Source organism: Sphingomonas aestuarii (assembly GCF_054457155.1).
The window spans coordinates 57,672-112,437 of record NZ_JBTKVV010000003.1; the positions used below are offsets into that span (position 1 = coordinate 57,672).

The 54,766-nt window shown below is 65.9% G+C and carries 57 protein-coding genes, 1 other RNA gene and 1 other annotated feature (1 of these 59 running past the window's edge); of the genes, 25 read left to right on the forward strand and 33 right to left on the reverse strand.

Annotated elements, in window-relative coordinates:
• The 4 genes in view from gspK to gspN are tightly spaced (each overlapping or abutting the next) and all read left to right on the forward strand, a layout consistent with a single transcriptional unit that may run on beyond the window.
• Window positions 1-180: the 3' portion of a type II secretion system minor pseudopilin GspK gene (gspK, locus tag ACX0GZ_RS06150; protein WP_458814448.1), read on the forward strand. 777 nt of this gene lie to the left of the window's left edge; 180 of the gene's 957 nt are visible here — the last part of the coding sequence; its start codon lies beyond the left edge, outside the window; its stop codon occupies window positions 178-180.
• Window positions 177-1,265, forward strand: a complete 1,089-nt coding sequence (gspL, locus tag ACX0GZ_RS06155) for a type II secretion system protein GspL (protein ID WP_458814450.1) — start codon at window positions 177-179, stop codon at window positions 1,263-1,265. The genes gspK and gspL overlap by 4 nt, the downstream gene beginning before the upstream one ends.
• The gene (gene gspM, locus ACX0GZ_RS06160; RefSeq protein ID WP_458814452.1) at window positions 1,262-1,738 is read left to right on the forward strand and encodes a type II secretion system protein GspM; all 477 of its coding nucleotides are present in this window, start codon (window positions 1,262-1,264) and stop codon (window positions 1,736-1,738) included. Before gspL ends, gspM begins: the two co-directional genes overlap by 4 nt.
• On the forward strand, window positions 1,735-2,448 hold the full coding sequence (gspN, locus tag ACX0GZ_RS06165) for a type II secretion system protein N (protein WP_458814454.1): 714 nt from the start codon (window positions 1,735-1,737) through the stop codon (window positions 2,446-2,448). The genes gspM and gspN overlap by 4 nt, the downstream gene beginning before the upstream one ends.
• Before the next feature lie 3 nt (window positions 2,449-2,451).
• On the opposite strand, the gene ACX0GZ_RS06170 is transcribed toward gspN, so the two are convergent.
• On the reverse strand, window positions 2,452-2,802 hold the full coding sequence (locus ACX0GZ_RS06170; RefSeq protein WP_458814456.1) for a hypothetical protein: 351 nt from the start codon (window positions 2,800-2,802) through the stop codon (window positions 2,452-2,454).
• 107 nt (window positions 2,803-2,909) lie between these two features.
• Here ACX0GZ_RS06170 and recF point away from each other — a divergent pair, with 107 nt between their 5' ends.
• Both recF and ACX0GZ_RS06180 read left to right on the forward strand, forming a co-directional pair.
• Complete coding sequence (gene recF / locus ACX0GZ_RS06175) at window positions 2,910-3,974, forward strand: DNA replication/repair protein RecF (protein ID WP_458814458.1); 1,065 nt, start codon at window positions 2,910-2,912, stop codon at window positions 3,972-3,974.
• Between the two features lie 43 nt (window positions 3,975-4,017).
• Window positions 4,018-5,628 (forward strand): GNAT family N-acetyltransferase, encoded by a 1,611-nt coding sequence (locus tag ACX0GZ_RS06180; protein ID WP_458814460.1) that lies wholly within the window; start codon window positions 4,018-4,020, stop codon window positions 5,626-5,628.
• Window positions 5,629-5,748: 120 nt separating this feature from the next.
• Here the strand turns inward: ACX0GZ_RS06180 and ACX0GZ_RS06185 are convergent, their stop codons facing one another.
• Together ACX0GZ_RS06185 and ACX0GZ_RS06190 are read right to left on the reverse strand one after the other, a co-directional pair.
• A complete protein-coding gene (locus tag ACX0GZ_RS06185; protein ID WP_458814462.1) occupies window positions 5,749-6,297 on the reverse strand; it encodes a fasciclin domain-containing protein in 549 nt (182 codons plus the stop codon).
• Window positions 6,298-6,314: 17 nt separating this feature from the next.
• Window positions 6,315-7,448, reverse strand: a complete 1,134-nt coding sequence (locus tag ACX0GZ_RS06190) for a hypothetical protein (protein ID WP_458814464.1) — start codon at window positions 7,446-7,448, stop codon at window positions 6,315-6,317.
• Between the two features lie 259 nt (window positions 7,449-7,707).
• On the opposite strand from ACX0GZ_RS06190, the gene ACX0GZ_RS06195 reads away from it, so the two are divergent.
• The 6 genes from ACX0GZ_RS06195 (at window position 7,708) to ACX0GZ_RS06220 (ending at window position 15,724) form a co-directional block, all read left to right on the forward strand.
• The gene (locus ACX0GZ_RS06195; protein WP_458814466.1) at window positions 7,708-9,054 is read left to right on the forward strand and encodes a DEAD/DEAH box helicase; all 1,347 of its coding nucleotides are present in this window, start codon (window positions 7,708-7,710) and stop codon (window positions 9,052-9,054) included.
• A 16-nt stretch (window positions 9,055-9,070) separates the two neighbouring features.
• A complete protein-coding gene (gene truB / locus ACX0GZ_RS06200; RefSeq protein WP_458814468.1) occupies window positions 9,071-10,060 on the forward strand; it encodes a tRNA pseudouridine(55) synthase TruB in 990 nt (329 codons plus the stop codon).
• A 15-nt stretch (window positions 10,061-10,075) separates the two neighbouring features.
• Complete coding sequence (gene rpsO / locus ACX0GZ_RS06205) at window positions 10,076-10,345, forward strand: 30S ribosomal protein S15 (protein ID WP_458814470.1); 270 nt, start codon at window positions 10,076-10,078, stop codon at window positions 10,343-10,345.
• Between the two features lie 219 nt (window positions 10,346-10,564).
• On the forward strand, window positions 10,565-12,904 hold the full coding sequence (pnp, locus tag ACX0GZ_RS06210; protein WP_458814472.1) for a polyribonucleotide nucleotidyltransferase: 2,340 nt from the start codon (window positions 10,565-10,567) through the stop codon (window positions 12,902-12,904).
• 148 nt (window positions 12,905-13,052) lie between these two features.
• Window positions 13,053-14,069 (forward strand): sensor histidine kinase, encoded by a 1,017-nt coding sequence (locus ACX0GZ_RS06215; protein WP_458814474.1) that lies wholly within the window; start codon window positions 13,053-13,055, stop codon window positions 14,067-14,069.
• 67 nt (window positions 14,070-14,136) lie between these two features.
• Window positions 14,137-14,203: a sequence feature (sul1 is cis-regulatory element that is thought to sense ions involved in sulfur or methionine metabolism; They are found in Alphaproteobacteria), on the forward strand.
• A 36-nt stretch (window positions 14,204-14,239) separates the two neighbouring features.
• Window positions 14,240-15,724 (forward strand): SulP family inorganic anion transporter, encoded by a 1,485-nt coding sequence (locus ACX0GZ_RS06220; RefSeq protein ID WP_458814476.1) that lies wholly within the window; start codon window positions 14,240-14,242, stop codon window positions 15,722-15,724.
• 90 nt (window positions 15,725-15,814) lie between these two features.
• Here ACX0GZ_RS06220 and ssrA read toward each other — a convergent pair.
• The 6 genes from ssrA to argH all read right to left on the reverse strand — a co-directional run bounded on the left by ssrA (window position 15,815) and on the right by argH (window position 20,830).
• Window positions 15,815-16,194: a transfer-messenger RNA gene (ssrA, locus tag ACX0GZ_RS06225) on the reverse strand.
• Between the two features lie 12 nt (window positions 16,195-16,206).
• Window positions 16,207-17,160: a zinc transporter ZntB gene (locus tag ACX0GZ_RS06230; RefSeq protein WP_458814478.1), complete on the reverse strand. Its 954-nt coding sequence runs from the start codon at window positions 17,158-17,160 to the stop codon at window positions 16,207-16,209.
• Window positions 17,157-17,930, reverse strand: coding sequence for a precorrin-2 dehydrogenase/sirohydrochlorin ferrochelatase family protein (locus ACX0GZ_RS06235; protein ID WP_458814480.1), 774 nt, complete (start codon window positions 17,928-17,930; stop codon window positions 17,157-17,159). Before ACX0GZ_RS06235 ends, ACX0GZ_RS06230 begins: the two co-directional genes overlap by 4 nt.
• Before the next feature lie 7 nt (window positions 17,931-17,937).
• Window positions 17,938-19,215 (reverse strand): diaminopimelate decarboxylase, encoded by a 1,278-nt coding sequence (lysA, locus tag ACX0GZ_RS06240; protein ID WP_458814482.1) that lies wholly within the window; start codon window positions 19,213-19,215, stop codon window positions 17,938-17,940.
• Window positions 19,215-19,460, reverse strand: a complete 246-nt coding sequence (locus ACX0GZ_RS06245) for a hypothetical protein (protein ID WP_458814484.1) — start codon at window positions 19,458-19,460, stop codon at window positions 19,215-19,217. Before ACX0GZ_RS06245 ends, lysA begins: the two co-directional genes overlap by 1 nt.
• Window positions 19,457-20,830, reverse strand: a complete 1,374-nt coding sequence (argH, locus tag ACX0GZ_RS06250) for an argininosuccinate lyase (RefSeq protein WP_458814486.1) — start codon at window positions 20,828-20,830, stop codon at window positions 19,457-19,459. The genes ACX0GZ_RS06245 and argH overlap by 4 nt, the downstream gene beginning before the upstream one ends.
• Here argH and ACX0GZ_RS06255 point away from each other — a divergent pair.
• A complete protein-coding gene (locus ACX0GZ_RS06255) occupies window positions 20,790-21,428 on the forward strand; it encodes a TlpA family protein disulfide reductase (RefSeq protein ID WP_458814488.1) in 639 nt (212 codons plus the stop codon). The genes argH and ACX0GZ_RS06255 overlap by 41 nt on opposite strands.
• A complete protein-coding gene (locus ACX0GZ_RS06260; RefSeq protein ID WP_458814490.1) occupies window positions 21,359-22,177 on the forward strand; it encodes a prepilin peptidase in 819 nt (272 codons plus the stop codon). The genes ACX0GZ_RS06255 and ACX0GZ_RS06260 overlap by 70 nt, the downstream gene beginning before the upstream one ends.
• A 109-nt stretch (window positions 22,178-22,286) precedes the next feature.
• On the opposite strand, the gene ACX0GZ_RS06265 is transcribed toward ACX0GZ_RS06260, so the two are convergent.
• The 3 genes from ACX0GZ_RS06265 to ACX0GZ_RS06275 form a co-directional block, all read right to left on the reverse strand.
• Window positions 22,287-23,048 (reverse strand): Coq4 family protein, encoded by a 762-nt coding sequence (locus ACX0GZ_RS06265; protein ID WP_458814492.1) that lies wholly within the window; start codon window positions 23,046-23,048, stop codon window positions 22,287-22,289.
• A 217-nt stretch (window positions 23,049-23,265) separates the two neighbouring features.
• Window positions 23,266-24,378 carry a DNA polymerase III subunit beta gene (gene dnaN / locus ACX0GZ_RS06270; RefSeq protein ID WP_458814494.1) on the reverse strand — a complete coding sequence of 371 codons (1,113 nt, stop codon included), beginning with the start codon at window positions 24,376-24,378 and terminating at the stop codon, window positions 23,266-23,268.
• Window positions 24,379-24,559: 181 nt separating this feature from the next.
• The gene (locus ACX0GZ_RS06275) at window positions 24,560-25,213 is read right to left on the reverse strand and encodes an outer membrane protein (RefSeq protein WP_458814496.1); all 654 of its coding nucleotides are present in this window, start codon (window positions 25,211-25,213) and stop codon (window positions 24,560-24,562) included.
• Between the two features lie 161 nt (window positions 25,214-25,374).
• On the opposite strand from ACX0GZ_RS06275, the gene ACX0GZ_RS06280 reads away from it, so the two are divergent.
• The 7 genes from ACX0GZ_RS06280 (at window position 25,375) to ACX0GZ_RS06310 (ending at window position 30,628) form a co-directional block, all read left to right on the forward strand.
• Window positions 25,375-26,019 (forward strand): histidine phosphatase family protein, encoded by a 645-nt coding sequence (locus ACX0GZ_RS06280; protein WP_458815241.1) that lies wholly within the window; start codon window positions 25,375-25,377, stop codon window positions 26,017-26,019.
• Window positions 26,016-26,498, forward strand: coding sequence for a hypothetical protein (locus ACX0GZ_RS06285; protein WP_458814498.1), 483 nt, complete (start codon window positions 26,016-26,018; stop codon window positions 26,496-26,498). The genes ACX0GZ_RS06280 and ACX0GZ_RS06285 overlap by 4 nt, the downstream gene beginning before the upstream one ends.
• Entirely contained in the window at window positions 26,495-26,875 is a 381-nt protein-coding gene (locus tag ACX0GZ_RS06290) for a hypothetical protein (protein ID WP_458814500.1), read from the forward strand. Before ACX0GZ_RS06285 ends, ACX0GZ_RS06290 begins: the two co-directional genes overlap by 4 nt.
• Before the next feature lie 48 nt (window positions 26,876-26,923).
• Complete coding sequence (gene rlmN / locus ACX0GZ_RS06295; RefSeq protein ID WP_458814502.1) at window positions 26,924-28,132, forward strand: 23S rRNA (adenine(2503)-C(2))-methyltransferase RlmN; 1,209 nt, start codon at window positions 26,924-26,926, stop codon at window positions 28,130-28,132.
• Window positions 28,133-28,328: 196 nt separating this feature from the next.
• Window positions 28,329-29,087 (forward strand): sulfite exporter TauE/SafE family protein, encoded by a 759-nt coding sequence (locus tag ACX0GZ_RS06300; RefSeq protein WP_458814504.1) that lies wholly within the window; start codon window positions 28,329-28,331, stop codon window positions 29,085-29,087.
• 69 nt (window positions 29,088-29,156) lie between these two features.
• The gene (locus tag ACX0GZ_RS06305; protein ID WP_458814506.1) at window positions 29,157-29,879 is read left to right on the forward strand and encodes a cytochrome b/b6 domain-containing protein; all 723 of its coding nucleotides are present in this window, start codon (window positions 29,157-29,159) and stop codon (window positions 29,877-29,879) included.
• Window positions 29,876-30,628: a molybdopterin-dependent oxidoreductase gene (locus ACX0GZ_RS06310; RefSeq protein ID WP_458814508.1), complete on the forward strand. Its 753-nt coding sequence runs from the start codon at window positions 29,876-29,878 to the stop codon at window positions 30,626-30,628. Before ACX0GZ_RS06305 ends, ACX0GZ_RS06310 begins: the two co-directional genes overlap by 4 nt.
• On the opposite strand, the gene ACX0GZ_RS06315 is transcribed toward ACX0GZ_RS06310, so the two are convergent.
• Window positions 30,625-31,044: a DUF1801 domain-containing protein gene (locus ACX0GZ_RS06315; protein WP_458814510.1), complete on the reverse strand. Its 420-nt coding sequence runs from the start codon at window positions 31,042-31,044 to the stop codon at window positions 30,625-30,627. The two genes, ACX0GZ_RS06310 and ACX0GZ_RS06315, sit on opposite strands and share 4 nt — an antisense overlap.
• Before the next feature lie 166 nt (window positions 31,045-31,210).
• Here ACX0GZ_RS06315 and ACX0GZ_RS06320 point away from each other — a divergent pair, with 166 nt between their 5' ends.
• Window positions 31,211-32,431, forward strand: coding sequence for an argininosuccinate synthase (locus ACX0GZ_RS06320; RefSeq protein WP_458814512.1), 1,221 nt, complete (start codon window positions 31,211-31,213; stop codon window positions 32,429-32,431).
• A gap of 52 nt (window positions 32,432-32,483) precedes the next feature.
• The gene (locus tag ACX0GZ_RS06325; RefSeq protein ID WP_458814514.1) at window positions 32,484-34,055 is read left to right on the forward strand and encodes a hypothetical protein; all 1,572 of its coding nucleotides are present in this window, start codon (window positions 32,484-32,486) and stop codon (window positions 34,053-34,055) included.
• Here the strand turns inward: ACX0GZ_RS06325 and ACX0GZ_RS06330 are convergent.
• The gene (locus tag ACX0GZ_RS06330; RefSeq protein WP_458814516.1) at window positions 34,015-34,899 is read right to left on the reverse strand and encodes a phosphatase PAP2 family protein; all 885 of its coding nucleotides are present in this window, start codon (window positions 34,897-34,899) and stop codon (window positions 34,015-34,017) included. The genes ACX0GZ_RS06325 and ACX0GZ_RS06330 overlap by 41 nt on opposite strands.
• 313 nt (window positions 34,900-35,212) lie before the next feature.
• On the opposite strand from ACX0GZ_RS06330, the gene ACX0GZ_RS06335 reads away from it, so the two are divergent.
• Complete coding sequence (locus tag ACX0GZ_RS06335) at window positions 35,213-36,730, forward strand: hypothetical protein (protein WP_458815243.1); 1,518 nt, start codon at window positions 35,213-35,215, stop codon at window positions 36,728-36,730.
• On the opposite strand, the gene ACX0GZ_RS06340 is transcribed toward ACX0GZ_RS06335, so the two are convergent.
• From ACX0GZ_RS06340 to ACX0GZ_RS06430, 19 genes are all read right to left on the reverse strand, one after another.
• Entirely contained in the window at window positions 36,693-37,226 is a 534-nt protein-coding gene (locus tag ACX0GZ_RS06340) for an NADPH-dependent FMN reductase (protein WP_458814518.1), read from the reverse strand. The genes ACX0GZ_RS06335 and ACX0GZ_RS06340 overlap by 38 nt on opposite strands.
• A gap of 88 nt (window positions 37,227-37,314) precedes the next feature.
• Window positions 37,315-37,716, reverse strand: coding sequence for a flagellar export chaperone FliS (fliS, locus tag ACX0GZ_RS06345; protein ID WP_458814521.1), 402 nt, complete (start codon window positions 37,714-37,716; stop codon window positions 37,315-37,317).
• Window positions 37,713-39,131 (reverse strand): flagellar filament capping protein FliD, encoded by a 1,419-nt coding sequence (gene fliD / locus ACX0GZ_RS06350; RefSeq protein ID WP_458814523.1) that lies wholly within the window; start codon window positions 39,129-39,131, stop codon window positions 37,713-37,715. Before fliD ends, fliS begins: the two co-directional genes overlap by 4 nt.
• A gap of 159 nt (window positions 39,132-39,290) precedes the next feature.
• Complete coding sequence (locus tag ACX0GZ_RS06355; protein WP_458814525.1) at window positions 39,291-40,427, reverse strand: EscU/YscU/HrcU family type III secretion system export apparatus switch protein; 1,137 nt, start codon at window positions 40,425-40,427, stop codon at window positions 39,291-39,293.
• Window positions 40,427-41,200 (reverse strand): flagellar biosynthetic protein FliR, encoded by a 774-nt coding sequence (gene fliR, locus ACX0GZ_RS06360; RefSeq protein ID WP_458814527.1) that lies wholly within the window; start codon window positions 41,198-41,200, stop codon window positions 40,427-40,429. The genes ACX0GZ_RS06355 and fliR overlap by 1 nt, the downstream gene beginning before the upstream one ends.
• 23 nt (window positions 41,201-41,223) lie before the next feature.
• Window positions 41,224-41,493: a flagellar biosynthesis protein FliQ gene (gene fliQ / locus ACX0GZ_RS06365; protein ID WP_458814529.1), complete on the reverse strand. Its 270-nt coding sequence runs from the start codon at window positions 41,491-41,493 to the stop codon at window positions 41,224-41,226.
• 10 nt (window positions 41,494-41,503) lie between these two features.
• On the reverse strand, window positions 41,504-42,301 hold the full coding sequence (fliP, locus tag ACX0GZ_RS06370; RefSeq protein WP_458814531.1) for a flagellar type III secretion system pore protein FliP: 798 nt from the start codon (window positions 42,299-42,301) through the stop codon (window positions 41,504-41,506).
• Window position 42,302: 1 nt separating this feature from the next.
• Complete coding sequence (locus ACX0GZ_RS06375) at window positions 42,303-42,554, reverse strand: flagellar biosynthetic protein FliO (RefSeq protein WP_458814533.1); 252 nt, start codon at window positions 42,552-42,554, stop codon at window positions 42,303-42,305.
• A 5-nt stretch (window positions 42,555-42,559) separates the two neighbouring features.
• The gene (gene fliN, locus ACX0GZ_RS06380; protein WP_159710593.1) at window positions 42,560-42,856 is read right to left on the reverse strand and encodes a flagellar motor switch protein FliN; all 297 of its coding nucleotides are present in this window, start codon (window positions 42,854-42,856) and stop codon (window positions 42,560-42,562) included.
• Window positions 42,853-43,809 carry a flagellar motor switch protein FliM gene (locus tag ACX0GZ_RS06385; RefSeq protein ID WP_458814536.1) on the reverse strand — a complete coding sequence of 319 codons (957 nt, stop codon included), beginning with the start codon at window positions 43,807-43,809 and terminating at the stop codon, window positions 42,853-42,855. Before ACX0GZ_RS06385 ends, fliN begins: the two co-directional genes overlap by 4 nt.
• A 4-nt stretch (window positions 43,810-43,813) precedes the next feature.
• Window positions 43,814-44,404, reverse strand: coding sequence for a flagellar basal body-associated FliL family protein (locus ACX0GZ_RS06390; RefSeq protein ID WP_458814537.1), 591 nt, complete (start codon window positions 44,402-44,404; stop codon window positions 43,814-43,816).
• 17 nt (window positions 44,405-44,421) lie between these two features.
• Complete coding sequence (locus tag ACX0GZ_RS06395; protein ID WP_458814539.1) at window positions 44,422-46,239, reverse strand: flagellar hook-length control protein FliK; 1,818 nt, start codon at window positions 46,237-46,239, stop codon at window positions 44,422-44,424.
• A 32-nt stretch (window positions 46,240-46,271) separates the two neighbouring features.
• Entirely contained in the window at window positions 46,272-46,706 is a 435-nt protein-coding gene (locus tag ACX0GZ_RS06400) for a hypothetical protein (RefSeq protein ID WP_458814541.1), read from the reverse strand.
• Window position 46,707: 1 nt separating this feature from the next.
• The gene (locus ACX0GZ_RS06405) at window positions 46,708-48,036 is read right to left on the reverse strand and encodes a FliI/YscN family ATPase (RefSeq protein ID WP_458814543.1); all 1,329 of its coding nucleotides are present in this window, start codon (window positions 48,034-48,036) and stop codon (window positions 46,708-46,710) included.
• A 3-nt stretch (window positions 48,037-48,039) separates the two neighbouring features.
• Entirely contained in the window at window positions 48,040-48,807 is a 768-nt protein-coding gene (locus tag ACX0GZ_RS06410) for a FliH/SctL family protein (protein ID WP_458814545.1), read from the reverse strand.
• Between the two features lie 116 nt (window positions 48,808-48,923).
• The gene (gene fliG / locus ACX0GZ_RS06415) at window positions 48,924-49,931 is read right to left on the reverse strand and encodes a flagellar motor switch protein FliG (RefSeq protein ID WP_458814547.1); all 1,008 of its coding nucleotides are present in this window, start codon (window positions 49,929-49,931) and stop codon (window positions 48,924-48,926) included.
• Window positions 49,928-51,646, reverse strand: coding sequence for a flagellar basal-body MS-ring/collar protein FliF (gene fliF, locus ACX0GZ_RS06420; RefSeq protein ID WP_458814549.1), 1,719 nt, complete (start codon window positions 51,644-51,646; stop codon window positions 49,928-49,930). The genes fliG and fliF overlap by 4 nt, the downstream gene beginning before the upstream one ends.
• Before the next feature lies 1 nt (window position 51,647).
• Window positions 51,648-52,037 carry a flagellar hook-basal body complex protein FliE gene (fliE, locus tag ACX0GZ_RS06425; RefSeq protein ID WP_458814551.1) on the reverse strand — a complete coding sequence of 130 codons (390 nt, stop codon included), beginning with the start codon at window positions 52,035-52,037 and terminating at the stop codon, window positions 51,648-51,650.
• On the reverse strand, window positions 52,034-53,308 hold the full coding sequence (locus ACX0GZ_RS06430; RefSeq protein WP_458814553.1) for a sigma-54 interaction domain-containing protein: 1,275 nt from the start codon (window positions 53,306-53,308) through the stop codon (window positions 52,034-52,036). The genes fliE and ACX0GZ_RS06430 overlap by 4 nt, the downstream gene beginning before the upstream one ends.
• 260 nt (window positions 53,309-53,568) lie before the next feature.
• On the opposite strand from ACX0GZ_RS06430, the gene ACX0GZ_RS06435 reads away from it, so the two are divergent.
• Window positions 53,569-54,594, forward strand: a complete 1,026-nt coding sequence (locus ACX0GZ_RS06435) for a flagellin N-terminal helical domain-containing protein (protein WP_458814555.1) — start codon at window positions 53,569-53,571, stop codon at window positions 54,592-54,594.
• Window positions 54,595-54,766: the final 172 nt, after the last annotated feature.

Consider the following 54,766-nt stretch of genomic DNA (forward strand, 5'->3'; position numbering starts at 1 on the left):
CCGGCGCTCGCCGGGGTCGAGATGACCGATGGCGCGTGGAGCCAGCTTCAGGTACGCCCGCGCTGGTTCGACTTGCAGATCACCGTCCAACTCGCCGGAGCCGAATTGAACCAGCAGATTCTGATCGATGGCCAGGATGCGCCCGCGCGCGTCGTCCGGCGCAACCGGTTCGAGCCATGAGCGAGAGCCTGCTGGTCCTGTTCCCCGGCACGCCCGGCGAAGCGCTGCCCTGGTCGCTGTGGCGCGACGGCGTGCTGATCGGCGAAGGCGTGGGGAGCGACGTCGCCGATGCGGTCGCGGCGCTGGAGCCGCCGCCCAAGGTCGCGGCGATCGTGCCCGCCGCCGATGCGCCGCTCTACCGCATCGAATTGCCCGACCTTGCGCCCGCTCAGGCGCGGGCCGCCGCCATGTTGATCGCTGCGGAAAATGCCGCCGCGCCCGCCGACACGCTGCACGTCGCGTTGGGGCCGAAGGCGGAGGACGGCGCGCGGATGGCGGCGGTCGTGGCCAGCGCGCGGATGATCGAATGGATCGCAATCTGCCGCGCGAGGGGGTTCGATCCGCGCCACATCGTCCCGGCCAGCGCGCTGTTGCCTGCGCCCGATGACGGCTTCCTAGCCGCGGAAATCGGGGGCGAGAAGCTGCTGCGTGGGCGCGAATGCGCGATGGTCGACGATGCGGCGACGCGGCTGATCGTCGGCGACGCCAATGTCGAGCCGGTCGCAGTGCCTCCGCTCGATCGCGCAATCGAGATGGCGGCGGTCGATCTGGCTCAGGGGCCGTTCGCGCCTCGCAGGCGGATGACGATCGACTGGAAACGCTTGCGACGCGTGGGCCTGTTCGCAGGCGCGGCCGCAGTGCTGTGGGTTGGCGCTGGCCTCGTCGATCTCGTCAAGCTGAACGCGGCGACCGATGCGCTTGAGGTCCGCGCGGTGGCGGTGGCGACGCCGCTGCTCCCCGGTGAGACGATTCGCGAGCCGCTGGCCCAATTGCGCGCCGCCAATGTCGCGCGCGGCGACGGCAGCGCCGAATTGCTGGCGATGCTCGCCGCCACCCAGCGCGCGCTCGCCGACATCCCCGATGCGGCGCTGACGGGCATCGGCTGGACCGGCGACGGCGCCCTCACCGCCAGTGTTCGCGCGCCAAGCCCCGAAGCGCTGGCGCAAGTGGTGAACGCGCTGCGCGCGCAGGGCTTCGTCGTGCCCGACGCCGCGCCGCAAAGCGCAGTCGATGGCCAACGCGCCGAATTGAGGATCAGCCGATGAGCGACGCGGTGCGGCTATGGTGGAAGGCGCGTAGCCTGCGCGAGCAACGCCTGCTGATCGTGATGGCGGCGCTGGCGATCGTCGTCATCGTCTGGCTGGGCATGTTGCGTCCGCTGTCCGACGCTCGCGCCGAGGCCCGCAAGCGGCATGGCGACACGCTGGTCGCGGTCGCGCAGATCGAGGCGGAAGCGGCTCGGTTGAGGGCGCTTCCTGCTCGATCGGCACCGAGCGGCGCGCCGATCGACGTTGTCCGTGCCGAGGCCGACGCCATCGCGATCACGCCGTCGCTGGTCCAGCCGGACGGCGGGGGGGTGCGCGTCGATATTCCGGTGATCGGTGCGCAGGCGCTGTTCACGCTGATCGACCGGATGCGCGCGCGCGGACTGTCGGTCGATACGCTGGCCGCGCGGCCGGAGGCGGGCGGATCGCTGGTGGTGACGATGCGGCTGGTGCCGACGGGAGGGCCGGCATGAGGTGGCGGATGACGATCCCGCGCTGGGGGCTGCTCGCGCTGCTGGTGCTCGCCGCGCTGGTCGCGCTGTTTCCGATGCGCGTGGCGATGGACCTGATCGGTCTCGATCGCGCCGGGTTCACCGCCCGCGAAGTGCGCGGCAGCGTGTGGAATGCGAGCCTGAGCGAAGCGCAGTTCGGTGGCGCGGCGCTGGGTGATGTCGATGCCAGCCTGTCGCCACTGCCCCTGCTGCTGGGTCGCGCGCAGGTCAACCTTTCCAACCCGACCGGGCTGAACGGTCGCGTGACGGTCGCCCGCCGATCGGTCGAGGCGGACATCGACCAGGCGTTGCTCGAAGGGTTTCCGGCGCTCGGCGCAGTCCGCATCGGCGCGCTGCGGCTGAGCGGCGTGGCCGTCAAGTTCGTCGACGGCCAGTGCGTCGAGGCGGGGGGCAATGTCAGCGCGGTCGTGACCTTGCCCTGGGCGGAGGGCGCGATCCCGCCGCTCGACGCGCGCATCCGCTGCGATGCGGGCGCGCTGCTGCTGCCGCTGGCCAGTGCGGGCGGCGCGGAACGGCTGGAACTGCGCGTCCACGGCGACCGCCGCGTCCAGGCGCGCGCAGTGGTGAGCCGCGTGCCGGCGATGCTGGTGCCGTTGCTGGGCGCGGCCGGATTCCGCGTTGCGGGCGATACGCTGGCGATCGAGCGCGAATGGACGCTCGGCGAGGGTTAGGCGTTATTGCGCGAGCAGCGCACTCGCCTGCGCCTGGCCCTGATCGCGGACGGCTTTCGCCTGCGCTTCGGCCTTTTCCTTCACCAGCTCGGCTTCCTGTTTCAGCGCGTCGCTGCGCACCTTGGCCATTTGCGCGTCGTAGCTTCCGCCGACGCCGCTCGCATTGACCATTTCCGCCGCTTGCGATTCGAGCGCGGCGGCGCGGTTGTTGGCTTCCGCTTCGATCTGGTCGGCCTGCGCTTCGGCGGCATCCTTGATGCGATCGGCTTCCTGTTGCTGCGGGGTGGGCTCAGCGCACGCGGCAAGCGTCAGGCCGAACGCCGCCAGCGCGGCAAGGGGAACGAAACGGGCCAAGGCAATTCTCCTTCGAATTCGTGCTAGCGCAACCCACAAGCGCAGGGAAGGTTCATCGCGCGCAGGGCTTCGCTTCGTCGCACGCCTGGCCTACAGCAGCCGCACCGATGATCGCGCGCCTGTCTTTGACCGATTTCCGCAACCATGCCGACAGCGTGATCGCCGCGCCGCCGGGATTCGTGGTGCTGGCGGGCGACAATGGCGCGGGCAAGACCAATGTGCTGGAGGCGCTGTCGCTGCTGGCGCCGGGGCGGGGGCTGAGGCGTGCAAGCCTGTCCGACATGGCGCGGCAGGGCGGCGGGGGCGGGTTCGGGATCGCGGCGACGCTGGCCGACGGGGTGGTGATCGGCACGGGAACGCTGGGCGAGGCTCCCGATCGACGGGTGGTGCGGGTGGACGGCGTCGCGACCCCGGCGACGGCGCTGGCCGAGCGCGTGTCGATCCTGTGGCTGACCCCGGCGATGGACCGGCTGTTCGTCGAGGCGGCAGGCGAGCGGCGGCGGTTCCTCGACCGGCTGACGCTTGCGCTTGCCCCCGGCCATGCGCACCATGCCGCGCGCTACGAAGCGGCGATGCGACAGCGCAACCGCTTGCTGGGGGAGGGCGTCGCCGATCCCGACTGGCTGGCGGCGCTGGAGGCGCGGATGGTCGAACATGGCGCGGCACTGGATGCCGAGAGGCGAGCGACGGTTTCGGCACTGTCCGAGCGGCTGGCCGGGGTCGAGAGCGATGCCTTTCCGCGCGCCGTGCTGGCGATTGGAGGCTGGTCGGGATCGTCCGACCAATTGCTTCAAGAACTCGCCAGCGGTCGCGTGCGCGATGCGGCGGCGGGGCGCACGCTTGCGGGTCCGCACCGGATCGACCTGGCGGTCACTCACCACGAAAAGGACCAGCCCGCCGCGCTTGCCTCGACCGGCGAGCAGAAGGCGCTGCTGCTCGGCATCCTGCTCGCCCATGCCGAACTGGTCGCCGATCGCACCGGGCGTCCGCCGGTGCTGCTGCTGGACGAGGTCGCCGCCCATCTCGACCCGGCGCGTCGCCACGCGCTGTTCGACCGGCTGGCGGGGCGGGGGCAGGTGTGGATGACCGGCACCGAAGCGCGGCTGTTCGACGGCGTGCCAGGCGATGCGCTGCGGCTGGAAGTTGCGTGCGGAAGGATCGACCCGCGCTGATTTGCGTTGCCGTTCCGAAACAAAATCCAATCGAAGGAAATCCATGCCCCGCGCGACGCCCGCCAAACTCGACATCCGCGAAGCCCGGCCCAGGGACATTCCGGGCATCCTGAAGCTGATCGAGACGGTCTATCCCGGCTGGGACAGCTATACGACCGGCATGATCCGGGGGCAGATCAACAACTTCCCCGAAGGCCAGTTCGTCGCGGTCTATGAAGGCGAAATCGTCGGTTACTGCGCGTCGATGCGGATCGACGAGGAACTGGCGCTGTCTGCGCATGACTGGGAATCGATCACCGGCAACGGGTTCGGCAGTCGCCACGATCCGACGGGCGACTGGCTCTACGGTTACGAACTCGCGGTATCGAACCAGCAGCGCGGGCTTCGGATCGCGCGGCGGCTGTACGAAGCGCGCCGCACCCTGGTCGAGCGGCTGGAACTGAAGGGCGTCGCGTTCGGCGGGCGGATGCCGAATTACCGGCGCAACGCCAGGAAGGTCGATAGCCCCGAGGACTATATCGAGCAGGTGCGCGAGGGGAAATTGCGCGACCCGGTGCTCAATTTCCAGATCGCCAACGGCTTCAACCCTATCGGGGTGCTCCCCGGATACCTGCCCGAGGACAAGGCGTCGGGGTCGTTCGCGGCGCATATGGTGTGGCGCAACCCCTATGTCGATCCTGACGAGCGCCCGCAGCACCGCGTGCCGCGCGATATCGAAAGCGTGCGGCTGGCGACCTGTCAGTTGCAGGCGCGGCCGGTGAAGGATTTCGACGAGTTCATCCGCAACATCGAATATTTCGTCGATGTGGCATCTGGCTATCGCAGCGATTTCGTGGTGTTCCCCGAACTGTTCACCCTGTCTCTATTGTCGTTCGAAAAGCGCGACCTGACGCCGATGGAGGCGATCGACCGGCTGACCGAGCACAGAAAGCCGCTGGTCGACAAGTTGAGCGAGATGGCGCTGTCCTACAACATCAACATCGTTGCCGGATCGCACCCGACGCGCACCGATGACGGCGAGATCCAGAACGTCGCCTATGTCTGTCTGCGCGACGGCTCGGTGCACGCGCAGGAGAAGATCCACCCGACCCCCAACGAAGCCTATTGGTGGAAGATCAAGGGCGGGGACGGGGTGGACGTGATCCAGACCGATATCGGGCCGATCGGCGTGCTGATCTGTTATGACAGCGAATTTCCCGAACTGGCGCGGCGGCTGGTGGACGAAGGTGCGCGGATCATCTTCGTACCGTTCTGCACCGACAATCGCCAGGGCTATATGCGGGTGCGCTACTGCGCGCAGGCGCGCGCGATCGAGAACCAGTGCTTCGTCGTGATGTCGGGCAATGTCGGCAACCTGCCCGGCGTCGACAATATGGATATCCAGTACGCGCAGTCGTGCATCCTGACGCCGTGCGATTTTCCGTTTGCGCGCGACGGCATCGCGGCGGAGGCGAGCGAGAATATCGAGACGCTGACGATCGCCGACGTGAACCTGGCCGACCTGACCTGGGCGCGGGCGGAAGGGACGGTCCGCAACCTGACCGATCGGCGGTTCGATCTCTATCGCATTGCCTGGTCGAAGAAACCGCGTGGCGGAAAGGCACAGCAGCCGCATGGGCGGCCGATGGAGCAGAAGGGGCCGGGTGGGGGTTGAGTCACTCGCCTCTTCCCCTTCGTCATTGCGAGCGTAGCGAAGCAATCCAGCCTTCCCGCAAGATGCACTGGATTGCTTCGCTAACGCTCGCAATGACGGTCTTGAGTGTGGTGAAGGCAATTACCCCGCTGGCGGGATGACCCGGTCGATGCGATAGACAATGCCGTTGCGGGCCATGACGGGCTCGCCGACGATGCGCGGGCCGTCTTCGCTGGTGCCGATCACGACTGAATCGCCCTGACGGCGCAACGCCAGCGGCTGTGCGCCCATCGTCGCGAGCTGGCCGGTGCCGCCTTCGGCTGCCAGCCCGCGCATCATGTCGTCGCGCGCGACATAGCCGGGTGAGATGTGCTGGCTGATGAGTGCGATCGCCTGAGGGCGGCCCGCTTCCGTCGAGAGCGCGGTGCGCTGATCTTCGGGCAAGCTCTCGAACGCGTCGTTGACGGGCAGGAATAGCGTGTAGCTGCCGACGCCGTTCAGCGTCCGCTCCAGCCCGGCCGATTTCAGCAGCCCGGTCGCGGTGGACAGGTCGCTCTGGCTGCCCAGCGCCGCCAGAATGTTGCTGTCGCTTTGCGCGGCTTCGGCGACATTGTTCGCGGGCGCATCGTCGCCGCATGCCGCCAGCGTCAACGCAGCGCCACCCAGCGCCGCGACCATGAGTTTCCGCATCCCTCTCGCTCCCCTTTTTATACGATCAGTTCGATTGCCTGCTGGATCAGCCGCGTCGTCGGATCGACTTCGTACACATAGCCGTCGCTGTAGCGGTACATCGCATCGTCGCTGTCGACATAGCGGTCGCGATAATCGAGCGGGACGTTGTAGAAATCATAGCCCGCGGGCATTTGCTGGCCGATGCCCCAGCTGTCGCCGGTCAGCAGTCCGGCAATCCCCTGAATGCCCTGCGTCTGGGGATCGACCGCGAAGATCGCGCCATCGGCGTAGCGATAGTCATAGGCGTCGTCATAGCCGTAGAAACGGTCATAATATTGCGGCACGTCGTAATTCTCATAGCCGCCGGGCCATTGGTTGCCCGCGAACAACGCGCCACCCAGCAGCGGCAGAAAGCTGCCGATCAGATTCGACGAGCGATCGACGCCGTACAGATAGCCATTGTCATAGCGCCAATCGTAGCGATCGTCGGGCTGCCAGCTGCGATAGCCCCACCATTGCTGATAAGGTTCGCGATCGTCCGCCAGCCGCCGCGCCTGTCCGGGGGGCAGGCAGCCAGTGCCCTGGCGCGCGAGGCCCGGGGGACAGCCCTGGATATAGGCGGGGGCCGAATAGACGTAGCGCCCGCGGTCGTAGCGGCGGATCGGCTGCCAATCGTCGCGGTCGCCGCGCGACCAGCGGATACCGGGACCGCGATTGGAGTCGACGATGCGGACACGGCGATCGCCTTCCCAGGCGCGCTTGCCCTTGGGCGCGGCGTCGCGGCCTTTTGCCCGGTCGCCCTTTCCGCGATCGTCGGTGACGCGGACATATTCGGGACCGCCGCGTTCGCGCGCAAAGTCCGGTCGGCGATCATCGCCGCGTCGCTCCGCCCTGTCGCGTCCCTGATTTCCCTTGCCGCGCGCATCGTCACGGCCCCGATCGGCGCGCTGTTCGCGGACGCGGTCATTGCCCTTTGCTTGCGGCGGTCCGCCGCGATCGTTGCCGCGCGCCTGCGGAGGTCCGCCGCGGTCGCCGCCCTTCGAGGGAGGGCCGGCGCGTTCGCCACCGCCCTTGCCCGGCGGGCCGTCGCCGCCCTTGCCCTGCTGCGAAAGCGCGGGGGCGGCGATGCCGAGCGCGGCGACGCCGGCGAGGAGGAACAGGTTACGCATTGCGACTCTCCGTACCGATCACGGCGTCTTCAACGTGGCGGGCGGCGAAATCGTTCCGGGGGCGTGCCATTGACAAATCGGGCGATTGCGCTCATATGCCGCACCGCAGCGCGGCTTTTTGCAGCGTGATCGGGCGGATTGCCGCCCAGGCTCGTCTCGCTGCCCACCGGCTTCCCTAGTCACGCGGGTCGTCATTTTTGACCCCGTCCCCTCGTGCGCCCGGCGCACGCGGAGCCGCACTGTTTTTTCAAGGAATATCATGACGTTTGCAAAACTCGGCCTGTCCAAGGCCGTTCTCGACGCGCTTGCGGCGAAGAACTACGACACTCCCACCCCGATCCAGCAACAGGCGATCCCGACCTTGCTCGACGGCCAGGATCTGCTCGGCATCGCGCAGACCGGCACCGGCAAGACCGCGGCGTTCATGCTGCCGTCGATCGACAACCTCATCAAGGCGAACGAGCGGCGCAAGCCGATGCGCTGCCGGATGCTGGTGCTCGCCCCGACGCGCGAACTGGCCAGCCAGATCGCCGACAGCGCGCGCACCTATGCCAAATTCACCAAGCTGACCGTCGCCACCGTGTTCGGCGGGGTGCCGATCGCGCGCAATCGCCGCGATACCTCGGCTGGCGTCGATATTCTCGTCGCGACTCCGGGCCGGTTGATGGACCTGATCGAACAGCGCTGCATGAGCCTGTCCGACGTCGAAATCCTGGTGCTGGACGAAGCCGACCAGATGCTCGACCTGGGCTTCATCCACACGCTCAAGAAGATCGTGACGATGCTGCCCAAGGCGCGCCAGACGCTGTTCTTTTCCGCGACCATGCCGACGTCGATCCGCGAGCTTGCCGACAAGTTCCTGACCGATCCGGCCGAAGTGCGCGTTGCGCCTGCATCGACCACCGCGGAGCGCGTCGATCAGTTCGTGACCTTCATCAACCAGGCGGAAAAGCAGATCCTGCTGACGATGTTCTTTCAGAACAACAAGATCGACCGCGCGCTGGTGTTCACCCGGACCAAGCATGGCGCCGACCGCGTCGTGAAGCTGCTGGCGTCGAACGGCATCGCGTCGAACGCGATCCACGGCAACAAGTCGCAGCCGCAGCGCGAAAAGGCGCTGGCCGAATTCCGCGCGGGCAAGGTGCCGATCCTGGTCGCCACCGACATCGCGGCACGCGGGATCGACGTCAGCGGCGTCAGCCATGTCGTCAATTTCGAACTGCCCAACGTCGCCGAACAATATGTCCACCGCATCGGTCGCACCGCGCGTGCCGGTGCCGACGGCATCGCCTTTGCCTTCTGCGCCGATGACGAGCGGCCCTATCTGAAGAGCATCGAGAAACTGACGCGCCAGAAGATCGAGGTCGTGCCGCTGCCCGCCAATTTCCAGGCGCAGGCAGAAGCCGTGAAGTCGAGCCGCGTCGGCCCGATCCCGGCGGAACGTCCCGATCGCGGACCGCGTGGCGGACGTCGTCAGGAACAAGGCCCGCGCCGTCCGCGCGCGACCCATTCGGCCAAGCCTGCGGGTCAGGGTCGCCCCGGCGGCGGTCGTGGTCGCGGTGGTCGCGGTCGTGGCGGCGGCGGGCGTTCGAGCGCACAGGCCTAAATCCCAGCGGATCGGCGTGCACGGCTGGATCATCCTCGACAAGCCGCTTGGCCTGGGCTCGACGCAGGGCGTGAGCGCGGTCAAGCGGGCGTTGCGCGACGGGGGATACCCGAAGCGCAAGGTCGGGCATGGCGGGACGCTCGACCCGCTCGCGACCGGCGTGCTGCCGATCGCGGTCGGAGAGGCGACCAAGCTGGCCGGGCGGATGCTCGATGCGTCCAAGGTGTATGACTTCACCGTGCGGTTTGGCGAGCAGACCGATACGCTGGATGCCGAAGGGCGGGTGATCGCGACCAGCGATGTGCGCCCGACTCTGGCTGCCGTCGAGGCGGTGTTGCCGCGCTTTACCGGTGCGATTGCGCAGGTGCCGCCGGCCTATTCGGCGCTGAAGGTCGATGGCGAGCGGGCCTATGATCTGGCGCGCGCGGGCGAGGATGTGGTGCTCGCGACGCGGGAGGTGACGGTTTTCGCACTTCATTCCTCCCCCATTGGGGGAGGTGGCGCGCGAAGCGCGACGGAGGGGGCTGGCCACAAAGCGCAGCGTTTGGGGCGTTCCCCCTCCACCAGCTTCGCTGGTCCCCCTCCCCCGATGGGGGAGGAATTGAGTGAGATCACTCTCACCGCCCATGTCTCCAAAGGCACCTATATCCGCTCACTCGCGCGCGATATCGCCATAGCGCTCGGCACGGTCGGTACCGTCACCCTGTTGCGGCGCGTCAAAGCCGGGCCGTTCGAGCTGTCATCCGCGATATCGCTGGACAAACTGGGCGAATCCGCTAAGGACCGCGCGCTTGAGGACATTCTCCTGCCGTTGAGGGCGGGGCTGGACGACATCCCGGCTCTACCCCTCTCCCCCGACCAGGCAGGGCTGCTCAGACAAGGGCGGGTCCTGGTCGGGATCGCTGCTGACGATGGCCACTATTTCGCGTGTACCGGGACCAAACCGATCGCGCTGGTAGAAGCCAGGGCCCATGAGGTTCGCGTCGTCCGCGGTTTCAACCTCTGATTTGAAAGGATGACGATGTCGATCACTCAGGAGCGCAAGGACGCGCTTGTCAAGGAACATGGCCGTGGCGACGGCGACACCGGCAGCACCGAAGTTCAGGTCGCGATCCTGACCGAGCGCATCGCCAACCTGACCGAGCATTTCAAGACCCACGCGAAGGACAATCATTCGCGCCGCGGTCTGCTGATGCTGGTCAACAAGCGCCGCAGCCTTCTCGACTATCTGAAGAAGAAGGACGCGCAGCGTTACACCGATCTCATCGCGAAGCTGGGTCTTCGCAAGTAACGCAATCGTTCGGCCCGCTTCGGCGGGCCGTTTACGTATTGCCTTGTCCCCGCGAAGGCGGGGATTAAGAGTTTCAGGCGCGACGCTTGTTACTCCTGGGCTCCCGCCTGATGCGGGAGCACAAGCGGGACGAGACAATTCGGTCGAGTCCCACGAGCCAATACTGGCTCCCTCATAGGCCCTCCGCGTGATCGGCACGCGGAGAGTGAAGGAAATCAAATGTTCGACATCAAGAAAGTAGACATCGAGCTGGGCGGAAAGACCCTCACGCTCGAAACCGGGCGCGTTGCCCGCCAGGCCGACGGCGCGGTGATCGCGACGCTTGGCGAAACCGTCGTCCTCTGCGCGGTCACCGCCGCGCGCTCGGTGAAGGAAGGCCAGGATTTCTTTCCGCTGACCGTTCACTATCAGGAAAAATATTCGGCAGCAGGCCGCATCCCCGGCGGCTTCTTCAAGCGCGAGCGCGGTGCAACCGAAAAGGAAACGCTGACCAGCCGCCTGATCGACCGTCCGATCCGTCCGCTGTTCCCCGAAGGGTTCTACAACGAAATCAACGTCATCGCCCAGGTGCTGAGCTATGACGGCGAAAACGAGCCCGACATCGTCGCGATGATCGCGGCATCGGCGGCGCTGACCATTTCGGGCGTGCCCTTCATGGGTCCGATCGGCGCGGCGCGCGTCGGTTACGAAAATGGCGAATACATCCTCAATCCGACGCTGGAACAGGTGAAGGGCGGCGAACTCGACCTGGTCGTTGCCGCTACCGGCGACGCGGTGATGATGGTCGAATCCGAAGCCAAGGAATTGCCGGAAGACGTCATGCTGGGCGCGGTCATCTTCGCGCACGACGCGGCGAAGAAGGTCGTGAACGCGATCATCGACCTCGCCGAAAAGGCGGCGAAGGACCCGTGGGAACTCGCCCCCGTTGCCGACAAGTCGGCTGCGATGGACCGCTTGCGCGGCCTGATCGGTGACGATCTGGCGGCGGCCTACAAGCTGACCGACAAGCAGGCGCGCCAGAACGCGATCAATGACGCGCGCACCAAGGCGCGCGACGCGCTCGCCGACCTCAAGGAAAGCGATCCCGAGCAGTATCTGGGCACGCTGAAGCTGGTGAAGAAGCTCGAGGGCGAAATCGTCCGCACCGCGATCCTGAAGGAAGGCCGCCGCATCGACGGTCGCGACACCAAGACGGTGCGCCCGATCGAGGCGATGGTCCATTTCCTGCCGCGCGCGCACGGTTCGGCGCTGTTCACCCGCGGCGAAACGCAGGCGATCTGCACCACCACGCTCGGCACCAAGGATGCGGAACAGATGATCGACGGCCTGAACGGCCTGTCGTACGAGCGCTTCCTGCTCCACTATAACTTCCCGCCCTATTCGGTCGGCGAAGTCGGGCGCTTCGGTGCGCCGGGTCGTCGCGAGGTCGGCCACGGCAAGCTCGCATGGCGCGCGCTGCACCCGGTGCTGCCGTCGATGGACGAGTTTCCGTACACGATCCGCGTGTTGTCGGACATCACCGAGTCGAACGGTTCGTCGTCGATGGCGACGGTGTGCGGCGGTTCGCTGTCGATGATGGATGCGGGCGTGCCATTGAAGCGTCCGGTGTCGGGCATCGCGATGGGCCTGATCCTCGAAGGCAAGGATTATGCCGTCATCTCCGACATTCTGGGTGACGAAGATCACCTCGGCGACATGGACTTCAAGGTCGCGGGCACGTCGGAAGGCATCACCACGATGCAGATGGACATCAAGATTGCGGGCATCACGCGCGAAATCTTTGAAGTCGCACTGAACCAGGCCAAGGAAGGCCGCGCGCACATCCTGGGCGAGATGGCCAAGGCGCTGAGCGACACCCGGACCGAACTGTCGGCGCACGCGCCACGGATCGAGACGATGCAGATCGACAAGTCGAAGATCCGCGACGTCATCGGCACCGGCGGCAAGGTGATCCGCGAGATCGTCGCGACGACGGGCGCCAAGGTCGACATCGACGACGAAGGCCTGATCAAGGTGTCGTCGTCCGACCTCAGCCAGATCGAAGCCGCGATGAACTGGATCAAGGGCATCGTCGAGGAAGCCGAAGTCGGCAAGATCTACAACGGCAAGGTCGTCAACCTCGTCGATTTCGGGGCGTTCGTGAATTTCATGGGCGGCAAGGACGGGCTCGTCCACGTCTCCGAAATCAAGAACGAGCGCGTCGAGAAGGTCTCCGACGTCCTGAGCGAAGGCCAGGACGTCAAGGTCAAGGTGCTGGAGATCGATCCGCGCGGCAAGGTTCGCCTGTCGATGCGCGTCGTCGATCAGGAAACCGGTGCCGAGCTGGAAGACACGCGCCCCGCACGCGAACCGCGCGAACGCGGTGATCGTGGCGACCGCGGTCCGCGCCGTGACGGCGGTGACCGTGGTGGTCGCGGTGGCGATCGCGGGCCGCGTCGCGACGGCGGCGGTGACCGCGGTCCGCGTGGCGGGGATCGGGGCGACCGCGCCCCGCGCCTCGAAAAGCGCGATGACGATGGCGGCGATATCGGCCTGCCGTCGTTCATCACCGAGAATTGATCTCGCACGATCGTTTTGGTGAATAATCGGGAAAGGGGTCTGGTTTCAGGCCCCTTTTTCGTTACGGCCTTGATCCGCTTTGTGGCGCGAGGCTAGGCTGACGCTAAAGGGTTGGTGCGCGGGGCACTCCTTTCTGTTCTGGATGCGAATGAACGAAGACCGTATCCAGACGAGCCATTGGCTCGAACGCCTGCCGATCGCGCAAGGCCGCCCGCTGGCGGCGTTTGCGGCGACGTGCGGGCTGATCGCGGGGGCGTATTTCCTGCGGGTGATCGCGGCACCGTGGCTGCCGCCGGGCTTTCCCTACGTCACCTTCTTTCCGGCGGTCATCATCGCATCGTTCCTGTTCGGGGTGCGGATGGGGGTGTTCGCCGGGATCCTGTGCGGACTGCTGGCCTGGTATTTCTTCATCCCGCCGCTGGAAAGTTTCCGGCTGGGGTCGGGGGCGGTCGTCGCGCTTGCATTCTACATTCTGGTGATCGGCACCGACCTGCTCATCCTCCACTGGCTGCAACGCACCAACAACCGGCTGGCCGACCAGCGCGAGATCAACCGCAGGCTGGCGGAGACGCGCGCGCTGCTGTTCGGCGAATTGCAGCACCGGGTCTCGAACAACCTTCAGGTCGCCGCCGGGCTGCTCGCGCTGTCGAAGCGGCGGGTGAGCGAGGCCGAGGGCAAGGCGGCGATCGACGAAGCGTCCCGCCGCCTGGCGCTGATCGGGCGGATCAGCCGCCAGCTTTACGACGCGGGCGGGGCAACGCGGTCGATGCGCGAATTTCTGGAGCCGCTATGCGCCGACGTGATCGACGCCAGCGGGCGAAAGGGCATCCGCTGCACCGTCAATGTCGCCGACGATGCGCCTTTGTCATCGGATGCGGCGATCCCGCTGGCGCTGATCGTGGCCGAGGCCATGGCCAACGCGATCGAACACGGTTTTGCGGATCGCGAACACGGCCTGATCGAGGTCGAGTTGACCCGCGACGGCGAGCGGGTGGTGCGGGTCGACGTGCGCGACGACGGCCACGGCTTGCCGCAAGGGTTCGAGATCGAGGCATCGAACAGCCTGGGCCTGCGCATCGCGACGATGCTGGCGGCGCAGTTGAATGGCCGGTTCGAACTGCTGGCGGGCAAGGGCACGACCGCGCGGTTGTCGCTGCCGGTATAAGCGGTTTCGCAGTCGCAGCATTCAGGCTTGTAATTCCAGCGATGCTGGCGCAATAGCGCCTGCATTCGACGGACTCGACCGGAGCAAGGCTCCGTGACGGGTGGCTCGGCCCGGCGCCTATCCCCGGGACAACCGGCACATTCGCTGCCGTAGCCATATTCGGACCTTCCATGACCAATCTCGCCACGCTTCGCCGCGACTGGCTTTCCAATCCGCGTGCGGAGATTCTCGCGGGAATCGTCGTCGCGCTGGCGCTGATCCCCGAGGCGATCGGCTTTTCGATCATCGCCGGGGTCGATCCGCGCGTCGGGCTCTATGCCTCGGTGGCGATCGCGATCGTCATTTCGTTCACCGGCGGGCGTCCGGGGATGATTTCCGCCGCCACGGCGGCGGTCGCGGTGCTCGTGATCCCGCTGGTCCGCGATCACGGCGTCGAATATCTGCTTGCCGCCAGCATCCTGATGGGGGTGATCCAGATCATCGCCGGTCTGCTCCGCCTCGACCTGGTCATGCAGTTCGTGTCGCGATCGGTCATCACCGGCTTTGTCAACGCGCTCGCCATCCTGATCTTCATGGCGCAGCTGCCGCAGCTGATCGGCGTGACGTGGCACGCCTATGCGATGATCGCGGGCGGGCTCGCGATCATCTATCTGTTGCCGCGCGTAACCAAGGCCGTGCCGTCGCCGCTGGTCGCGATCCTGATCCTGTCGGGGCTGAGCATCTATCTGGCGCTGCCGGTCAACACGGTCGGCGACATGGGCGAGCTGCCCGAAGGGCTGCCGTTCCTGGCGATCCCGCAAGTGCCGTTCACCTGGGAAACGCTGCGGATCATCCTGCCCTATTCGCTGACGATGGCGGCGGTTGGGCTGCTCGAATCGCTGCTGACCGCGCAGATCGTCGACGACATGACCGATACCGACAGCGACAAGCGCCGCGAATGCGCGGGGCAGGGCAGCGCCAACATCGTCAGCGCCTTTTTCGGCGGCATGGGCGGGTGCGCGATGATCGGCCAGTCGGTCATCAACGTGACGTCGGGCGGGCGTGGGCGCTTATCGACCTTCGTCGCGGGCAGTTTCCTGCTGTTCCTGCTGGTCGTGCTGGGGCCGTGGGTCGGCCAGATTCCGATGCCCGCGCTGGTCGCGGTGATGATCATGGTGTCGATCGGCACGTTCAGCTGGAATTCGATCCCCAATCTGCGCCGTCATCCCTGGCCGTCGTCGGCGGTGATGCTGACGACCGTGATCGTCGTCGTGGCGACGCACGACCTGTCGCTCGGCGTGTTGGCGGGGGTCTTGCTGTCCGGCATCTTCTTCGCGGGCAAGGTGCGGCGTATGTTCACGGTCGAGCGGCATGTCTCCGCCGACGGCGCGCTTGCGACCTATGTGGTCAAGGGACAGCTGTTCTTCGCCTCGGTCGACCGGTTCGAACGGGTGTTCAAGGGCGAGGAAAGCGCGCCGATGGTGATGATCGACATGACCCAGGCGCATTTCTGGGACATTTCCGCGGTCGGCGCGCTCGACAAGGTGGTCGCGCGGCTGCGGCGCGAGGGCAAGGCGGTTGAGATGGTGGGATATAACCGCGCAAGCGCCGACATCGTCGATCGCTTCGCGCTGCACGACAAGACCGGTGTGGAGATGGGCGTGGTGCCGCATTGAGGAAGCAAGTGCGGAGCGTCCGTTGCCCGGTGCTCCGCGCTTTCGACCGAAAGTGCCGGGGGTTCTGTTGCCCGGCCCCCCGGCGGCCGCTGGAATCCCCTTCTGTTGCCCGGTGGGGTCCGACCGCGCTTTTGTAAGAGTAACTTCAGGCCGTTAGGCCCTTAGTTACGCTGCAATCGCGAGTGCTTCGTTATCGTTGGCACTTGTGTAATGGGCCGTTGCGGTGGTCCCATTCCGAGCGAAAACGGCGCCTTTCAACACACGTCGATCCTGGTTCGGCCCCATCAGCGCCGCTGAACCGATCGTCGACACGCTTGGATATCGTGCCGCCGAGCGGCTCAGCTCCGGTGGTGGAGCCGCCGGGTACTGCCCCCGGGTCCGCTGTGCCTATTGTACGCCGCGATTTATCGCCATAGCCGGGCGAACCCGGCACGACCGATATAGGCGCTTTGATCTGTCTCGAAAAGGGGTGCCGGTTCAGATCAGCGGAGCCAGTGTTGCCGGATGAAATAGGCGGCAATCGCGCACGCCATGACCGCGCAGACCCCAACCACGCCCCAAAATGCCCACGGCTCCTGCGCATAGGGTATGCCCTCGACATTCATGCCCAGCAGCCCCGTCAGGAAGGTGAGCGGCAGGAACACCATCGCCGCGATCGCGATCACGAGCGAACGCTGGTCGAGCTGTTCGGCGCGCAGGTCGGTCAGGGTTTCGTGGACCAGGGCGGCGCGCTCGCGAATCGCCTCCAGCTCCTCTGCCATGCGCGCGGCGCGGTCGGCGGCGCTGGCCAGGTGCAGCCGATCTTCCTCCGACAGCCACGCCGCGGGCAGGTTAGCGAGCCTCTCGAGCGCCTGACGTTGGGGCAATACGAAGCGCCGATACCCGATCGCCTCGACGCGTACGCGGTTGACCGATCGGCGCAGCGCGAAGGCCTGCGTCGCTTCGAGACTTTCTTCGCAATCGTCGAGCTGGTCGCCCAGATCGGCGACCATCGGATCAAGTTCGTCGGTGATTGCCAGTGCGATTTCGGTGACGAGATCGCCCGGATCGAGCACGCGGCCTGCGCGCACCGCAGCGCAGACACGCTCGATCGCGTCGAGCGGCTGGCGCGATACCGACCAAACGCGCCCGGCGGACACGAACATGCGGATCGAGGCAAGCGAATCGCCTGGCTGATTAGAGCTGGTAGACAATCCGCGCAGGTTGATGACTGCACCGTCGCTGGCCGCGTCGCAGCGCGGGCGGGTTTCGGTTGCGGTCAGCGCATCGACGATGAAGGGCGGGAGACTGGCGCGCTCGGTGAGCCATGCGCGCACTTCGTTTTCGCCGAGGCTGAGATGCGTCCAGATCAATGCGCCGGTCGCGGTCGGCGCGTCGTCGATCGCGATCGAGTGCGCGACGCCATCGGCGGCGACCGCGAAGGCGAAACCGCTCACGCCGCGCGATCCAGGTCGATCGACAGGCCGGGGGGAAGGGCATCGGGCGGAGCGTCGCACGCAATTCGTGCGGCGTCGGCGCGCGCGCGGGCCAGGATGGCAGGCGGCATGTCGGGGCGATGAAACAGCGTGTCGGCGGCGGCCAGTGCGCGGGCCTCCCCCAACGTCAGGTCATCGGGATCATCGCTGCGCAGCCGGATGGTGACCAGCATGTCGGACGCTTCGCCCGCACGGTCCGCAAGCCACGCCTCGACGCCGTCCACAGCATCCGCGCGAAGCGGATCGAGGATTGCACCGTCGGACAATGCCGCACCCAGCGCTCGGCGCCGAGCGGCACCATCCGGCCAGCGCATGCGCATCTTTCCCCTCGCATCTTGAAGCGCCGAGGCCAGTGCCCCAAGCGAAGCGGGCAGCAGTAATTCGAGCCGCTGGCGCACCGCGGCCGCCAGCCCGGCGGACGCGCCGCCGGTGGAGATCGCGACCAGTACAGGCGAGCGATCGACGATCGCGGGCAGCGTGAAGTCGCACAAGCCAGGGCGATCGACCGCGTTGACCAGAACGCCGCGCGCTCGCAGATCGGCAACGACCGATTCTGCTGAGGCATCGTCATCGGCGGTGACGATTGCCAGTCGCGCATGCGGATCGTCCAGCCCGACGACATGCCCGCCCGCGCGTTCGATCAGGATGCGCTTGGCGTCTGCCGCTTCGCCTTCGCCGATCAGAATGACGGGCTTGCCCGCCAGTCGAACGACGATGGGCAAACCGTTCATCGCGCGATCAGTCTTCCAGCCATTCGGGCACGCGTTCGGCGGCCATCAGGTCGTTCGACGGGATGCGGTCGGCGACCACGGCCCAGCGTGTGCCCGATACCAGCACTTCAGGAACGAGCCCGCGGCTGTTGTAGCTCGACGCCATCGTCGCGCCGTACGCGCCCGCCGTGCGGAAGATCGCGAGGTCGTCCTGTTCCACCCGGTCGATGTCGCGCCCGGTGGCAAAGGTGTCGCCGCTTTCGCACACCGGGCCGACGATGTTCGCGGTCATCCGTCCCCCGCGAGGTTCGACTGCGTGGAAATCATGCCATGCGTCGTACAGCGCGGGCCGCGCGAGGTCGTTCATCGCCGCATCGACGATCACGAAAGGATCGCGCGCGCCGGGCTTGACGTACAGCACGCGGGTCATCAGCACGCCGGCATTGCCCGCAATCACGCGACCGGGCTCGAACATCAATGTGACGTCCCACCCGGCGGTCGCGCGTGCGACCATCGCGGCGTAATCGTCGGGCGTCGGCAATTGCTCGCCCGCGCGATAGGGGACGCCCAGCCCGCCCCCCAGATCGACATGGGTGATCGCGTGCCCCGCGCCGCGCAGGTCGGCGACCAACTGCCCGATCCGTCCGAACGCGGCCTCCAGCGGCGACAGATTGGCGAGCTGGCTGCCGATATGCACCGCGACGCCGCGCATATCGAGCCCCGGAAGCGCCGCCAGCCGGTCGTAGATGCCGGGCGCGACATCGATGCCGACGCCGAATTTCGCCTCTGCCTGACCGGTCGAGATCTTGGCATGGGTGCCCGCATCGACATTGGGATTGACGCGCAGCGTAGCGGGGACGCGCACGCCCCGAGCCGCGGCGAGTTCGGACAGGAGGCGCCCTTCGTCCTCCAGCTCGATGTTGATCTGGCCGATGCCCGCTTCGATTGCGGCCTCCAGCTCCCAGCGCGCCTTGCCGACGCCGGAAAACACGATGTGTTCGGGCGCGACCCCGGCGGCGAGCGCGCGGTTCATCTCGCCTGCCGACACCACGTCCGCGCCATAGCCGCAATTGGCGAGCACGCGCAGCACGCCCAGATTGGGGTTGGACTTGATCGCAAAGGCGATGTGGACGGGTTTTCCCTCGCCAACGCCTGCGTTCTGCAGCGCCTCGCGGAAGACGCGCGCGTGCCGTTCGAGCGTCGCCTGCGAATAGATATAGACGGGCGTGCCGACGCCTTCGGCGATGTCGGACACGGGGACGTCCTCGCAATGGAGCACGCCGTCCTTTGGGTTGAAATGATCCATCAGTTTGCGCCCGGCGGGGGAAGATCGAACGGATCGTCCTCGCGTTCCTGCGATTCGGTCAGGATTTCGTCGCTTCGGCCCGGACGCGTTTCGGGTGCGGGTTCGAGCAATTTGTCGGGGGTCGGGGTTTCGCGCGCACCATAGGGCGCGGGCGGCAGCGTCTTGCCTTCTTCGAGCTTGAGGGCGCCGCGCGAGCCGCAGGCGGTCAATGCCAGCGCGGTTGCGATCAGCAATAACGGCTTCATGCCTCAATCTCCCTGGCGCGCGCCGCCGCGGTCGCTTCGCGCACGCGCACCGGCGCGGTGCCGCCGAAACTCATGCGGCTTGCGACCGATGCCGTCACGGCCAAAACGTCGTAAATGCCGGGCTCGATGCGATCGTCGATGGCGTTCAGATCGTCGATCGAGAGATCGGAGAGTTTCGCACCGCGTTCGTCCGCCAGCGCGACTGCCCGACCGGTGATGTGATGCGCCTCGCGGAAGGGCACGCCCGCTTCGCGGACCAACCAGTCGGCCAGGTCGGTGGCGGTAGCATGGCCGCTTTCGGCCAGCGCCAGCATCCGATCGGTGCGGAACGTCGCGCTTTCGACCATCCCGGTCATCGCCGCGATCGACAGCGCGAGCAGGTCGGCGGCTTCGAACACCGGCGGCTTGTCGTCCTGCATGTCCTTGGAATAGGCGAGCGGCAGCCCCTTCATCGTCACCATCAGCGCGGTCATGCAGCCCATGATCCGCCCCGAATGGCCGCGAACCAGCTCGGCGGCATCGGGATTGCGCTTTTGCGGCATGATCGAGCTGCCGGTGGACCATTGATCGCTCAATGCGACGAAGCCGAAGGGCTGCGAGGCCCAGATCACGAATTCCTCGGCCAGACGCGACAGGTGCAGCGAACATTGCGTGGCGGCGGTCAGGAAATCGAGCGCGAAGTCGCGGTCGCTGACGCCGTCGAGCGAATTGCGCGTCGGGCCGTCGAAGCCCAGCGCCGCCGCCGTCATTTCGCGATCGATCGGAAAGCCGGTGCCCGCCAGCGCCGCCGACCCCAATGGGCACAGGTTCAGTCGCGCGCGGGCATCGCGGAACCGCGCGGCGTCGCGGTCGATCATCTCGAAATAGGCCATCAGGTGATGGCCGAGCGTTACCGGCTGCGCGCTTTGCAGATGGGTGAAGCCGGGCATCACCGCGTCGGCATGTTCCTCCGCGCGGGTCAGCAGCGCGTCCTGCAAGGCAGCGAGCGCCTCCAGCGTCTGGTCGGTGGCGTCGCGCACCCATAGTCTGAAATCGGTCGCGACCTGATCGTTGCGGCTGCGCGCGGTGTGGAGGCGACCGGCGACGGGGCCGATCTTGTCGGCCAGCCGCGCCTCGGTCTGCATATGGATGTCTTCGAGCGTCAGGTCTTCGGTAACGCCGTTCGCCTCGTAATCGGCGGCGACCGCGTCCAGACCGGCATCGATCGTCGCGGCGTCCTCCACGCTCAGGATGCCGGTCTTGCCCAGCATCGCGACATGGGCTTTCGATCCGGCAATGTCCTGACGCCACATTCGCTTGTCGAACGGGATCGAGGCATTTATCTCGCGCATGACTGCCGACGGGCCTTCGGCGAAGCGCCCGCCCCACATGCTATTGGAGGTGCCGTTGCGCCCGGAAATCTCGCTTCTCCTGCCTGCCATACTCATTCTCGGCGCTTGCGATAGGCAATCGGCGGACAACGCACAAGCAAGCGCGAATGTCGCTGCCGAAACCGCCGCTACGCCGCCCGGATTCGAGGCCGACAAGCTGGGTCAGGTGAGCCGCGAGAATGCCGGCGAGGCCGCGCCCGACACGCCGTTCACCGCCCCTGATGGCAGCGAGACGACGCTTGCCGATTTCCGCGGCAAGCCGGTGCTGGTAAATTTGTGGGCGACCTGGTGCGCGCCCTGCGTGGCGGAGATGCCGACGCTCGATGCGCTGGCGGAACGTGAGGGCGAGCGCTTGCAGGTGCTCGTCATCAGCCAGGATCTGGACGGTGCGGAAAAGGTCGCGCCATTTTTTGAAAAGGCGGCGTTCAAACGCCTGCAGCCTTATCTTGAGCCTGGCATGGCGCTGTCGGTCGGCTATGGCGCCAACCTGCCGACGACGATCCTCTACGACGCCGAAGGGCGCGAGGTGTGGCGCGTGCTGGGCGATACCGACTGGACCGGCAAGCCCGCCGCCGACCTGATCGCCGAGGTTTTCTGACGCCCCTCTGGCTCCCGCTCGCCGGTGCGATCGGCGGAGCGATCATCGGCAGCTACCTCGCGACGCTGGCGATCCGCTGGCCGCTGGGGGAGAGCGCGAGCCGGGGGCGGTCGCGGTGCGACGCATGCGGCGATGCGGTTCACTTCGCCTCGCTCGTTCCGATCCTGTCCTATGTCGTCCAGCGCGGGCGATGCCGCTCGTGCGGCGCGGCGATCGATCCCGTCCATCCGACGATCGAACTTGCGGCTGCACTCGTCGGCGCAGTCGCGCTGGTCGTCGCGCCGCCCGCACAGGCGATGGCCGGAATGGCGTTCGGATGGGCGCTGATCCTGCTCATCGCGCTCGACGCCCGGCATTTCTGGCTGCCCGACCGGGTGACGTTGCCGCTGGTTGCGGGTGGGTGGGTCGCCGCGGCGCTGGGGCTGGGCGTCGCGCCGCTCGATTCGCTGATCGGCGCGGCGGCGGGGTTCGCGGCCTTGTGGCTGATCGGCGCAACCTACCGGCTGGCGCGCGGGCGCACGGGGCTGGGCGGCGGCGACCCCAAATTGCTGGCGGCGATTGGTGCGTGGCTGGGGTGGACGCCGCTGCCTTTCGTGTTGCTGGGCGCGGCGCTGATGGGGCTGGGCATCGCGCTGTTGCGGCGCGCGATGGGTCAGGCGGTCAGCGCGACCGACCGCGTGGCGTTCGGCGCGTTGATGGCGCTGGCGGCGTGGCCGATCTGGGCGGTGATGGTGGCGAGCGGGAGCTGAAGGCTGCAATCGTCATTGCGAGCGGAGCGAAGCAATCCAGTACGACGCGCACGGAAAGCTGGATTGCTTCGCTCCGCTCGCAATGACGGCGGGAACAGGGCGATCTCGCTTAAATGCCCGCCAAATTCTGCTCGCGCAGCCTTGCCTGCGCGCGCTTGTACGCCACCGGCTCGGCAATGTTCAGCCGCTTGCGCGCCGCCTCAAGCGGTTCGGCCAGCAGGGTTTCGTAATCCTCCGCCGACAGCCATTTGGCGCGCTTGCCGTGGCGATAGCCTTCGATCACCGCCTTCAGGAACAGCCGTTCGCCGGTAACGCGCAGCGACTTGATCGCCGCCCCTGCGCCGATCGCGGCCCAGCCCAAGCCGCCGGTCTGGGCATAGCTGAACGCGACCAGACACGCCTCGCCCAGATGTTCCTCGGCGGTGTAGCCGGTCAGGACGTGCCAGATGTCGTGGATGTCGCGCTCGCGCCGCCCAAACCAGCTGACGGGATGCTCCAGATCGCGCCAGCCGTCGTTATCGGTATAGCTGATGTCGGCGAGCCCATCGGCGGAAAAGCCGGTGCGGTCGAGGAAGGCGCGATAATGCGCGCCCACCGAGCCTTCGGGCAGCGAGTCGATCCATTCGCGATTGGAGAAAAGCCTTGCGAGTTCGGTGCGGCGATAGGCGATGCGGCCGCCCTCGGGGGTGCGGATCAGCCTGGCATAGTTGCGCTGCGCGGAGTCGCCATTCAGCGCGCGCATGATGCGGAACACCTGCACCGTATCGTCGCCATTGGCGAGCAGCTTGCGCAACGCCGCCCATGCCGCGCCCCAATCGCGCTTCATGGGGAGTGCGGGATTGATTGGTTGCTCGATTGCCTGAGTCGCCATCATCGAACCCTTAACTGACATTGATGTCAGTTATGACGGCAGAGGGTTAAGATTTCAAGAGCGTTGGTACGCAACAGCCTATCCACAACCGTCATCCCAGCGAAAGCTGGGATATCAGGCAGGGGAGTGATGCGGCTTGAGATCCCGGCTTTCGCCGGGATGACGGGTTTGTGGCGGGGGCCTGGAGACGTGAAGGGCGACCGGCGTTATCCGCCAATCAAACCCGCATCGGCATCAGCACGTAGAGCGCGGGTGCCTTGTCGTTCTCGCGGATCAGCGTCGGCGCGGCGGCGTCGGCCAGGTGCACTTCGACCAGATCGCCTTCGACCTGACCCAATATGTCCATCAGATATTTGCTGTTGAAACCGATCTCGAAGCCCTGGCTCGCATAGTCGCCGGGGACTTCCTCTGCTGCAGTGCCGTTTTCGGGGCTGGTGACCGACAGCGTGATCTTGTCGCGGTCGAGCGCCATTTTCACCGCGCGGGTCTTTTCCGTGGCGATGGTCGAGACCCGATCGACGCCGGCCATGAAGCTTTTCGGGTCGATCTTCAGAATCTTGTCGTTGGCGGTCGGAATCACCCGCGAATAATCGGGGAAGGTGCCGTCGATCAGTTTGGAGGTCAGGATGGCGCGGCCGAGATCGAAGCGGATTTTCGAGCCCGATAGCGACACGCCGACCGACCCGTCGACCTCGTCGAGCAGCTTGCGGAGTTCGCCGATGCATTTGCGCGGCACGATGACGCTGGGCATTTCCTCGGCGCCATCGGGGCGCGGCACGGTGACGCGCGCCAGGCGGTGACCATCGGTCGCCGCCGCCTTCAGGACCGGCGTGCCTTCGTCCGAGACGTGGAAGAAGATGCCGTTCAGGTAATAGCGGGTTTCTTCGGTCGAAATCGCGAACCGCGTCTTGTCGATGATCGCCTTCAGCGTTTCCGACGGAAGCTCGAACTGGGTCGGCAATTCGCCCTCGGCGATGACCGGGAAATCGTCGCGCGGCAGCGTGCCGAGCGCGAACCGCGCACGGCCCGCGACGATCGACAATTTGCCTTCCGCGGCGGTCAGTTCGACCTGCGCGCCTTCGGGCAATTTGCGGACGATGTCGAAGAAAGTGTGCGCCGAAACCGTGGTCGCGCCCGCCTGATCGACGGCAGCGGCGACGGTTTCGTCGATCTGGAGGTCGAGGTCGGTCGCCATCAGGCGGATGATGCCGTCGGCGGACGCATCGATCATCACGTTCGACAGGATGGGGATGGTATTGCGCCGCTCGACCACCGACTGGACGTGGCTGAGCCCCTTGAGCAGGGTTGCGCGTTCGATCGTCGCCTTCATCATGTACCCCCGGGCCGCCGCCCCTTTTTTGAAACCCACCGTGATTCGCATGTGCGGCCGGTGGCATTGCGCCGAATTTATCCTTAGCGCGAAAAAGGGCCGGGGCAAGCAGCCCCGACCCCTCCCATATCCAGATTCGATACCCGCCTACGCTACTGGGGCATCGTTCCGGTCAGAGCGTTCAGAAACGCACGCCGACGCCGGCGACGACCTGATGACGATCGGTATCGATGTCGAACTGGCCGGTCGTCGCGCCGTTGCGGAACTGAAAGTCCGCTTCGCGATAGTTGGAATAACGATATTCGAGCTTCGCATAGGTGTTGCGACCGATTGCCTGTTCAGCACCGGCACCGACGCGCCAGCCTTCCAGCTCGAAATTCTCGTCGGTCGTGGTCGTGCCGTCGCTGCCAAGCAGGTTGAGGCGAGCATTGGTGTAGCCGCCCTTTGCATAGACCATGGTGGTGGGCGCAACCATCGCACCGACACGCGCGCCGATATAGATGTCGCGGCCAACGCTGACTTCACCGAAACCAAAGGTGTTCGGATTGACGCGGTTGGTTTCGACCTTGCCGGTCGATCCACTCAGTTCGGCTTCGGCACCGATCACCAGACCGTTGTTCAGCGCGAAATCATAACCGATTTCGCCGCCATACAGGAAGCCGTCGACCTTCTGGTCCACACCTTCGATGCTTTCGGTGGTGCCGGGACGCAGACCGTCAAAGCCGCCGACGACGCCGACGCGGGCGCCGGTGAACGTGGGATTCACATCCTGGGCGAAGGCGGGCGTTGCAAAGGCCGACGAGGCGGCGAGTGCGACAATGAGTGCGTTACGCATAAGAAACTCCATTCCTTACAAATCCCGGATCGTGCCGGGGAGGGAGCTAAATGGTGCGGCGCGGCGAATGTTGCATGAACCTCAGATAAACAAGGATTTCCGTTGCTTTTGGGCCACAGGGGCTTGAAATGGTGGCCGTGGACGACAAGGCATTGGGTGCGATGGATCGAGCGGCGACACGCAAGGGACGCGACATCATCGCGCGCCACGGGGAGACGGTGTTCAACGTCGTCAAACGGTTGCAGGGCACCCATCCGCATACGCCGCTGACGCGTGCGGGCTTTGCCCAGGCCGACGAAATGGGGCGGGCGTTGCGGGCCGAGCTTGGTGCGAAACCTGCGCTCGAATTATGGGCATCGCCGACCGGACGCGCGCTTCAGACCCTGGCGGTGATCGCCGAGCATCTCGAACTCGATTGGCACGCGGCGCAAACCGACGAGCGGCTCACCGAGATCGACATGGGCGACTGGGGAGGGCGCTATTACGCCGAGATTTTCGCCGAGGCCGGGAATTTCATCGACCCCGAAACCGGACTTTTCGCGGTTCCGGCCCCGCGCGGGGAGTTTTACGATGGCATCGCCGCGCGCGTTTCCGCCTGGGCCGACGATACCGACCGTGACGGCGACCGACTGGTCATCATGCACGGCATGTCGAGCCGGGTGCTGCGCGGCGTGCTGACCGGCGCGGACGTGCTGCCCAAGTTCCGGGCGCCGATTGCGGGCGGATTGCCCCAAGGCACCGTGGTCGCGATCGAGGGCGGGGTCGAGCGCATCGTCCATCGCGGCACCGGACACGCCCCGGCATGATCCTGGTCGCGCTGCTTGTCGTCCTGCAGACGCAAGCCGCGCCAGAGCGGCCCGCGGGGCGCGTCACGATCGGCGTCCACCAAAGCTGGGGCGCATTCCGCGACGCCAGCCCCCGGCGCTGCTTTGCGATCGCACGGCCACCGGGCGCAGGCCAGCGCAACCCTGCCTTCGCCAGCATCGGCATCTGGCCGGGCAGCGCCCCCCGCCCGCAATTCCACGCCCGGTTGAGCCGCGCGAAACGCCCCGACGCCCGCGTCACCCTGTCAATCGGTGAACGCCGCTTCGCGCTGATCGCCGGCGCAACCGACGCCTGGGCCCCCGACCCCGCCACCGACGCGGCGATCGTCGCGGCGATGCGCGGCCAGCGCAGCATGAGCGTGGAAAGCGTCGGCGCAAACGGCCGCCCCTTCGCCGACACCTATGCGCTGGGTGGCGCGGCGACCGCCATCGACGCGGCGGTGCTGGGCTGCGCGCGGTGAAATTCTGGCTCTGGCCCGATCGCTGTTATCGCTGGGCGCGGCGAACCGATCCATCGGGCATGATGAATCTTGTGCTGCTGCCCACGATGATCGGCGGGGTGGCCACGTTCATTCTGATGTTATGGGGTCACGTTCATCTAACCCCCCAGAGCCCGACCGCCTATATTTTCGACCGGGCGTTGCTCGTGCTCTTCATTATTTCGGTTCCATGCTGGCTTGGTTATGCTGGGGTCCGATTGCTTTTGGAAATCGCCCCGGCGGTCCTCGCAATTGTCAGGGGCGCAAGATGGATGCGGCGGACGGCGGCACCGCAGTGGCGATCCGGCTGGCGTGCGGCGGGCCGAATTATCGGCGGTCTGTTCCGGCGGACAGGCTGATCCAACGCAACCTAGCGTTCGGGCAGCTTTTCCCCTATATCGCGCGCCATGCAGACAGCTTCCGTCGTTCCCATGTCCATTCCGGGGCATATCGATCCCGTGCCCGTGCCGCGTGCCTTGGTGCCGCGCAGCGACGGGCGAATCGATCTGCTCGGCCTGTCCAAGATGGACTTGCGCATGGCGCTGGAGACGTCGCAGCTCGACCCCAAGCAGGCGAAGCTGCGCGCCAAGCAATTGTGGCACTGGATCTATAATCGCGGCGTCACCGAATTTTCGAAGATGACCGACATTTCGAAGACGATGCAGCCCTGGCTGGAGCAGCGCTTCGTGATTTCGCGGCCCGAGGTGGTCGAGGCGCAGGTGTCGACCGACGGTACGCGCAAATGGCTGCTGCGGTCGGACGACGGCCAGGATTACGAGATGGTGTTCATCCCCGACGCCGATCGGGGGACTTTGTGCGTTTCGAGCCAGGTCGGCTGCACGCTCAATTGCCGTTTCTGCCACACCGGAACGATGCGGCTGGTCCGCAACCTGACGCCGGGCGAGATCGTCGGTCAGGTCATGCTGGCGCGCGATGCACTGGGCGAATGGCCGAGCCAGCCCGACGGGCGGATGCTGACCAACATCGTGATGATGGGGATGGGCGAGCCGCTCTATAATTTCGATTCGGTGCGCGACGGGTTGAAGATCGTCATGGACGGTGACGGCATTGCCCTGTCCAAGCGCCGCATCACGCTGTCGACCAGTGGCGTGGTGCCGATGATGGCACGCGCGGGCGCGGAGATCGGCGTGAATCTGGCGGTGTCGCTACACGCAGTGACCAAGGAAGTGCGCGACGAAATCGTGCCGCTCAACCGCAAATACGGGATCGAGGAACTGCTTCAGGCATGCGCCGATTATCCCGGTGCGAACAACGCCCGGCGGATCACGTTCGAATATGTGATGCTGAAGGACAAGAATGACAGCGACGACGACGCGCGCGAACTGGTGCGGTTGCTGCGGCACTATGACTTGCCCGCCAAGGTCAACCTGATCCCGTTCAATCCTTGGCCGGGCGCGCCCTATGAATGTTCGGAGCCGGCGCGGATCAAGGCGTTTTCCAAGATCATCTTCGAATCGGGAATCTCCGCTCCCACTCGCACCCCGCGCGGGCGCGACATCGATGCGGCGTGCGGACAGTTGAAAACCGCGGCGGAGAAGAAGACGCGGGCGGAACTCGACCGGCTGGCCGAGGAAAAACAGGCGGCGCTGGGTTAACGACATCCGGTCGCCCTTGAACCGGCCACCACGACCGACCCAGTTCCGTCATTGCGAGCGAAGCGAAGCAGTCCAGAGCCCTGTGCGGAAGGGTGGATTGCCGCGCCTCGCTCGCAATGACGATTAGGAGCATGGCCGCCCTGCTCGGAGTGCTGCCCCTCGACAAGTGCCTGCCCATCCGCTCTAGCGATGGGCGATGCTCGATGCCGCCGCTTTCACGCTTGCTCTGGTCGCAGGGATCGCCGGGGGCGTGATGAATGCGCTGGCGGGTGGGGGCACGTTCGCGACGTTGCCTGCGCTGTTGGCAATCGGGCTGCCCGCCAACATCGCCAATGCGACCTCCAATGTTGCGCTGTTGCCGGGCGCGGCGGCAAGCGCGTGGACGTTTCGCGACGAGTTGCGCCCGATTGCGCGGGTGGCGATCCCGGTGCTGGCGGCGATCACCTTTGCGGGCGGGTTGCTGGGAAGCTGGCTGCTAGTGGTGACCCCCAGCGACACGTTCGACGTCATCATCCCGTGGCTGGTGCTCTATGCCTTCGTCGTCCTGCTGATCGGCAAGCGCGGGGCGGCGTGGCTGGCGGAGCGGGTGACGATCGGGCGGCGGGCGTTGATGGCGGTCCAGTCGCTGCTGGGCATCTATGGCGGCTATTTCGGCGGCGGGGTGGGGTTGATGACGACGGCCACCTACGGCCTGCTTGCCGGGATCGGCCCGCGCGAGATGTTCGCTGCGCGCACGCTGATGCTGGCGGTCGCCAATCTGGCGGCGGCGATCGTGTTCATCGGTTTCGCGATGGTCGACTGGCGGTCCTGCGTGCCGATGCTGATCGGCGCGATCCTGGGCGGATGGGGTGGCGCGCATCTGGGCAAGCGTCTGGCGCCGGGTCCGGTGCGTATCTGGACGTTGCTCGTCACCGGCGTCACCACGATCGTGTTTTTCGTTCGTGCTTATGGTTGAGCGGGATTAGGATCGAGCGGGGAGGAGGCGTGGATGGGCGATGCGACGCAAGACGGGACGGAGCGCCCGATGATCTATCGCCACCGGCTGGCGACTCGGCTCTGGCACTGGATCAACGCCGTCACGGTGATCGTGTTGCTGGGCAGCGGGCTGATGATCCTGAACGCGCACCCGCACCTCTATTGGGGCCAGTTCGGCGCCAATTTCGACGAACCCTGGTTCAGCGTGTCGATGGTATTTGCCGACGGACGCGTGCCCGGATGGCTGACCATCCCCAGCAATTACAGCCTGTCCGCCGCGCGGCGCTGGCATCTGTTCTTCGCGCTGATACTGGGGTTCGCGCTGCTCGTCTTCATGATCGCCAGCCTCGTCAACCGTCATTTCAGACGCGACCTGACCGTGGCGCGCGAGGACGTGTCGCCCAAGCACCTCGCCCACGACGTGCGCGAGCATCTGGCGCTGCGCTTCCATGATCCCGCAAAACCGGCGCGCTACAACAGCTTGCAGAAATGGAGCTACATCCTCGTCATCTTCGTGATGCTGCCGCTGGTGATCCTGACCGGGCTGACCATGTCGCCGGGAATGAACGCGGCGTGGCCGTGGCTGCTCGACCTGTTCGGCGGGCGGCAATCGGCGCGCTCCATCCATTTCATCGTCGCGATGCTGCTCGCCGGATTCATTGTCGTGCATCTGGCGCTCGTCATCCTGGCGGGGGTGTGGAACGAGCTGCGCTCGATGATTACCGGCTGGTGGAGTGTGCCCGGCCATCACCGACAAGAGGACAAGCCATGATCCATCGTCGCACGGTAATCGCCGGACTGGCGGTGGGCGCGGGCGGGCTGCTCACGGGCTGCGACCGGCTGAACGACAGCGAAGGGTTTCGCGGATTGCTCCGCCGTGGTGAGGACGCCAACCTTGCGCTCCAGCGACTGTTGGTGAACCGCAACGCACTGGCGCGCGAATATCGCCCCGACCAGATGTCGCCGATCTTTCGCGCCAACGGCACCAGGCGACCCGAAGGCGATGCCTATGCCGCGCAGGCCGCCGCGAATTTCGCCAATTGGCGCATTACCGTCGACGGCTTGGTCGCCAATCCGCTGTCGCTGTCGATGGACCAGATCCGCGCCATGCCCGCCCGGTCGCAGATCACCCGCCACGATTGCGTCGAGGGGTGGAGCGCAATCGGTAAATGGACGGGGCCGCGGCTTTCGCTGATCCTCGACACCGCACGCTTGCAGCCAGCGGCCAAGTATCTGGTGTTCCACTGCGCCGATACGCTGGGCGGTCGGCCCTATTATGAATCGATCGACCTGGTGGACGCGTTTCACCCCCAGACGATCATGGCCTGGGCGATGAACGACCGGGTGCTGGGCGTGCCTTACGGCGCGCCGGTGCGCCTTCGGGTGGAACGCCAGCTTGGCTACAAGCACGCCAAATTTGTCGAGCGGATCGAGGCGGTGGCGTCGCTCGACGGCCTGTATGGCGGCAAGGGCGGCTATTGGGAGGATGTCGCCGATTATGAATGGTATGCGGGGATCTAACGCGGATAGCGGCGGTCCATGTCCGCGAGCGAGGCGGCGATCAGTTGTTCCAGCACGCCCATGTCGATGTCCGACAGGCGTTTGACGTAGAGGCAAGACTTGCCGGTGCGGTGCTTGCCGAGCCGCGCCATGAGGTCGGCATGTTCGGGAAATTCGTCCGACAGGTAAAATACCAGTTCGGCCTTGCGTGGCGAAAAGCCGATGCGTGGCATGTCGCCCTCGCGCCCGCTTTCATATTTATAGTGGCACGATCCGAAGCCGATGATCGACGGCCCCCACATCGCGGCGGGTTCGCCGGACAGGCGCTCCATCGTCGCACGGACGAGTTTGGCATCCTCACTGCGCTGTGGCGGCTCTGCGGCGGCGATGAAGGCATCGACCGAAGCGGTGGTGGGCTGGGTCTTGTTTTCGGACATCGGCGGCTCTCCCGCCATCGAGCATATCGCAAATGCGGCTCTCGGAACACGTTTCTCGACCTCAAGCTTTCAGAGCTTGAGGTCGAGAAGCGCTGCCGCGCCATTGCGCCAGCCGCTGCACACGCATAGAGCGCGCCCCAAATCCCTGCCACCCGGAGACCCCGCCATGACCGATCCGATCAACAAGGTCGTCCTCGCCTATTCGGGCGGGCTCGACACCAGCGTCATCCTGAAATGGCTCCAGCAGCATTATAACTGCGAGGTCATCACCTTCACCGCCGATCTGGGCCAGGGCGAGGAACTGGAGCCCGCGCGCGCCAAGGCCGAGTTGATGGGCGTGAAGCCCGAACACATCTATATCGACGATCTGCGCGAGGAATTCGTGCGCGATTTCGTGTTCCCGATGATGCGCGCCAATGCGCTGTACGAAGGGCTCTACCTGCTCGGCACGTCGATCGCGCGGCCGCTCATTTCCAAGCGCCTGATCGAGATCGCGCGCGAAGTCGGTGCGGACGCGATTTCGCACGGCGCGACCGGCAAGGGCAACGACCAGGTGCGCTTCGAGCTGTCCGCCTATGCGCTGGCACCCGACATCAAGGTGATCGCCCCGTGGCGCGAATGGGATCTTACCAGCCGCACCGCGCTGATCGACTTTGCCGAGAAAAACCAGATTCCGGTGCCCAAGGACAAGCGCGGCGAATCGCCCTTTTCGACCGACGCGAACCTGCTTCACACCTCGTCGGAAGGTAAGGTGCTCGAAGATCCCTGGGATGAAGTTCCCGATTACGTCTATTCGCGGACCGTGAACCCCGAGGACGCGCCCGACACGCCAGAATTCATCACCATCGATTTCGAAAAGGGCGACGGCATCGCGCTGAACGGCGAGGCGATGAGCCCGGCGACGTTGCTGGCGGCACTCAACGAACTCGGCCGCAAGCATGGCATCGGTCGCCTCGATCTGGTCGAGAACCGCTTCGTCGGGATGAAGTCGCGCGGGATGTACGAAACGCCGGGCGGGACGATTTACGCGCTCGCGCATCGCGGCATCGAACAGATTACGCTCGATCGCGGCGCGGCGCATCTGAAGGACGAGCTGGCGCCGCGTTATGCCGAGCTGATCTATAACGGCTTCTGGTTCGCGCCCGAACGCGAAATGCTCCAGGCGGCGATCGACCACAGCCAGGAAAAGGTCGCAGGAACCGTCCGGCTGAAGCTCTACAAGGGCGGTGTCTATGTCGTCGGGCGCAAGTCGCCCCACACGCTCTATTCGGAAAAGGTCGTGACCTTCGAGGACGATCAGGGCGCCTATGACCAGCGCGACGCGGCAGGGTTCATCAAGCTCAACGCGCTGCGGCTGCGGCTGCTGGGACGCCGCGATCAAGCGTGACGCGGTTCGCGCCGGAGAGGGTTGGTTAACCATCTTCGCCTAAGCCGGTGCGATGCCGCCCATCGCCCGGCCCGCCCCGACGTTTTCCGCGCCGACCCTGTGGCTGGCGGTGGGACTGTGCGCGGTGCTGGCGGCAGGGCGCAGCCTGTCCGGCTGGGCGGCGCTCTCGTCATACAATCTGCCCGATACCGACGATGTCATGCGGCTGGTCCAGATTCGCGACTGGCTGGGCGGGCAGGGGTTTTTCGACCTGACCCAGTATCGGTTGGGCGGCGCCGACGGCACGCCCATGCACTGGTCGCGGCTGGGCGACCTTGGCCCTGCGGCGATCATGCTGGCGGCGCGGCCGATCCTGGGCGTGAGCGGTGCAGAGCTTGCCGCGCTGATCCTGTGGCCGAGCCTGTTGTTCCTGGCCTTCATGCTGCTGAGCGGATCGATCGCGCGCGTGCTCGGCGGCGATCGGGCAACCGGGGTTGCGATCGTGCTGGCCGCGCTCGCCTTTCCGGCGGCGGCGATGTTCGTGCCGGGTCGGATCGACCATCATGGGCTGCAACTGGTGCTGCTGCTGGTCGCCGTTCGCCACATGGTCGGCACGGCGACGCGCTCTGCGGGCGTGACGGTGGGTGTCGCGATCGCGGCGAGCCTGGCGATCGGGGTGGAACTGGTCGCGTCGCTGGCGACCCTGTGCGGCTATGCGTGTGCGCGGTGGATCGACGATGGCGCGCGCGAGCGATTGTCGGGGCTGGCGATCGGGCTGTTTGCCGGATTGGCGGTCATGGCGATCCTGGCCCCGACCAACTGGATTTACCCGGCTTGCGATGCCTTTACGCGCCAGGCGGCGATTGCCGCGATGTGCGGCGCGGCGGCGATGGCGGTGCTGGCGCACCTCCCGCTTGGGCTTGAGCGGCGAGGACGCGCCGTTGCGGCCTGCTTGACGGGCATGGTGACGCTGGGCGCGATCGCGCTGCTCGCACCCGCATGTGTTGCGGATCCCTATGCGGCGGTCGATCCGTTGGTCCGGTCGGGCTGGATGGCGCATGTGCAGGAAGCGCGCGGGCTGATGGCGCTGACGCCGGGCGAATGGATCGGCATGGCCGGGCTTTCGTTGGTCGCGCTGGTCGCTGCGATCGCACGAACGGCGCAGCGGCGCGATGGCGATTGGGGTTTGGTGATGGCGATCATCTTCGGATCGGTTGCGCTGGCCATGCTTCAGGCGCGCGCGATCCATGTCGCGGCAGCCCTTGCCCCGGCAGTGCTGGCGCCGCTGGTGGCCGAGATTCGCGCCGGACGACAGGGCTGGGCGCCGCTTGCCTGGCTGGTTTCGATCGGCATCAGCTATCCTTTGGCGGGTAAGGCGATTGCCACCACCGAAGCGCCCGTAGCGCAGCGGTGCAATTCGCAACCGGCGATCACCGCGCTGCGCGTACTTCCGCCCGCAACCGTGCTGGCACCGATCGATCTCGGACCCCAATTGCTGCTACAGACAGACCATCATGTGCTGGCCGCGCCCTATCACCGCAATGGCGAAGGCATCCGCGCATGGCTGAACCCTCAGGGGCCGAACGGAGAAACCATCGATTATTTCATGTCGTGTGCGTCGCCGCCGGACCGCGGAGCCGAATAACCAGCAACGCGACCAGTCCACCGGCCACCACATCGACAAAATAATGCGCACCATGCGTGATTGCCGACGCAAACATCGCCACGTTCAACACCAGAAACGGGATACGAAGCACGCGCGCCGACCAGACCGCGTAACTGCATAATACGGCCGTTGCAGCGTGGATCGAAGGGAAGGTGACAATGCCCGACGCCGCGCCGAGTGACAGAACGAAATCCGGATCGGTTCGCACCGAGTCAAAACTGGAAAGGAAGTGATAGCCGAAAAAAGGATTTATGGCGCCGGTCGTTTCGGCGGTGAGCGCGAAGTGGACATAACTTCCCAACGCCGGGAAAAAGGCTGATATTCCGATCGAGACGAGGCATCCGATCACAAACGCCTCGACAAACCAGTAACCGCGCGCAGTTTGTCCAGCGAGCATCAGGAGCGGCGGGATCGCCAGCAATTGCAGGCTGAAGCTGGAATAGCTCAGGCCGAGCAGTGTCGCGAGCCATTCCGAACGGCCCGCGATTCTCACAGCCGTCATGGCGCTCAAACCAAACTCGCGGTCCCACCCCGCTAGCAGCGCGTCCGCGAGTGGCAGGTTGAGGCGCATCGCGGCGTAGGAGAGAATAAGGATGGGCACGGCAAGCACGATGATCAGCGCCAGCCCCTCGACAGCGCCTAGCAGGTCGGACAAGCCCCGGCGGTACAGGTAGACGCCGACAGGCAGAAGGGCGAAGGGTACCACCAGAAGAGGCAGAAAGCTCGGATAATCGACATGAAAACCGGTCAAGAGCGGAGCTACGATAGCCATGCCAAGAGAAACGAATGACGCAATCCACGCGCGGGTGCGCTGAAGTTTCAATCGCGAAAACTCCCGCGCAGGCACAGCGTCATCAAGGGTTACCCCACCCCCCAACCGACACACTATCCGTCTGTTCATGCTCGCCATGTCCGCCTCTCGCGATGGGGAGCAGATTAGTCCTTGCCGCCTAAGTTCGGGTTAAACGCAGGCCGCTGTTGGATTTGTGCTCGGGAATCGTCGCAGGTCTGCTCTTGCGCGATGTGCGCATCGACCTCTATCGCATCACGCCTCGGCGAGTGGATAGGGGCGACCGTTGGACGGCGAAGGGCTTAGACCGCTTCACTGGTGGGAGACACGCTGGTTCGTGGCGGCGATGGCGTTCGTCGCGGCGGTGCCGCTGATCTGGCCCCAGATCGCGCCGCTGGTCGATCTGCCCGGTCACATGGGTCGGTTCCGGGTTCAGCAGTCGCTGGACGATGTGCCGTGGCTGGGTGACTGGTTCACCTTCGAATGGCAGTTGATCGGCAATCTGGGCGTCGATCTGCTGATCGTCGCGCTGGAGCCACTGTTCGGCGTCGAACTGGCGACCAAGCTGATCGTGCTCGCCATCCCGCCGCTGACCGCGATCGGGCTGCTCTGGATCGCGCGCGAAGTGCATGGGCGGATTCCGCCGACGGCGCTGTTCGCGCTGCCGCTCGTCTATGCCTATCCCTTCCACTTCGGCTTCGTGAATTTCGCGCTGTCGATGGCGCTGGCGCTCAATGCCTTCGCGCTGTGGCTGTGGCTGGCTCGGCTGGGGCGGATCAGGCTCCGCGCCATCGTCATGGTGCCGATCGCGTTCGTGATCTGGATCACGCATACGTTCGGCTGGGGGACGCTGGGCGTGCTCGCCTTTTCGGCCGAACTGATCCGCCAGCACGATCGCGGCGAAAACTGGATCATGGCGTGGATACGCGCGGGCGTGCATTGCCTGGTGCTCGCCCCGCCCGCGCTGCTGATGGTCCTGTGGCGCACCGGCCATTCGTCGGGCCAGACCGCCGACTGGTTCAACCTGCGCGCCAAGGTGATGTGGCTGCTGATGGTGCTGCGCGACCGGTGGGAGCTGTTCGACCTCGCCTCGGTCGCCGTCCTCTGGCTGGTGCTGATGAAGGGGGTGCGCGATCCGGCAATCGAATATTCGCGCAATCTGGCGATCTCCACGCTGTTCCTGATCGCGGTCTATATCCTGCTGCCGCGCATCGTGTTCGGATCGGCCTATGCCGATATGCGGCTTGCGCCCTATCTGTTCGCGTTCGCGCTGCTTTCGCTACGCCCCAAGGCAGGGCTGTCGATGCGCCATGCGGGGATGATCGCTCTCGCCGGGCTCTCTTTCTTCTTGCTTCGGACGGGCGCGACGACCTGGAGCTTCCTGCTCTACGACCGGTCCTACGAGAAGGAGCTGAAGGCGCTCGAGGTGCTGCCGGTCGGCGCGCGGGTCGTCAGTTTCGTCGGCATGCCCTGCCGTAACCAATGGTATACCAGCCGACTGCATCATATTCCGGGGATCGGGCTGGTTCGCAACTATGCCTATAGCAACGACCAGTGGTCGATGCTGGGCGGCCAGCTGCTGACCACCCGCTATGCCATTGCCAAGGGGTTCAGCCACGACCCGTCGCAGATCGTGACGCAGGACAAGTGCCGCGGCGAATATTGGCGACCGATCAATCGGGCGCTCGAACTGACCCCGCGCCATGCGTTCGATTATGTCTGGCTGATCGATCCGCCGCGTTACGACCCGGCGTTGACGCGCGGTATGACCGCGGTGTGGCAGGGCGGGACGAGCGTGCTCTACCGGATCGACGATCGCACGCCGATCAGCGTTTCAGAAACCCCATCAGCTGATCGACCATGATCGCCGCCTGACCGGGCAGCGCGTCGATGCATGCCGCATCGGCGCTGTTGACCGCGATGCCGAGCGGTGTCGGCCAGCCGCGCAGCGCGTGGGTGACGGTGCGCAGCGTGCCGAGCGTCGACATCGCCGCCTGCCACCCGCCCGCGACCGCGACCAGCCCGACCGGCATCCCGTCGAAATAGGTGCGCGCATCGCCGCGCGTCAGCTCGACATGATCGAGCATCGTCTTGACCATGCCCGACAGCGTCCCGTGATAGCCGGGCGACCCGATCACCAGCGCGTCGGCGGACCGCAGCGTGTCGAGGAACGCCGCAACCTTGGCATCGGCGCGCGCGATTTCGGGTTCGTAATGGGGGAAGGCGATGGCGTCGCCGGTCAACAGCGTGGTGCGCGCGCCGCGTTCGACCGCCGCATCAAGCACGCTCTGTAACGCGCGGGCGGTCGAGGAAGTCGGGGAAAGCGTGCCGCCGATCGCGACGATGTGGGGCTGGGTCATCGCGCCACGCGCTAGCGCAAAGCGGGCGGAGAGACCAGCGGAGAGGCGGAATGGCTGTAACCGAATGGGGAGGATCGTCTGCTCTAAATCAGGCCAACCCCACCGACGCCCATGCTTCCGCAATTTCGGCGAGCATGTCGGCGCTTTCGCGGAACGGCGCCGGGTCGCGGCCGATCGCCGCATCCACCACCCGCGACCGGACCCCGCGATAGAGCGTCGCCAGCGTGACCGCGACATCGCCCCCCGCGGCGAAGTCCAGCCCCGATTCGAGCGCGAACAGGATCGCCGTCGCCTTCGTCACGCGCTCGCTTTTCAGCGCATGATTGCCCTGTTCGGTGGCGATGGCGGCGGTTCGCAGCGCGCGAATGAGTTCGTCGTAAAGCAGACCGACCAGCTTGTGCGGCTCGGTCGTCGCGGTCTTTCCCGCCAGGTCGATCTGACGATAGGTCTGATAGGGATCGGCGGCGAGCGCCGTGGCGTACCGGCTCACCGCTGCGAATTCCAGACTTCGACCTGCTGTTCGAGGAAGCTCTGCGTCGATTTATACGCCGCGACCTTGGCATCCATGCTGGCGAATTGCTGGGTCATGCGGGCGCGCATCGCTTCGGCCTGTTCCAGCGCCTTCATCTGCTGGTCGGACAGGTCGCGCTTTTGCTTGGTGTAGCGGGTTTCGGACGCGCCGAGGCCGCTCTTCGTATCGACCACAGCGCGCTGGATTTCATTGAGCTTAGCCGGAATCCCGGTCGCGGCGGCGAACAGTTTTTCGACCGCCGCCGGATGTTCGGCCAGAGCCCTGCCGAGCACGGCGGCATCGACGCGCAGCGTTCCGTCGCGATTGGTCGCAACGCCGATCGCCGCCAAGGATGTGGGGGCGCCAGGCGCGCCGCCGGTATCGACCTGAGCCAGGGTAATCCCGGCGAGCGAGCGCTTCATCGCCGCCGCCGCCGGATCGCGCGACAAGGCGCCGGTCAGCGGATCGGTCTGTTCGCGCAGCATCGTCGACAGGTCGTTGAAGGTCGCGACGAAATCCTCGACCACCGTGCGCAGCCCTTCGGTGGGCGGCGTCGCCCCGATGACGACGTTGGTCCCGACCGCAGCGGAGACGAGGTCGAGGCGCAGGCCGGGGATCAGGTTCGAAATCGAATTGGAGGCGCGCTGCACCGGAATGCCGTCGATCGCGACGATCGCGTCGCGCGCCGTCGTGCCGATGGTCGTGCCGGTGGCGCCGCGCCCGACCGCGAGTTGCGACAGGCCGGGAGCCGCGCCATCCTCCGCCACGGTCATCTCGAACGCCAGCGCCTGGCCGGTCGGTCCCTTCAGCACCAGCCGTGCGCCGTTGACGTCGGACAGGATGCTGGCGGTGACGCCGCTCTTTTTGGCGTTGATCGCGGCGGCGATGCCATCGAGGCTGGAATTGCTGGCGTCGATCGTTACGTCGAACGGCGTGCCGCCGCCTGCGGCAAAGCCCGTCATCGCGCCGTTTTCGATCGTTGCGGTGCCAAAGCTGATGGTCAGCGTGCCCTGGCCCACCGGTGCGGTGCGGTCGGCGATCAAGCCGCTGTGCGCAACCTGACCCTGCGCGATCTGGCGCACTTCCAATGAGGTCGCGCTGGTCGGGGCCGTCGCACCGCTGAGCAGCGCCACGCCCAGAATCGACGGGTTGCTGCTGGTCGGCTGGGTCGAAATCTGGCCCGATCGCGCGATCGAGGTCAGCGCGGAGGAGAATCCGGTGATCGCGCTTTTCAGTGTGGCGATCCCCGAAATCTGGGCCGTCAGCGTTTCGGACTTGCGCTCGAACTGCGCGGTCTTGTTGGCGAAGCTCGCATCGACCAGGCTGGTGACCAGTGCGGAAATATCGATGCCGGACCCGGTGCCCAGCGTCTTGGCGATCGACTCGACGGTCATGCGTTACCCCTTTGGTCTGGTAGAACGACCGAAACCGGCAAAACTTTAAGTCCTTCACCTCCGTTTGTTTCGAGCGAAGTCGAGAAACGCTTAGCAAGCGCTCGGTTCACGTTTCTCGACTTCGCTCGAAACAAACGGAATGGGAGGATGTCATTGTGACTATGCCTTTCCAGGCGTGGGAAGGCCGTTTTCGTCGAACCGCGCCCCCTCCGGCACCAGGATGTCGGGCTGGCGACCGCCCGCCGCGACGTTGACCCCGAACACGAAGGCGAGAACGGTCGCGATCGCCATGTAAAGATCGTCGCGGACCTCCTGCCCTTCGCGGCTGGTGTAATAGACGGCGCGGGCAAGCGTCGGATATTCGAGGGTCGGCACCGCCAGTTCGTTCGCCAGTTCGCGGATCGCGAGCGCGATTTCGCCGCGCCCCTTGGCGACCACCACCGGCACCTGATCCCGGCCCTGATCGTATCGGAGCGCCACCGCGAAATGGGTCGGGTTGGTCAGGACGACATGCGCCTCGCCCACTGCGGTACGGAAATTGCGCTTGGCCATCTGATGCTGGCGCTGACGCATCGCGGCCTTGAGTTCGGGCGAGCCCTCGGTCTGCTTGTGCTCGTCCTTCACTTCCTGCTTGGACATGCGCAGTTTCTTGAGCAGCTGAACCAGCTGCACCGGCACGTCGATCAGCGCGATCAGCAACAGGCCGCCCGCCATCGTGAACACCAGGAAATAGAAGGTCTTGCTGAGTTCACCCACCGCGCGACCGATGTCGGAGCGGACCAGGCTGAGCATCTGGGGTGCCGCGTCCCACAAAATCCACGCGCCGATCGCGAGCAGCAGCACCGCCTTGAGCAACGATTTGCCGAGTTCGATCCAGCCATGCGAACCGAACATGCGTTTGAGGCCGGAGCCCGGATTGACGCGCGAGCCCTTGGGTTTCCACAGTTTCGCATTGAATCGCAGCGCGCCCAGACCCGCCTGGCTGATGATCGCACCAACAAAGCTGAGCGCCAGCAGCGCGCCGAGCGACGGCAGCATCCGGGAACCCGCTTCGGCGAGCGGGCGAAACGGCTGGAAATCCTCGACATCGCCGCGCCCGAAAGAGAAGGAGGTGATCATCACTTCCTGGATCGCACCCATCAGCGCCGGCCCCATCATCACCAGCCAGCCACAGCCGATCAGGATGATGAGCGCGGCGGCGAACTCGCGGGATTTGAGGATCTGTCCCTCGTCCCGCGACTTTTCCAGCCGCTTGGGCGTTGGGGCTTCTGTTTTTTCGCCGGGCGTCTCCGACATCAGTCGAGCACCAGAACACGTGTGGCGGTCAGCACTTCATCGATGATGACCAGCATGTAATCGCCCATCGCCGGGAGCGCGATGACGAGCGCGATGACGCCCGCGAGCAGGCTGGCGGGCAGGCCGACCGCGAACAGGTTGAGCGAAGGGGCCGAGCGCGACAACATCCCGACGATGATGTTCAGGCAGAGCAGCATGAACCCCACCGGCAGCGCGAGCAGCAGCCCGGCGAGAAACGCATAGCCGCCGAACAGCGCAATGTTGCGCAGGCGTTCGGGTGCGAGCCAGGCTTCGCCGGGGGGGAGCAGCTCATAGGAGCGCACCACCAGATCGACCAGCACCAGATGTCCGTCGACCGACAGAAACAGAAGCGTCATCAGCACCGACAGGAAATTGCCGAGCGCAGGCGTCTGGCGGCCATTGAGCGGATCGACGGCGGCGGCGAAACCGATGCCCATCGACATGCCGATCGCCTCCGCCGCGATCAGGGGTGCCGCGAACGCAATTTGAAGCACGAAGCCGAGCGCGAGCCCGACCAGCGCTTCGGCAGCGATCGACAGGAAGGTGGTGATCGCAAAGATTTCGGCCGGCGGCGTGATCGGCATGACGTTCATCGCCAGCACGCCGATCGCGCCCGACAGAATGATGCGGACCTGCACCGGCACGCCGACCGCGCCGAAGATCGGCGCGGCGACGAAAGCGGCGCCGACGCGGACCATCGTATAGATCAGCGTCCAGAGCTGAGGCTCGATCGCGAGGCCGAAGCCGAACATGGCCTAGACCATCCCCCGGATCACTAGCGCACCAGATCCGGGATCATGTTGAAGATCTCGATCGTGAAATCGCCGATCAGGCCCAGGATCAGACCGCCGAAGATGACGAGGCTGACGCCGACGATCGCCAGTTTCGGCACGAACGACAGCGTCTGTTCGTTGATCGAAGTCGCCGCTTGCACCATGCCGAGCACAAGGCCCGAGACGAGCGCGGGGATCAGGATCGGTGCCGATGCCAGCGCCAATATCCACAGCGCCTGCCTTGCGACGGTCAGGAAATAATCTGCGTCCATCAATCGTTCCCTAAGTCGCAAAGCTGTTTGCGAGGCTGCCCATCGTCAGCGCCCAGCCGTCCACCAGGACGAACAAGAGCAGCTTGAACGGCAGCGAGATGATCGTCGGCGACAGCATCATCATGCCCAAGGACATGAGGACGGTGGCGACCACCAGATCGATGATGATGAAGGGCAGAAAGATCAGGAAGCCGATCTGGAACGCGGTCTTCAGCTCGCTGGTGATGAAGGCGGGGAGCAGCACCGAATAGGGCACGTCCTGCGGCGTCGCATAGGGACCGGTCCTGGCCAGCCCGGAGAACATCTCGATGTCCTTCTTGCGGGTCTGTTTGAGCATGAAGGCGTGCATCTGTTCGCCGCCGCGCGAGATCATCTCGGTCGCGCCGATCTGGTTTGCGGCATAGGGCTGGATCGCGGTCGTGTTGATCTGATTGATGGTCGGGGCCATGATGAAGAAGCTCAGGAACAGCGACAGGCCGATCAGCACCTGATTGGGCGGGGTCTGTTGCAGGCCCAGCGCCTGGCGCAGGATCGCCAGCACGATGATGATGCGCGTGAAGCTGGTCATCATGAGGAGGATGCTGGGCAGGATCGTCAGCAGGCCCATGATGATGAGCAGCTGGAGCGAGAGGCTCAAAGGCGCTTCGCCGCCGCCCAGATCGCCCAGCGCGCGGTCGATCGCATCGCCGGTGCCGGGTGTGGCCGGTGCCGCGACGGGGGCCGGTGAAGGCGCGGCTTGCGCGAACGCAGGCTCGGCCACCAGCATCAGCCCGATCAGGCCGAGAAGGATCCAGAACAAGCGAGTCATGTTATTCGCTCTTGTCGATCAGGGTGACGCCACCGCGGCCGACCGAGACGAGCAGCTTCTTGCCCTCGAACTCCAGCACCGCCAGGCGGGTGCCGGTCGAGATCATCATCGTCTCGCGCACCTTGAGCATCCGTTCGCCGGTGTTGCCCGGCATCCGCGATTCGAGTTTGCGCCACAGATAGAGGCACCCGATCAGCAGGCCGCAGACGAGCGGCAGCAGCACGACCAGTTTGAGGATGTAGGACCACATCATCGGAATTAACGTCCGATGCGCTTGTCGGGGCTGACCAGTTCGGTCATCCGCACGCCGAAGCGTTCGCCGACGGTGACGACTTCGCCGCGCCCGATCAGCGTGCCGTTGACGAACACGTCGAGCAGTTCGTTGGCGTGGCGATCGAGTTCGATGACGCTCGATTCGCCCAGCGCCAGCAATTCGCGCAGCGTCAATTGCGTCGATCCGATCTCGACCGTCAGCTTGACGTCGACATCCTGGAGCAGCCGGAAATTGGCGGCGACGGCGCCGTCGACCGGGAAGGCGCTGGACATATCGTTCATTGGAAGTCCTCGGGTGAAATCTGTTCGATCGACGATAGGCGGATGGCGGCGCGGCCGTTGGAGGTGCCGACCGTACCCGTCCCCAGACGGTTGGCGGCGACCATCACTTCGACCGATTGGGCGATGGTGATCGGGATCACGTCGCCTTCCTTGAGTTCGAGCAGGCGGCCGAGCGAGATGCGCGGCTCGGCGAGCACCGAACGCACCGGGAAACGCACGCCCATGACCGCACGGGTCAGGCCGGTGTGCCACACGGGATCGCGCTCGGCGGTCTTGCCGTGAACCTTGGCGTTGAGCGAGGGCCCGTGCGGTTTGAGCGCATTGACCGGATAGAGAATATCGACCCAGGCGGGCTGGGCGCTGCCGGTGGCGATGCCGAACCGGGTGACGATCACCGCGTCCTCGCCGTCCATGCCCTGAAGCATGGCCGGGTTGGTCTCGACGGTGGTCGGCTCGAACGCCAGCCGCGCGACCGGTTCCCACGAGGATTTGAGCAGGCCGGCGATCGACGCGGAGATGCGGCGGACGATGGTTTCGGCGGCCGGCGTAAATTCGCCCGGCATCGGCGAGGGCACGTCGCCATTGCCGCCGAAGAACAGGTCGAGCAGCTCGAACACGAAATGCCCGTCGAGAACGATCAGCGCCTGGCCCGAGCCGGGCGACATCTGAAGCGGCGCCCATGCCGACAGGCCGGGGCCGCGTTCGGCGAGATAATCGTTGAAGCGTTGAACCGACAGCGGTTCGGCCCAGCAGCGCCCGGCCTGACGCGCAATCGGTTCGAACCCGCCGCGCAGGTTGCGCGCGAGCCGGGCCGAGAGGTGCTGGAGGGTGTGCAGATCACCGAATGGATTGAGCTTGGCCGAGCCGAGCACTTCGGCGTGCGCGGCTTCGCGACCGCGCGGACGTGCGCGGCGGTCGGTCAGCTCTTCCGTGGTTGATCCGTCGTTAACCATGCGCTCACTGAACAACGAAAGTGGTAAAGTAAACGTTACCAATCCCGCCAAAGCCTTCCTTTTCTTCGAGCGTATCGTTCATCGCCTTGACCAGACGGCGCTGGAGCAGTTCCTTGCCCTGGGTCGTGAAAACCTGCTCTTCCGGGGTTTCGCCGATCTGCATCAGCACCGCCGAGCGCACCGCGAGTTCGTGCGTCTTCAGATTTTCGAGCACCGTCTTGTCATAGGGGGTCGAGATGGCGAGACCCATCTGGACGAAGTGGACGCTGTCGGCGAGATTCGAGGTGAATTCCCGCTCCATGACGTAATAGGTGGAGGCATATTGGCTGCCGCCGTCACCCTTGGGCGTCGGCGTGGTGCCGCCCGCCTTGCCGTCGATCGTCGCGCGTTCCTGCTGATCTTTGGGCACCAGTTGCGGCTGGGGCTTGGCGGAGGCGGCATGCGCCGCACCGCCGCCCAACATGCCGGACGTGCCGACATAGACCCCGGCGCCTACGCCGCCGCCGATCAGTACCAGCAGCCCGCCGCCGACCAGCAGCAGCTTGCCCAGCTTGCCCTTCTTCTTTGCGGGCGCTTCGGCTTTGTCTTCGCTCATCTCAATGTTCCTCGCTCTCAAGCAATGCGTTCGTCGGTGGAGCCGCGCGGATCGGCGGCGTCATGGCGACGGCGATTGGCCGTCGGTTGGTCCTGGTGTTGCTGGCGCTGTGCGTGATGCTGTCCGGGTTGCCCGGCATCCCCCTGCGCGAGCTTCAGTCCGCGTGCCTCGGCCATGTCGCTCAGGCGCGGGGCGGCTTCGGCCAGCAGCGCCCGCGCGGCGGCGGTGTCGGCGTTGATGCGGACCTCGATCGCCTCGCCTTCACCGACCAGCACGATGTCGACGGCGCCCAGCGCATCCGGCGACAGGCGGATGCGGGTGGTGGCACTCGCCCCGTCGGCGCGCGCGTCGCGCAGCACCTCGATCTGTTCGATCATGCCCTCGATCCATTTGGCGGCATGGGTGTCGATCGGCGCGGGTTCGGCGGCGGGCGATGCCGTTGCCACCGGCGCGGACAGGCCGACGCTCGCCGGATCGGTCACCGTCACCACCGGCACGGCGGCGGCGCGCGGACGAAGCGCGGCCGGGATCAGGTCGGCCGCGGTCATCGTCGTGGCGGCAGTCAATGCGGCGGGGGCGACGACCGGCGTGACCGGGATCCGGCGCGGGACGGCGGGCGACGGCGCATCGACCGGGCGGTCGGCGATGACGAATTTGGCAGGCATCGCGGGCACGGCTTCGGCCTTGATGGCTACCGTAACGGCAGGCGATGCACCCGATGGCGGCGTGGGTTCGACACCCGCCTTACCGGCGACGGCGGCGTCCGGCGATTTCGGAACCACGGCCGCAGGTTCGAACCGTGCGGAAACCGCTCCTCGTACGATAGACGCCGCATCGCCGCGCGCAAGCGCTGGTGTGGCGGTGGTGGAGACGGCTGTATCGCCTGATGACGCTGCCGTTGCCGCATCCGGTATTGCCGGGCGTCCGGCTGCGGCAGCGTCCGGCGATCTCGCAACCACGGCTGAGGGTTCGAACCCTGCGGAAACCGCTCCTCGTCCGCTAGACGCCGCATCGCCGCGCGCAGGCGACAGGATGGCGGTGGCGGAGACGGCGGTAGCGACGGATGACGCTGCCGTTGCCGCGTCCGGGATTGTCGGGCGCGGAGGCGGCGGATTTGCCTTGTCGGGGCTGCTCGCCACCCGCTGCGGTAAGCTTGCCGAGGAAATCGTAGCCGTCGGAGCCGACGCAGCACGATGGATGATTGCCGCAGCTATCGTGGAGGCCGTTTCGCCATTCGCGTCGACCGGCGACGTGGGCACACGCGTTTCGGGCGTTTGCGGATGCGATCGAGAGTCCATGTCGACCGCTTGGCGGCGCGGCTTCGCGGCTTCGGCGACGGGTGGCGAAGCATCGGTCGTGCTGGGCGTGATCTCGATGTTCGCGCCGGGCTCCGCTTGTGGGTTCGCAGGTGCGAACGTAGCGGCGTCGGATGGCTCGACGATGAAAGGCGGCGATGGCTTCCCGGTTGCACCCGCTTCGGTTTCCCTTTCGGCAAGATCGCTAAAGAGGGGCAGGGTCGCAGGCGCAGGCGCGTCGGGCGACCGAACGGCCGGAGATTCGAACGGCAGAACAATCATGTCCGGCAAGGCGATCGACTGGATGTCCCAGTCCGGTTTTCCCTCACCCTCCGCTTCGTCCGCGCCGTCCCGCGGCAAGTCCTTGCCGGTCGCGGCAGTCGATTGCCGGGTGAGCGCGATCGGCATATCGGGTCCGGCGTCCGCGACCAGGCCACCGAGCGCAAGCGCGAACGCGGACGAATCGCCGCCCGCTTTCGGCTTTATGCCCAGCAAACCGCCCAGTCCGGGCGCTGCCTTGGTATCGGATAGCTGGATCATTCGGTCCCCGCGTGAACTCTCTGTTCAAGAGATCAGCAAGGACCGTGCCGGTTTTTCGAACGCAGCGGCGACGGGGCGTTTTCGAGCGCGCGGACGGCGGCGAGCGCCGCGTCGGTTTCGGCGCGCGCGATCAGTTTTTCGATTGCGCTCTGATCGCGTTTCGCCTCGACCGTGCGTTCGCGGGCGAAGTCGAGCCCGCGATTGGCGGTCGCGATGCGCTGGTCGGCGGCGGCGACCGACTGGTGCAGCCGGTCACGGTAATGCGCGGCGGCCATCAGGCTGGTGGCGCTGGCGGGCGCCGGCGACGGCGCAGGCGCGACATTGGCGGCGAGTTGCAGGATGCGCGCCTTCAGATCGGCCTCGGCCTGGAGCTTGTTCGCGGCCTGAACCTCTTCGGCGCGCGTCAGGTCGAGCTGGAGCGAACGGACGCGCAGGATGCGGTCGAGTTTCTTCGCCGACCGCGCCACCTCATGCGTCTCCGAACACGCCGATCAGTTCGGCGGTCGCATCGGCGAGATTGACCACCGCGTCATAATCCTGGCGGACATATTCCATGACCGTCGGGTGACAGGCGATGGCCGCGTCGATCGCCGGGTCGGCGCCCGAGCGATAGGCGCCCATCAACACCAGGTCGCGGTTTTCCTCATAGGTCGCCAGGTGGCGGCGCAGCACGCGGGCGGCGGCGACATGGTCGCGGGTCACAATGTCGTTCATCACCCGGCTGACTGACGGCCCCAGGTCGATCGCGGGATAGACGCCGCGTTCGGCAAGCGCGCGGCTGAGCACGATATGCCCGTCGAGGATCGAGCGCGCCGAATCGACTACGGGATCGTTGCCGTCGTCGCCGTCCGCCAGCACCGTGTAGATCGCGGTGATCGACCCCCCGGTGTGAACATCGGTCCCGGCGCGTTCGATCAGGCCGGGGAGCATCGCGATGGCCGAGGGCGGATAGCCGCGCGCGGAGGCGGGCTCGCCCAGCGCGAGGCCGATTTCGCGGCCCGCGTGCGCGACGCGGGTCAGCGAATCCATGATGAGCAGGACTTTCTTGCCCTCCGCCCGGAACGCTTCGGCGATGGCCGTTGCCCTGAGCGCGCCGCGGATACGAAGCACGGGCGAATGATTGGCGGGTACGGCGACGACGACCGATCGTTTGCGCGCGTCGCCCGCGATCTTGGTTTCAAGGAAATCGCTGACTTCGCGGCTGCGTTCGCCGATCAGGCCGACGACGACCACGTCCGCTTGTGCGGCGCGGACGATCATGCCGAGCAGCACCGATTTGCCGACGCCCGAGCCTGCCATGATGCCGACGCGCTGGCCCTGACCGATGGTCAGCAGGCCGTTGATCGCGCGAACGCCGACATCCATCGGTTCGCGCACGCGGCCACGGTCGAGCGGCGACTGGAGCTTGCCGGCAAGCGGCCAGGATCCCGCGCCGCGAATGGGGCCTAACCCGTCGATCGGCTTGCCCGCGCCGTCCACCACGCGCCCCAACAGGGCGGCGCCGACTTCGGCCTCGCCCGGCGCGCCAACGGGTCGCACGGGAGCATTGGGAAGGAGGGCAGCAGGGCCGCCCAGATTCATCATCAGCGTGCGCCCGCTTCGAAAGCCGATCACTTCGGCCTCGACCTTTTGCGCGCCTTCGCCGATCGAACAGATCGTGCCGACCGGAAGCGAGAGCCCGACGGCCTCCATCAGCAACCCGTCATAGGAGGCGAGCCGCCCGGCGACCTTTGGCCGCGGGGCGAAATCGCCCGAGCCGAGTGCTTCCAGATAGTCGGACGTAAAGCGGTTCAACATGCCTTACTCGGATTTTGGCAGCGGCACGCGGTCGATCGCGGCGGCGAGTTGTTCGAGCCACAATTCGGGGCCGTCCTCGACGATGGTCGATGCCGATTCGATGACGAAGCTGCCGCGTGCGACCTTGGCGTCTCCGGCCGCGAACACGGTCTTGGGCAATTTGCCCTCGACCAGCGGCATATCGTCGGGGTGGAGGTGAAGCAGCGCCGATTCATTGGCTTCGGCGAGCAAGTCGGTGGCGGCCTCGATGCGCGCGGCGAGCAGGTCGCCGGACACGCCGACCTCGCCGACGATGCGGGTGACGAGCGCAAGCACGGTCTGGCGCAATTGGCGCGCCAGCCGGTCGCGGTCGAGATAGGTGCCGCCTGCCAGCCCGGCGATCATCGATTCGATGAGCAGTTTGTCGCGCGCGACCTCCGCGCCGTTCTGGAGCAGCCCGGCGGCAAGTCCTTCACCATAGCCGCGTTCATGCGCTTCGGTAACCGGATCGACGAAGCGCTCGTTGCCGCCCGCCATGTCGGGTTCAAGCGGATCCCAGCCTTCGGTGGGGTTGGCGTCGCGATTCTCGGGCGAGAAATGTTTGGGGCCGGAGGCCGCCTGCGCGGCGAAGCCTTTGGGCGGTTGCGCCGTCGTGCCGCGCCCCGCCTTCACCCGCGCGCGTTCGCCGATGTCCGACGCGGCAAATTCGGGGAGGGCGGAAAAGATCGAGGCGATGACGTCGTCGGAGGCGTCGATGCGGCTGGCGAAGCCCGGCGAAAACCCATCAGACATTTTTGTACGCTCCGCTAAGGTTCGGCACCGGCCCGCTCCCCCACCCGGCCACCCATAGGATAGCCTGGCTGGGTGGCCGGGTGGGGGAGCGGGCCGGTGCCGCTACGGCGCAGCCATCAGACATAATCGTCTTCTCCGCCGCCCATCATGATCGTGCCTTCCTTGGCCAGGTTGCGGGCGATCTGGATCACGGCTTTTTGCGCCTCGAGCACCTCGGTCAGTCGCATGGGTCCACGTTCTTCCATTTCGTCGCGGATGCCGTCGGCGGCGCGCGCGGACATGCAGCCGAGGAAGCGGTTGCGCGCGGCCTCGTCCACGCCCTTGAGCGCGCGGACCAGCGTATCATTGTCGATCGACCGGATGAGCGTGCCCAGATTCTTGTCGTCGAGGTCGAGCAGATTGTCGAAGACGAACATCGCTTCCTCGATCGCCTTGGCGACTTCGCGGTCGATCTTGGCGAGTTTGGGCATGACACGGGTTTCGGTCGATTTGCGCGCGGCGGACAGGATCTTGGCCGCGTCGCGCGTGCCGCCGATCTGGAGGCCCGCGGGCGCATGGCGATCGCCGATGCGTTTGGACAGGACCTGTTTCAGCGTCTCGATCGCTTCCTGGGTGATCGGGCCCAATTTGGCGACGCGGTGCAGGATTTGCGGTTGTGCGGATTCGGGCAGGATTTCGAACACCTGGGCGGCGACCGCGGGGTCGAGATTGGCGATCAGCACGGCGGCGATCTGGGGATGTTCGTCCTCGATCAGCGATGCGATTTCCGACGGCTCCAGCCAGTCGAGCAGTTCGATCGCGCACACCGCTTCGGGCGGGGTGATACGCGCCAGCACGCTTTCGGCCTTTTCCTGGCCCAGCGCCTTGGTCATCATGCCGGTGATCTGCGGGCGCGGATCGAAACCGATATCGGTGCGGTCGCGCGCGGCGGAGATGAAATCGTCGAGCACATCCTCGACCTCATGCTCTGCCACATCGGCGACGGTGAACATCGCGCGGCCCAGTTCGCGCACCTCGTCGGGTTCGAGCTTCTGGAGGATGGCGGCGGCCTCTTCCTCGCCGACCAGCATCATCAGCACGGCGGCGCGCTCGACGCCGCTGAAGCTGCGCGGGATCACGTTCATTGCTTGTTTTCCGCCTGGATCATGTCGCGCACGGCGAGCGCGGCGCGAGTCGGATTGTCACGGGTAAAGCCCTTCACCAGCCCGACGCGCTCGTCATAGCTGCGGGCATTTTCCAGCATGTCGATGCTGACGCCGGGGCGTTGCGGCTGGCCGTCCTCGCCGAGCGCAGCCTGGCCCCCGCCAAGTGCGGCGACAGTGTCGCGGCCCAATGCCGGGCGGCTGCCCGCATCCTCGCGCTTCTTCATCAGCGCCTTGGCGAGCGGACGCACGCCGAGCAGCAGCACGAGCAGCGCGATGATAAGCGCCGTCGCATTGCGCGCGACCATCGGCACCCAGCTCGCTTCGTACCAGGACGGCTCGGTGCCGCCGACGGCATCGGGGGAGAAGGGACGGCTGATGACCGTCACCTGATCCTGACGCGCCTGGTTGAAGCCGACGGCGGAGCGGACGAGCTGGTTGATCTGGTCGATCTCCGCCTTGGTGCGGGGCCGTGCGCCTTCGGTTTCGCGCAGCAGCACCGCGACTGACAGGCGGCGGATTTCGCCGGGCATGGCGCGGGTGACCGAGATTTCCTTGCCGACGTCGTAAGCGCGCGAAAATTCTTCGCTTGCCTTGGGCAGCGCCGCGGGCGCGGCGCCTGCAAGCGCGGGATCGGCATTGGGGTCGGCGTTCGGATCGGCGGCGGCTGCGGCGTCAGGCGCCTCCAGCGTGCTGGCCGGGGGAACCGCGTTCGACAGCGCGCCGGGGATGCCGCCGGGAGCCTGAGTATTCGATGCGGACGCCCAGCTGCCCTGTTCGGCGCGGACGACCGAATTGGGGTCGATCGTCTCACGCGTGGCTTGCGTTTCGTCGAGATTGACCTCTGCCTGAACCTCCGCCGAGAAATTGCCCACGCCCACCAGCGGGGTGAGCAATTTGGCGAGCTGTTCGCGATATTTGGTTTCGATGCGCTGCTGGAACGCGATGCGCTCGTCGGTCGCGCTTTCGCCCTGACCGCCGGGTCCGGATTTGTTGAGCAATGCGCCCATCTGATCGACGATGGTCACTGCATCGGGCTTCATCCCCGGCACCGACGAGGCGACGAGATTGACGATCGACCGCACCTGCGCGTCGGACAAGGCGCGTCCCGCCTCCAGCCGGACGATGACCGAGGCGGAAGGGGCGGCGCTGTCGCGCACGAACACCGAGCTTTCCGGGGTGGCGAGATGGACCCGCGCATCGGCGACCGCGTCGATTTCGGAAATCGAGCGCGCCAGTTCGGTTTCGCGCGCCTGGCGAAGACGTTCGCCCTCTACCGCGCGGCTGACGCCCATCGGCAACTGGTCGAGCAGCGCATAGCCGCCGGGTGCCGCCTTGGGCAGATCCTGCGACGCGAGCAGCATCCGCGCCTTGTGATAATCATCCTCGCCAACGGTCAGCGAACCCGATCCGTCGATCCGGTTGGCGATTCCGGCTGCGCCCAGCGCCTGCGTCACCGCGGCCTTGTCGCCATCGGTCATGTTGGCGAACAGCACGCGCTGCGGCGGTGTGGACAATGCCATCCATGCGATCGCCGCGACGCCGAGCAGCGCCACCAGCAGGATCGCGGGCAGCGCGCGCTTTACCGCGGGTTGCGACAGCATCGCGCGGGCCTGCGCGACCGGATCGGAAAGCCGGTTGGGCGTGGCGCCGATCGGCGCGCCGCCAACGGGCTGAGGGGTCAGTGCGTTTTCCATGTTACACCGGCATGCTCATGATGTCCTTATAGGCCGTCAGCAGCTTGTTGCGGACCTGCAAGGTGGCTTCGAATCCGACCGACGCCTGCTGGCGGGCCATCATCACCTTGGCGATGTCGATTTCCTCGCCGCGTTCGTAGCGCGCGGACATGTCCGACGACTGCGCCTGCATTTCGTTCACGCCCTTGACCGCGCTTGCCATCGTATCGGCAAAGCTGACGGGTTTGGGGGCGGAAGTGGCGGGCGTGCCCAGCACGTCGGCCGGGGTGGCGGCGCCTGCGCTCGCGCGCTTCAGCGCCGAATTGCGTTCGAGGATCTCGGCGCGCATCGCCATGATCCGGTCGATGCTCATCGCACCGCCTGCGCCGGAGGCGCCGCCGATCCCGCTCATGCGTTCACCGCCTGGCTATGGGTGCGGACGATGTCCTCACCCTGTTCGCGTGCCTTGGCGAGGCGATAGCGCAGCGTGCGTTCGGAGATGCCGAGGCGCTTTGCGGTTTCGATCCGGCTGCCGCCGCACGCGGCGAGCGTTTCGCGGATCGCCTGAAATTCGCTCATCTGGACGATGTTCGACAGTTTCTCGCCGGTATCGGCGACCGCGACCAGTTCGGGGCGGCGGTGCTGGGTCGGGCGATCGAAGATGATGTCGGCGGGCGTGATGACCTCGCCGCGCGACAGCAGCATCGCGCGCTGGATGACGTTTTCCAGCTCGCGGACATTGCCCGGCCAGTCGTGACGCTGAAGCAGCGACAGTGCGTCGGCGTCGATCCACGGCAGGACGCGGCGGTCGGCACCGTGACGCACCACCATCGCGGCGGCGAGCGCGGCAATGTCGCCCGGACGCTCGTTCAGCGCGAGGGTCGAGAGCGGGAATACGCTCAGCCGGTAGTAAAGATCGGCGCGGAAGCGGCCTTCGGCGACTTCGCTCTGGAGGTCGCGGTTGGCACACGCGATGACGCGGACGTCGATCTTTTCCGGCAGCGTCCCGCCGATCGGCACGACTTCGCGTTCCTGCAATGCGCGCAGCAGCTTGGCCTGAAGCCCGATCGGCATCTCGGCGATTTCGTCGAGCAGCAACGTGCCGCCGTTCGCCGCGCGGAAAAAGCCTTGTCCGCCCGACGAAGCACCGGTGAACGATCCCTTCTGATGGCCGAACAGCATCGCTTCGAGCATGGTTTCGGGAAGCGCGGCGCAGTTGATGGCGATGAACGGGCCGTCGCGGCGTTCGGACTGCATGTGGATCGCGCGGGCCAGCACTTCCTTGCCGGTGCCGGTGGGGCCGTTGATGAGGACGGTGATGTCGGACGCCGCGACGCGTTCGGCGAGCGCGTTGAGCGCCAGGCTCTGCGGATCGGCGGCAACGGGGGCATAGGGTTGACGGACGAGTGCACCGACAAAGCCTGCGATCAACGCCGCGTCGTCCTCGCCGCCGGTGACGCGCGCGGGTGCGCCGTCGCCGAACGGAATGACCTGGGGATCGCCGTGGCCGACCAGCACGGTCCGCGCGGGTGCGGGCGTCTGCTCGCCATCCAGCGCCAGGAACAGGTCGCCGGGCTGGGGCTTCGCGCCCTCCGCCGCCACTGCCATGCCCTGCGAACGGAGTGCGGACACCAGCGCATAGCTGGTTGCGCGCACTGCCGCCGTCGGATGGATCGTCGCCATGTCTAGTCCCCCAAGTTCGTGGGCCTGAAATGCACGATAAATGGTAAACGAGGCGTAAAGCATCGCGCACCGCATCCGATTTTTGCTCTGTAGTCGCGTAGGCGCGTGCCAATCTCCCGGAAATCCGGGCGCGCGGGATGGTCAAAAAAATTGCTTAAGGTCGGGCGCGACCTGCCGTTTCACAGTTCGACTACTCGGGCTCCCGCATTTGTTCAGGGGGGAACACCGGGAGGGTCGACCAGTAGAACGGAGACAAGAACATGACTGTTATCGGAACCAACATCAGCGCACTTCGCGCTGGCAACGCGTCGAAGATGGCCAATGTGGACCTTCAAAATTCGATGGAACGTCTGTCGACCGGCAAGCGCATCAACTCGGCCAAGGACGACGCAGCCGGCCTCGCCATCGCATCGTCGATGACCTCGCAGATCAAGGGCATGAGCCAGGCGATCCGCAACGCCAACGACGGCATGGCGCTGGCTCAGACCGCTGACGGCGCGCTTAGCGAAGCGACCAACATCCTTCAGCGCATGCGTGAACTTGCTGTTCAGTCGTCGTCGGGGACCTATCAGAACTCCGACCGCGAAAACATGCAGGTTGAGGTAAAGGAGCTGCAGAAGCAGCTGACCGACATCGTCGCTTCGAAATTCAACGGTGTGGAGCTATTCGATGCTTCGGCTGATAATAACATCACTATTCAGGTTGGCGCTGGTAACGGTGATCAGGTTAACCTCCAAATTAGCGCGTTGAACCTGGTCCCCGTTAGCGGCACTGCCAGCAACGGCACCCCTGCACAGCTAAGTAACGCGTTGGTAGCTGGGCACGCGCTGATCGGCACTAGCCGCACTATTACCGCAGAAGATGTAGCTTTCGGTGCAACGATGGGCGGCGCTGCCGTCGCGGCGGCAGCAATTGGCACGCAGGTCACGCTGCAAGAAAATGACACTTTCTACATCCCAGCTGGCGACACTGACGTCTCTGGCGGCATCACCGTTGCGACGGCATCCGGGGCACAAGCAGCCTTGACCAGCCTCGACACCGCGCTTTCGGATGTTAATAAAACACGCGCATCACTCGGTGCCGGTCAAAGCCGCCTGCAGTCGGTCGTCAACAGCCTGACGACCAATGTCACCAACCTGACCGACGCACGTTCGCGGATCGAAGACACCGATTTCTCCTCGGAAACGGCCGCGCTCGCAAAGGCACAGATCCTGAGCCAGGCATCGACCGCGATGCTGTCGCAGGCCAACCAGTCGCAGCAGGGCGTCCTGTCGCTGCTGCGCTAAGCATACCGGGCCCGACCGCCTCCCCCCTATAAGGCGGGCGGGGCCGGCCCGGACCCCCGGATTATCCGGGGACGGCAAAACAGAACCCCGGTGGTCGGCGTATCGACCACCGGGGTTTTTTGCCGTCTTGATGGGTTGCGAGCGGTTGCCAATCTGTTCCGGTTGGGCGACA

Excerpts from the sequence above, each read along its gene's own strand:
- gspL (WP_458814450.1), top strand. The coding sequence starts at position 177 with ATGAGCGAGAGCCTGCTGGTCCTGTTCCCCGGCACGCCCGGCGAAGCG.
- gspM (WP_458814452.1), top strand. The coding sequence starts at position 1,262 with ATGAGCGACGCGGTGCGGCTATGGTGGAAGGCGCGTAGCCTGCGCGAG.
- gspN (WP_458814454.1), top strand. The coding sequence starts at position 1,735 with ATGAGGTGGCGGATGACGATCCCGCGCTGGGGGCTGCTCGCGCTGCTG.
- recF (WP_458814458.1), top strand. The coding sequence starts at position 2,910 with ATGATCGCGCGCCTGTCTTTGACCGATTTCCGCAACCATGCCGACAGC.
- ACX0GZ_RS06180 (WP_458814460.1), top strand. The coding sequence starts at position 4,018 with ATGCCCCGCGCGACGCCCGCCAAACTCGACATCCGCGAAGCCCGGCCC.
- ACX0GZ_RS06185 (WP_458814462.1), bottom strand. The coding sequence starts at position 6,297 with ATGCGGAAACTCATGGTCGCGGCGCTGGGTGGCGCTGCGTTGACGCTG.
- ACX0GZ_RS06190 (WP_458814464.1), bottom strand. The coding sequence starts at position 7,448 with ATGCGTAACCTGTTCCTCCTCGCCGGCGTCGCCGCGCTCGGCATCGCC.
- ACX0GZ_RS06195 (WP_458814466.1), top strand. The coding sequence starts at position 7,708 with ATGACGTTTGCAAAACTCGGCCTGTCCAAGGCCGTTCTCGACGCGCTT.
- rpsO (WP_458814470.1), top strand. The coding sequence starts at position 10,076 with ATGTCGATCACTCAGGAGCGCAAGGACGCGCTTGTCAAGGAACATGGC.
- pnp (WP_458814472.1), top strand. The coding sequence starts at position 10,565 with ATGTTCGACATCAAGAAAGTAGACATCGAGCTGGGCGGAAAGACCCTC.
- ACX0GZ_RS06215 (WP_458814474.1), top strand. The coding sequence starts at position 13,053 with ATGAACGAAGACCGTATCCAGACGAGCCATTGGCTCGAACGCCTGCCG.
- ACX0GZ_RS06220 (WP_458814476.1), top strand. The coding sequence starts at position 14,240 with ATGACCAATCTCGCCACGCTTCGCCGCGACTGGCTTTCCAATCCGCGT.
- ACX0GZ_RS06235 (WP_458814480.1), bottom strand. The coding sequence starts at position 17,930 with ATGAACGGTTTGCCCATCGTCGTTCGACTGGCGGGCAAGCCCGTCATT.
- lysA (WP_458814482.1), bottom strand. The coding sequence starts at position 19,215 with ATGGATCATTTCAACCCAAAGGACGGCGTGCTCCATTGCGAGGACGTC.
- ACX0GZ_RS06245 (WP_458814484.1), bottom strand. The coding sequence starts at position 19,460 with ATGAAGCCGTTATTGCTGATCGCAACCGCGCTGGCATTGACCGCCTGC.
- ACX0GZ_RS06255 (WP_458814488.1), top strand. The coding sequence starts at position 20,790 with ATGACTGCCGACGGGCCTTCGGCGAAGCGCCCGCCCCACATGCTATTG.
- argH (WP_458814486.1), bottom strand. The coding sequence starts at position 20,830 with ATGTGGGGCGGGCGCTTCGCCGAAGGCCCGTCGGCAGTCATGCGCGAG.
- ACX0GZ_RS06265 (WP_458814492.1), bottom strand. The coding sequence starts at position 23,048 with ATGGCGACTCAGGCAATCGAGCAACCAATCAATCCCGCACTCCCCATG.
- dnaN (WP_458814494.1), bottom strand. The coding sequence starts at position 24,378 with ATGAAGGCGACGATCGAACGCGCAACCCTGCTCAAGGGGCTCAGCCAC.
- ACX0GZ_RS06275 (WP_458814496.1), bottom strand. The coding sequence starts at position 25,213 with ATGCGTAACGCACTCATTGTCGCACTCGCCGCCTCGTCGGCCTTTGCA.
- ACX0GZ_RS06280 (WP_458815241.1), top strand. The coding sequence starts at position 25,375 with ATGGATCGAGCGGCGACACGCAAGGGACGCGACATCATCGCGCGCCAC.
- ACX0GZ_RS06285 (WP_458814498.1), top strand. The coding sequence starts at position 26,016 with ATGATCCTGGTCGCGCTGCTTGTCGTCCTGCAGACGCAAGCCGCGCCA.
- rlmN (WP_458814502.1), top strand. The coding sequence starts at position 26,924 with ATGCAGACAGCTTCCGTCGTTCCCATGTCCATTCCGGGGCATATCGAT.
- ACX0GZ_RS06300 (WP_458814504.1), top strand. The coding sequence starts at position 28,329 with ATGCTCGATGCCGCCGCTTTCACGCTTGCTCTGGTCGCAGGGATCGCC.
- ACX0GZ_RS06305 (WP_458814506.1), top strand. The coding sequence starts at position 29,157 with ATGATCTATCGCCACCGGCTGGCGACTCGGCTCTGGCACTGGATCAAC.
- ACX0GZ_RS06310 (WP_458814508.1), top strand. The coding sequence starts at position 29,876 with ATGATCCATCGTCGCACGGTAATCGCCGGACTGGCGGTGGGCGCGGGC.
- ACX0GZ_RS06315 (WP_458814510.1), bottom strand. The coding sequence starts at position 31,044 with ATGTCCGAAAACAAGACCCAGCCCACCACCGCTTCGGTCGATGCCTTC.
- ACX0GZ_RS06320 (WP_458814512.1), top strand. The coding sequence starts at position 31,211 with ATGACCGATCCGATCAACAAGGTCGTCCTCGCCTATTCGGGCGGGCTC.
- ACX0GZ_RS06325 (WP_458814514.1), top strand. The coding sequence starts at position 32,484 with ATGCCGCCCATCGCCCGGCCCGCCCCGACGTTTTCCGCGCCGACCCTG.
- ACX0GZ_RS06335 (WP_458815243.1), top strand. The coding sequence starts at position 35,213 with ATGGCGTTCGTCGCGGCGGTGCCGCTGATCTGGCCCCAGATCGCGCCG.
- ACX0GZ_RS06340 (WP_458814518.1), bottom strand. The coding sequence starts at position 37,226 with ATGACCCAGCCCCACATCGTCGCGATCGGCGGCACGCTTTCCCCGACT.
- fliD (WP_458814523.1), bottom strand. The coding sequence starts at position 39,131 with ATGACCGTCGAGTCGATCGCCAAGACGCTGGGCACCGGGTCCGGCATC.
- ACX0GZ_RS06355 (WP_458814525.1), bottom strand. The coding sequence starts at position 40,427 with ATGTCGGAGACGCCCGGCGAAAAAACAGAAGCCCCAACGCCCAAGCGG.
- fliR (WP_458814527.1), bottom strand. The coding sequence starts at position 41,200 with ATGTTCGGCTTCGGCCTCGCGATCGAGCCTCAGCTCTGGACGCTGATC.
- fliQ (WP_458814529.1), bottom strand. The coding sequence starts at position 41,493 with ATGGACGCAGATTATTTCCTGACCGTCGCAAGGCAGGCGCTGTGGATA.
- fliP (WP_458814531.1), bottom strand. The coding sequence starts at position 42,301 with ATGACTCGCTTGTTCTGGATCCTTCTCGGCCTGATCGGGCTGATGCTG.
- ACX0GZ_RS06375 (WP_458814533.1), bottom strand. The coding sequence starts at position 42,554 with ATGATGTGGTCCTACATCCTCAAACTGGTCGTGCTGCTGCCGCTCGTC.
- fliN (WP_159710593.1), bottom strand. The coding sequence starts at position 42,856 with ATGAACGATATGTCCAGCGCCTTCCCGGTCGACGGCGCCGTCGCCGCC.
- ACX0GZ_RS06385 (WP_458814536.1), bottom strand. The coding sequence starts at position 43,809 with ATGGTTAACGACGGATCAACCACGGAAGAGCTGACCGACCGCCGCGCA.
- ACX0GZ_RS06390 (WP_458814537.1), bottom strand. The coding sequence starts at position 44,404 with ATGAGCGAAGACAAAGCCGAAGCGCCCGCAAAGAAGAAGGGCAAGCTG.
- ACX0GZ_RS06395 (WP_458814539.1), bottom strand. The coding sequence starts at position 46,239 with ATGATCCAGCTATCCGATACCAAGGCAGCGCCCGGACTGGGCGGTTTG.
- ACX0GZ_RS06405 (WP_458814543.1), bottom strand. The coding sequence starts at position 48,036 with ATGTTGAACCGCTTTACGTCCGACTATCTGGAAGCACTCGGCTCGGGC.
- ACX0GZ_RS06410 (WP_458814545.1), bottom strand. The coding sequence starts at position 48,807 with ATGTCTGATGGGTTTTCGCCGGGCTTCGCCAGCCGCATCGACGCCTCC.
- fliG (WP_458814547.1), bottom strand. The coding sequence starts at position 49,931 with ATGAACGTGATCCCGCGCAGCTTCAGCGGCGTCGAGCGCGCCGCCGTG.
- fliF (WP_458814549.1), bottom strand. The coding sequence starts at position 51,646 with ATGGAAAACGCACTGACCCCTCAGCCCGTTGGCGGCGCGCCGATCGGC.
- fliE (WP_458814551.1), bottom strand. The coding sequence starts at position 52,037 with ATGAGCGGGATCGGCGGCGCCTCCGGCGCAGGCGGTGCGATGAGCATC.
- ACX0GZ_RS06430 (WP_458814553.1), bottom strand. The coding sequence starts at position 53,308 with ATGGCGACGATCCATCCGACGGCGGCAGTGCGCGCAACCAGCTATGCG.
- ACX0GZ_RS06435 (WP_458814555.1), top strand. The coding sequence starts at position 53,569 with ATGACTGTTATCGGAACCAACATCAGCGCACTTCGCGCTGGCAACGCG.